Origin of the sequence: Blautia sp. AM28-27, assembly GCF_003480905.1 — a bacterium.
GTDB classification, from domain to species: domain Bacteria; phylum Bacillota; class Clostridia; order Lachnospirales; family Lachnospiraceae; genus Fusicatenibacter; species Fusicatenibacter saccharivorans.
The window spans coordinates 115,344-173,014 of sequence record NZ_QUJK01000005.1; the positions used below are offsets into that span (position 1 = coordinate 115,344).

Genomic DNA, 57,671 nt, shown 5'->3' on the forward strand with positions numbered 1-57,671 from the left:
TGGGCCGTCGTGTGCTGCCGTCTGGAAACCGGCCGCACGCATCAGATCCGTCTTCACATGGCATCTATTGGACATCCACTTTTCGGAGATCCGCTCTACGGAGTCCGCGACGGCGGTACCCGTGCCGCGCTCCATGCCTGGAAACTGCACTTTCTGCAGCCGATGACAGGAGAACCAATTGATCTGGAAAATATTCGAACGCACATGTTCGATTAAATATATTTGAAGTATAAGGAGAACATTTTATGGAAGAACAGAAAGAACACAAACGCCGCGTCCGCTACAAAGGCACACATCCGCGGAATTACAATGAGAAATACAAAGAACTGAATCCGGAGAAATATCAGGGGACCATTGAGCATGTGATCCAAAAGGGAAGCACACCGGCCGGCATGCATATCCCGATTCTCGTAGATGAAATCCTCGATTTTCTCAAGATCGAGCCGGGACAGAACGGACTTGATGCAACACTCGGATACGGCGGCCACAGCTCCCGTATGCTTGCATGCCTGCAGGGAAAAGGGCATCTCTGTGCGCTGGATGTCGATCCGATCGAGATGGCAAAAACAAAAGAACGACTGGCCGCGCAGGGGTACGGCCCTGAGATTTTAACGATTCTTCATCAGAATTTTGCCAATATTGATCAGGTTGCTGCCAAATACGGCCCCTTTGACTTCATTCTGGCGGATCTTGGTGTTTCCTCCATGCAGATTGATAATCCGGAGCGCGGCTTTTCCTACAAATATGATGGACCGCTGGATCTTCGCCTGAATCCGGAGGCAGGAATTTCCGCGGCCGAGCGTCTGCGCACGGTTGCACGCGATGAACTGGAAGGCATGCTCATTGAAAATGCCGATGAACCGTATGCAAAAGAAATTTCCCAGGTTGTTACGCGGGCACTTCGGAAAGGAAAGAAAATTGACACTACGTTTGCACTGCGTGATCTGATCGCTGAAGCACTGGATTTTCTTCCGAAAGACGAGAAAAAAGAAGCCATCAAAAAATCCTGCGCCCGCACCTTCCAGGCACTGCGGATCGATGTAAACAACGAATATGAGGTTCTGGAAGCATTCATGGAAAAACTTCCGGATGCTCTTGCTCCGGGCGGCAGAGCGGCAATTCTGACGTTCCATTCCGGCGAAGACCGGCTTGTGAAAAAGTCCATGAAGGGACTGTATCAGATCGGTATTTATTCCGAATATTCAAAAGAAGTCATTCGTCCTTCCAAAGAAGAATGCATCCGCAACAGCCGTGCAAGTTCAACGAAAATGCGCTGGGCAATTAAGGCGGAGTAACTTAAAAAAAAGCAGGAGAGAAGTCGTCTCCATAAAAAAGAGGAATCAACGAATGGGATATAATCCCTGTTGATTCCTCTTTTGGTTTCTGATATGTTTTTATTCCTCATGCTCCGGCATGGACTCCCGCAGCCGTACCGCTGTGGCAGCCTGACGGCGCCTTGCATCGTCCATGGCAGCATAATGTTTCTTCGTCGTATTGACATCCTTATGGCCGAGAACATCTGCAACAAGATAAATATCGCCTGTTTCCTGATACAGCGTCGTACCGTACGTACTACGCAGTTTATGCGGCGTAATTTTCTTCGTTGTCGTCACCTGGGACGCATATTTCTTCACCAGATTTTCCACCGTCTTGACGTTGATCCGTTTTCTCTGCGCCGAATAGAAGAGTGCGTGTTCGTGTCCTGCCACAGGTGTAATACCTGCGCGGACTTCGATATACTTTTTCAGTGCCTCGGCAACTTCATCTCCAAAGTAGACAAACATTTCATTTCCACCTTTTCGAAGCACTTTGATGCCATTGTTTTTAAAATCGACATCCTCAATATCTAACCCGACACATTCCGACACACGGATTCCCGTGCCAAGCAGAAGAGTAATGATTGCAAAATCACGTTCCTTTGTTTTTTCATAGTAGGCCCGCTGATGATTGCTCAGCCCGTCGCCGCAGGATTCAATAAAATCGAGAAGCTCCGCAACCTCATTTGGCTCCAGACGGATAATTTCTTTTTCGTGGAGCTTCGGCATATCGATAAGCAGCGTAGGATTTGTCTCAATCAGTTCCTTTTTGAAATAATAGGAATAGAACGTCCGAAGTGCCGACAATTTTCGTTTCAGGCCTTTTTCCCCGTTGGTGGTATAAGATTCCTGGGAACCGATATAAGCCTTTAAATATTCTGTGTATTCCTCAAGATCAAGTGCAGTGACCTGGTCAAGCACATCAACGGACATCTGATCCATGGGAATTTTGGCAAGTTCCGGATTTTCTTTCTGCAGATACTGAAAAAAGATCCGAAGGTCATATGCATATTTGATTCGTGTGCTGGTCGATGTCGTTGTGCTGATGCCGCGGAAAAATTCGGAAGTAAAAGAGGGAAGCGTCTTCAGAACCTCGCGGAGCTTCAGTGTATTTTCCATATCGGTTTGTTCGTGATACGTAATTTTTGATTTCATAACTGCAAATGAGCCTTTCTAAACAGAAAAACCGGGAAAATAAAAGAAGTATTTCTTCTATATAACTATTCGGGAAACGCAGGTTTTTCGAATAGTTGAAGAGTTACTTTCAGAAATCACCGGTTTTTCCTCTGAAACCGCCGAATTTTACAGGCCGATTTCTTGTTCGTTTTTTCACAACATTTTTTATTTTCTTCTTTTATTTTTCAGGATAAAAATCTTAATACTCCGATTACCTTTCCTACGATCTGCAGATCATTCACAAGGATCGGATCCATCTCATCGTTTTCCGGCTGCAGGCGGAAATAACCGTCTTCCTTGTAGAATGTTTTTACTGTAGCGGAATCATTGACCAGAGCGACAATTTTTTCTCCATTTTCCGCAGTTGCCTGTTGTTCCACAAGAACAAGGTCACCGTCTAAAATACCTGCATTTACCATGCTTTCGCCCTGTACCTTTAAAAGGAACGTTTCTGCGTTTGGCAGACGGTCTACCGGCATTGGGAAATATCCTTCAATATTCTCTACCGCAAGAATCGGTTCTCCGGCAGCTACTTTGCCGATCAGCGGAATCTGTGCAACCTCACTCTGGGATGCGGTGTCTTCCGATGCAATTCCCTGGATTGCACCAAGGCGGCCGGTATGGAATCCTTCATCGCAGATTTCAATGGCTCTCGGTTTTGTTGCATCTCGTTTGATATAGCCTTTCCGCTCCAGTGTTTCCAGATGTGCATGTACCGAGGATGTAGAACGAAGGGAAACCGCTTCGCAGATCTCACGCACAGACGGCGGGAATCCTCTCTGCAAAATTTCCTGTTTTAAATATTCGAGAATCTGTCTCTGTTTCTCTGTCAGTTTATTTTTGTCTCCAGCCATCGTATGTTCCTCCTGTCGTTTCGTTTTTTATATGAATTAGGGTAGTCCCCTCTTTCTATACGATATTTGCTTAAAATATACCAAATAAATTTTACCATAAATCCCACCGGAACGCAAACAAAAGTTTCGAAAATTTGTTCGTATTTCGTATTGACAAACATACGTTCTTTTATTATAATGAACATATATTCGAAAGAACAAATGTTCACATAGCACAACTACTCTTCTATCACAAATCAAGGGGGAATTTTACATGAGTACCAATGCAAAGAAAAGAAAATCACTGAGAGAAAGACGAAAAATCCAGAGAAGAAAACTGCAGATCCGCGCAGCCGCCGCTCTCCTGTCTCTGGTTGCCGTCACATTTCTTTTAATCTTCCACTTCACGCCGCAGAATACGCAGGCAGACAGTGAGCCGAAAGCTCCAACCTACAAATACTACACCAGTATCCGCGTTTCTTCCGGCGATACACTGTGGGACATCGCCAAAGAATACCGTACAGAAGAATACTCCGATATTTCCAGTTACATTGCTGAGGTCCGTGAGATTAATCACCTGAGTTCCAACCAGATCACGGACGGTATGTATCTCTGCATTCCGTATTACTCCGAGGAGTATAAATCATGAAATTCAAGAAATGCTTTACATAATTCTGTTATGTAAACAAAGTAAAAAAACAGCTTCCAAAATGCACGGAACCTTCTAAAACAGCATGTTCGGGAAGCATGGTTTACCAAATAAAGAATGAATGTGAAAAGCAGAAACGTCCCGCAGATGAAATTTCTCATCTGCGGGACGTTTCTGCTATCTTATGCTTTTTTTAATCCTCTTCAATATGCTCCTGTCCCTGTGCGATGATTGTCCGTACATGACCATCTGCAAGAGAGTAGAACACCGATTTTCCTTCTCGTCTGCTCTTTACCAGCTTATTCTGCTTCAGAATGCGAAGCTGGTGGGAAATTGCGGACTGTGTCATGTGCAGTGCTTCTGCCAGGTCGCAGACGCATACCTCTGCCTCAAACAGGACAAACAGGATCTGGATCCGCGTGGAATCACCAAATACCTTGAAAAGCTCTGCCAGATCGTAAAGCTCTGTTTCATCCGGCATGGTCTCATTGACAATCTTTACCAGATTTTCATGAACCTCACAGGAGTCACAGCACAGATCAGCTTCTTCCAGATTGATTTTTGCCATTTTGTGTCCTCGTCTTTCTATAAATTTTTCACAAACAGAGCACGAATTGCATTCAGAACCGCCAGAATCATAACTCCGACATCTGCGAAAATTGCCATCCACATGTTAGCGATACCGATGGCTCCCAGAAGCAGGAACAATACTTTGATACCAATTGCAAAATAAATATTCTCATAAACAATGTGAATACATTTTCTGGAAATGTGAATTGCTTTGGAAATCTTGAGCGGATCGTCGTCCATCAGAACGATATCAGCTGCTTCAATTGCTGCGTCGGAACCAAGTGCTCCCATCGCAATACCGATATCGGCACGGGACAGTACCGGTGCATCGTTGATGCCGTCACCTACGAAGGCAAGTTTTTCTTTTTCTGTCTTTGCGGCAAGCAGCTCTTCCACTTTACTTACTTTGTCACCAGGAAGCAGTTCGCTGTAAACTTCATCAATTCCAAGATCTGCAGCTACCTGATCGGCTATCCGCTTGGAGTCTCCGGTCAGCATAATCGTCTTTTTAATACCGGATTTCCGCAGCGCCTGAATCGCCTCTTTCGCATGCGGTTTGATCATATCACAGATCAGGATATGTCCGGCATACTTGCCGTCTACAGCAACATGGACGATGGTGCCGACGCTGTGGCAGTCGATATAATCAACGCCAAGGCGCTCCATCAGTTTTGCATTTCCGGCAGCGACATTTTTACCGTCTACCTTTGCTGTTACACCGTTTCCGCTGATCTCTTCGATGTCCGTGACACGGCTTCGGTCGATCAGTTTTCCATATGCTCTCTGCAGACTCTTGCTGATCGGATGGCTCGAAGCACACTCAGCAAGTGCTGCGTATTCCAGAACATCTTCCTGACTGATCGTATTGTGGTGAATACCGGCTACTTCAAAGACACCCTGTGTCATGGTACCGGTTTTATCGAATACAACGTATTTGGTCTGGGAAAGTGTTTCCAGATAGTTGGAACCTTTCACCAGGACACCTTCATGGCTTGCGCCGCCGATACCGGCGAAGAAGCTGAGCGGAATACTGATGACCAGTGCACAAGGGCAGCTGATAACCAGGAAGGTCAGCGCACGGTAAATCCATACGTTCCACTCAGGAGCGGCACTTAAAAACAGCATCCGTACCAGCGGCGGCAGAATTGCCAGCGCCAGCGCACCGTAGCAGACGGCCGGTGTATAGTATTTCGCAAATTTGGAAATAAAGTTCTCGGATCTTGATTTCTTGGAGCTGGAGTTTTCCACAAGGTCCAGAATTTTGGATACGGTGGACTCTCCAAACTCTTTCGTTGTTTTTACTTTAATCAGACCGGACATATTGATACATCCGCTGATGACTTCGTCTCCCTCCCGGGCGTCACGCGGAACACTCTCTCCGGTCAAGGCACTGGTATTCAGTGTGGTGTTTCCTTCTTCGATCACACCATCGATCGGAATCTTTTCACCAGGCTGTACAACGATGATTGTGCCAACCTCAACTTCATCCGGATCAACCTGCTCGAGTTTTCCGTCTACCTCGATATTTGCATAATCCGGGCGGATATCCATCAGTTCGCTGATGTTCCGGCGGCTCTTTCCGACAGCATAGCTCTGGAACAGTTCGCCGATCTGGTAAAACAGCATAACGGCTACGCCCTCCGGATACTCGCCAAGCAGAATGGCACCGACCGTTGCAACAGCCATCAGAAAGTTTTCATCAAATACCTGTTTGTTCAGGATTCCCTTACAGGCCTTTTTCAGGATATCGTATCCGATGACCAGATAAGGAACCATAAAGGTTGCAAATCGCACATAGCCGGTTGTCGGCAGTACCGTGCAGAGAATCAGAAGAACCGATGCAACGATGACGCGGATGAGAACCTTTTTCTGTTTCTTATTCATACATATGCCTCCTTTGTTCTTACCGCCGGATGAAAAAATCCAGCATTTCATCCCAGAGATTTACAGATCCAAATCCGCTGCTCCAGAGAGAAAATACTGGATTTTTCTCGAGCTGAACCGCAGACAGGTTTTAGAATCTATTCTGCTCCAGCTTTTTCTTCCATCCGCCGATGAAAGTTTTTTATTTTAGAGGAAGATCTCGCAGTCATCCTCAACTTTTTTGCAGTTTTTCAGAACATCCTGCATAACGCTCTTTGGATCCTGTCCGTCTTCGAACTCAACGATCATTTTGAGCATCATAAAGTTTACGGTAGCATCCTTTACACCTGCTGTATTTTTTGCAGCCTCTTCCATTTTGTTTGCACAGTTTGCGCAGTCAACATCGATCTTATACGTTTTCTTCATCGCTTTTGATCTCCTTTTTCATTTTCACTGTTCATATGAACATTTATTCATATATTTGTTTTTATTATAGCACCAGTGATGCAATTGTCAATGGAAAACTGAAAAAAATCAAAAAAATCTGCCCGTCGGATTTTTTTGATTCCTGCGGGCAGATAGATCTGTTATTTATTCCTCATAAAGAAACGTTATGTTCTGCTATTTTTCACTTTTCCGAATCACAATCTGTCCGAACCGTGCACATCCGTCCAGAACCTCTATTTTCAGAATGCCTTCTCCTGTAACGGTACCGAGTGTGAACCGTTCGAGTGTGTTCGGTGCTGTTTCATATGCAAAATATGGATGAACATCCGAAGTTACTTTCTCACCGGCAGGAGGCATTACCCCTTCAAAAAGAGTCTCTCCCTGAATAGCTGCCTGTACCTTCACCTCTTTGTCTGCACAGTAAGTTACAGAAACGGTATAGGTTTCTTTTTCACGGATTGTATAGGAAGCATACTCTCCTGCTCCCAGCTGAAGCTGTACATGATCTCTCGGATGTTTGATCGGACCCGGTGCGGCAAACCCGGCCGGTTCAGGATGATATCCTTTTTCATAAACCAATTCAAACCGGTCATACAGACGATATCCTGCAGCATTCGGAAGATCACTAAGACCACGGTGTGAATCCATCGGCAGCGCGTTGTAGCCGATCGCCGGGATCTCAAAATCGCCCTCTCGAAGCAGATAAGGATGATACTGCGTATTTTCTTTGCATTTATCGACCGCCAGGCATTCCAGGTAGCTGTCCCAGATGGCCTGCGCATGCTCGTAGGACGGTTTTGCAGCTCCATTAATTGCATAATCGGTAATCAGATGCCATTCATCCGGAACATTAAAGTTCAGAATCGAAGCACATCCTGCTCCCTCTACCGTTTTCCAGCACCACAGATTATAACCGGCGTGGTACTCGGCAAGAATCTCATACATCGTTGTCTGCCATGCGTGCTCATTTCTTCCTCCTGTCTCGCCCATCCACAGGCAGATCTTCTGTTCCCGGCAGGTACGGAGAACGCTGGCAAGAGAAGCTACCTCCGGAACAACCATCTCATACGCATGAAGACTGATGCCCCAGTTGTGGTATTCCGGGTCAAACTCATGATTAAAGAAATATGTAAGAGAGGAAAACTGTGTACCATTCAGCAAAAATAAGTGTTTCTGGTCGATCTTTCTGCAGCGGCGGATCATTTCCTCGTAAAAATAGACCAGCTTCGGTGTCAGCTCCTCGCGGCGCGGCGTCATGGAGATCGGCTCGTTGATACAGTCATATGCGCCGATGATCCAGCGGTCTTTGTATCTTCTCATAAACTCTTCCATCAGAAGAAACATCCGCTCCATCGATTCTTCATCGTCATACAGATGCTGTCCATTGTCCACGCCGTCATCACACGGAATTCCGGACTGGCCTGCCGTTGCCGCATGGAAATCTACGACAGCATAAACCTGATACGTCTCACACCAGTCGAGAACATCATTCAGCATGGCAAAGGAATCTTCATTATACGTAATCCCCGGCTCCTCATACAGAAAGCTTCCTGCGCGGATCGGCAGACGCACGGAATTGTAACCGCGTCTGGAGAGAAGTGCAATATCCTCCTCCGTCAGATACAGCCGTCTCCAGCGTTTCCAGAACTCCTCCGCATATTTCGTTCCGCAGGTCTCCCGTAGAATCTGGTCCATACTTCTTCCACGGTCCATGCGTCCCATCGGCGCATATTTTCCAGGCTCGAACAGTCCAAAGCCGCTCTGGGTGCCGAGCATAAATCCTTCCAGATTATCCCAGTTTCCCATGCCCCAGCCGCGGAGAATCACCTCTTCTCCGAAATCATTCACAATAATACCGTCCTGATTGTGCAAAAATCCCCTTACACGTTCTTTGTCATAATACCCCATACAAAAATACCACCTTTCCGCAGAAGCCTTCTGGTTCTGCGCTTTTTCTTCTATTATAAAAATTCTGGTTTTCTGTGTCAAGAAATAGATTTTTACTATTTTCAGGGAAAAAACATGATATTTTTTTTAAAATTGCTTGACAAACCGAAAAATGAGACTATAATGCAAAGTGTTCAAAAGAAAAAAGGGATCAGAAAAAAGCAATGAGCAGGACAACATTTTTCGGGTGAGCCTTTGCAGAGAACCATCGGCTGGTGCGAGATGGCAGGTATCCCAAAGAACAATCCCCTGTGAGCTGTACAGACGAAACCAGAAATGGAAAGTAGTCCGGACCGGCCTCTCACCGTTAGCAGAGAAGAGATTCACCGGAAAGTGTATCAAATGGTTTCGGGGATCTTGTCTGAGTGATCGACCAAAAGAAACAGCCGATAATTAGAAGTGGTAACGCGGAGCGTTTTTTGAAAGCTTCGTCTTCTTGCATAAGTCAGGGAGACGAAGCTTTTTTTGTTTCCAAGCATACCAACACAATTGCCTTTTCCCTTTTCTTTTTCCATTTGAAATCCATGTAAACTGGAAATATCATTTTTGAACGAGGAGGAATTTTATTATGAACACGTTGGTTATTGTACTGATCGCCGCCGTATGTCTGATAGCAGGTTATACCTTCTACGGAAGCTGGCTGGCAAAGAAATGGGGCATCGATCCCAAAGCAAAAACACCTGCCGTTGCAAAAAATGACGGTCAGGATTACGTCCCTACCGATGGATGGACCGTATTCGCCCATCAGTTTTCTTCAATCGCAGGTGCAGGCCCTGTCACCGGTGCCATTCAGGCCGCTGTCTTTGGATGGGTTCCCGTCCTTTTATGGATCCTGATCGGCGGTATCTTCTTTGGTGCTGTTACCGATTTCGGTGCGCTGTATGCGAGTGTCAAAAACGAAGGAAAATCCATGGGACTTCTCATTGAGAAATACATCGGCAAAACAGGAAAAAAACTGTTTCTTCTCTTCTGCTGGCTCTTTACACTGATCGTTATCGCCGCCTTTGCAGATATGGTTGCCGGAACATTTAATGCTTACGAAACGGTTGACGGCGTCACAAAGCTTTCTGCCCAGGCAACTGTAAACGGCGCTGCCGGAAGCATCTCCCTGCTGTTTATCGCTTTTGCTGTTGTCTTCGGACTGCTCCAGAAAAAACTGCAGTGGAAAGGCTGGAAAGAAATGGTACTCGGCCTTGCATGCACCGTTGCAGCTTTTGCAATCGGCATGAATGTACCGCTTGTAACAAGTAAAGCAACCTGGACTTATCTGGTATTTGCCTACATCTTTCTTGCCGCTGTCCTTCCGATGTGGCTTCTGATGCAGCCGCGTGACTTTATGACAACCTTTATGTTTGCCGGCATGATCCTTGGCGCTGTTGTCGGACTTGTTGTTGCACACCCGAAAATGAATCTTCCAATGTACACCGGTTTCCACAATGCGGCATCCGGAGATCTGTTCCCGATCCTGTTTGTCACCGTTGCCTGTGGTGCTGTTTCCGGATTCCACAGCCTGGTATCGTCTGGAACCTCTTCGAAAACCATTGCGAATGAAAAAGATATGCAGAAAGTCGGATACGGAGCTATGGTTCTGGAGAGCCTGCTTGCCGTCCTCGCCCTCTGCGTTGCCGGTGCTGCTGCTTCTGCAGACGGTACGGCTGCTGTCGGAACGCCATTTGCGATCTTTTCTTCCGGTGTTGCCGGATTTCTGGAAATGTTCGGCATCCCGGTATACGGAGCACAGTGCTTCATGACGATGTGTGTATCGGCGCTGGCACTTACCAGTCTTGACTCCGTTGCACGAATCGGCCGTATGTCCTTCCAGGAACTGTTCACTGTCGATGATATGGAACATGCTGCCGGATGGAGAAAGCTGCTCTGCAATAAATATTTCTCTACCATTGTTACTCTGCTCTGCGGCTACATCCTGACCCAGATCGGATATGCCAATATCTGGCCGCTGTTCGGAAGTGCAAACCAGATGCTGAGTGCACTCGTTCTGATCACGCTCTGTGTCTTCCTGAAAGTCACCGGCCGTGAAAACAGAACCCTGTTCCCGCCGCTTATCATCATGCTCTGTGTCACCTTTACCGCACTGGTAGAGCGTGTCATTGCACTTGTAAAAGCGTATGGAGCAGGAACCGCTGTCTTCCTCGTTGAGGGACTGCAGCTCATCATCGCCATTCTGCTGATGGTTCTTGGTGTCATCATTGTCATCAGCTGTGGAAAAGAACTGTTCCGGAAGAAAGCGGGACAGGAAACGAAATAATATAGATGTTTCTTCAAAGAGCTTCCTAACGTAAAACGCCGTCAGACTACAACAAGTCTGACGGCGTTTTACATGCCATAGTTTTTTACGAAACAATTGCCGCCTTGGTCGCACCGATAATCGGGGAGCTGACTCCCTTCGCCCATTGCCATGCCAGTGCGGTCATACATTCAGGGCTTCCATTGTTTCCTCAATCGGAGTTTCGTAGTCAAAACGGTGAATGATATACAGATCCAGATACTCTGTTCCCAGCCGTTTCAGTGTACCGCCAATCTCTCTGTGAATGGCTTCTGCCGACAGATTGCCAAAATTTTACTCCGTATAATACTGTGCCTGCGCATTCCAAAGCTCATAGTATTTGCCGTTTGTATCCACAAATCCCCTGTTCCATAAGGTAGCATCCAGATACTTCGGGATCTCCCGGTTGACCGCCATAAAGGTTAAATGACCCCGGCTGTCCTGCTGTAAAAGTGACATCCTCCACCACCTGTAGAGGTGGGGGAGGATGTCACACTTCATGACCTTATTCCTTCTCCAGAAACATACTCTTCAACAGATGCGTTCCCGCTTCCGTCCGAAATACTTTTCTGCAGAAATTTTCAATCGCCTGTTTTGAATATTCGCTCTCGCCGGCATTGACCAGAAAATCGGCTTCCAGCAGGATCTGGTAATCCATTCCCTCTACATTTGTATAGGTATGATGATGCGTAACCAGCCATGTGATGCGTTCGACATCCAGTTCTCCTGCCGGTACATCTTTGAAAAATTCTGCAACGAGCGGCGCACTTTCCTCTTCCTGATGCTTTCCGCTGGTATTTCCGTATTTTTCCCGACACAGCGGGCAGGCAATATCATGGACAACAGCTGCCATCTCCAGCGTTTCCTGTGTTTTTGGATCCAGTCCTTCCGCCTCGCCGATGTTCTTTGCAAAGGCCCATACCTTCAGAAAATGATAAATATCATGAATATTTCCCTTATAAAAATCTGTCATTTTTTCAATTGCAGCAGCAATTTTCATATCGTGTTTCCTCCTTCGCATCCTGTCTTTCTTCCCATTATATCACATGTTTCACGCATTTGAGTATCAGATTATCATCTGATCTTATCACAAAATATGCAAAAACAGGAGGCAGAACCTGCCTCCTGTAGCTTTTTAGCACTATGATGTTCTTTATGCCAGCGGTTTTCCTGTCAGCATCTCATATGCCTGAAGATATTTCTCGATCGTCTTGTCTACGATTTCCTGCGGCAGAGTCCAGTCGTGGTTTCCATCGTTGGCTTTGAGCCAGTCGCGCGCGAACTGTTTGTCAAAAGATGGCTGACCATGGCCTGGTTCATAACCATCTGCAGGCCAGAAGCGGGAGCTGTCCGGAGTCAGCATCTCGTCGCCGATTACGATATTTCCGTTTTCATCGAGACCAAACTCAAATTTTGTGTCTGCAATGATAATGCCTTTGCTTAAAGCATAATCGGCACATTTTTTATACAGAGCGATGGTGTAGTCGCGAAGCTTCTCTGCATACTCGGCTCCTTTTCCCGGGAAGTATTTTTCCAGATGGGCGATGCTCTGCTCATAAGAGATATTTTCGTCATGATCTCCGATTTCAGCCTTTGTGGACGGAGTGTAGATTGGCTCAGGAAGCTTGTCAGATTCTTTTAATCCTTCCGGAAGCTCGATGCCACATACTTTTCCTGTTTTCTGATAGCTTGCCCAGCCGCTTCCGGTAATGTAGCCGCGGACAATGCACTCGATAGGAAGCATTTCCAGCTTACGGCACATCATGCTGTTTCCGTCAAATTTCTCCTGCTGGAAAAATTCCGGCATGTCTTTTACGTCTACAGAGATCATATGATTCGGAAGGATGTCTTCTGTCAGATCGAACCAGAATTTGGACATCTGGGTCAGAACGGTACCTTTTTTTGTTACCACATTGTTCAGAATGACATCAAAACAGCTAATACGGTCGGTTGCTACCATGATCAGGCTGTCGCCGTTATCATAAATCTCGCGTACCTTACCCTCTTTGATTGGCTTTAATTCTTTCATCATGAATACCTCTTCTTTTCGTATAGGATAGTGAACGGAATTACACCCGATCCGGTGAAATTCCTTTGACACCTTTACCCTACACCACTCCTTATAAATTGTCAAGTATTTATTATTAACACTACTAAATAAAACAGGCAAAATGATTGCTGCTCCGGTGCGCAAAAAAGTGCTTCAGGCGTGTGCAGTTCTCCTTTTGCGAAGCAAAACTTTTCATGATGGCTGCGAATGAGCAAATAAAATCGGCCGTCTGCCTTCCGAAAAATAAACAGTTGGCCGATTTCTTTCTTTTATGCGAAATGGAAACGGAACGTATAGCTATATCTTCCCTTGCATACGCGATATTCCGGATGGATGTTTTTCGTCCAGCCAGTATCTCCGCCAAGGCCTGCGTGTGCTGCATCCAGGATCAGCCAGGTTCCTGTCGTCTGCTCCGGAAGTTCTTCCTTATATGCGGCTTTTCGATATTCTGCCATAGAATATGGAAGCGCACTGAAATGGAAATCATCACTGCCTACAATCTGAACGGTATGTGTTCCATCTGAAAGAACGGCAAATCGCGTATCCTCATGGCCACCGCATTCGCAAGGTACTACAAACGGAACGTGCTGTTCTGCTACAGAAGATGTATAAAGTCCAATCAGTGCTGCGTCTTTTCGGTCTGCATACGTCTCCCAGGGACCTTTTCCATACCAGCTGAGCGTATCAAACGCTGCAGGAAGGCAGAACGACTGTCCGACTCTTGCGATGGTCTCAAGGCCGCTGTTGTTTGTTACTTCGTTTTTCAGCTCCATTCCCTCACTGCCGATGCGATACAGAGTATGAGCGGTAAAGAGTACTGCGTTGTCCGGCTCCGCGGTATAGGAAGCCTGCACTTCAAGAAGCACCTGATTTCCGGCACTGACAGCCGATACTGACTGTACTTCCTTTTTCAGACGATCCAGACCTTCCGCGCGCCAGATATCATCGTAATCACTTTCATGGGTTCCCTCATCAATACCGGTTGGGGCACGATAAAATTCATCTTTTCCGCCGTTCATAAAAGAAACGCTCTTTGCCTGATATCTGGTAAATTCACCTGTCTTTTTATCAAAGATAATTTCGGTCTCTTCGCCGGTGATGCGAACCTGATTTTCATCCTCCGCTACGGTCAGTGGTTTCTCCACAATCGTTTTCTCGTCTGCCAGATAAACACCTGTAGTAACCGGAATCTGACGGCGGTATAGTTCTGTTCCCGCCGGGGCATAGAAGGTATCTTGGGCAAGCTCAACGTAATAATTTACATACGCCTCGCCATGCAGTTGTTCCGGAAGCTCCGGAAGCGGAAGCGTCTCTGTTGTTCCGGCTGCCGTGTAAAATGCCGGATAGCTGCCTTTTGCAAGCGTTTCGCCGTTCTGCACAATTTCATAGCGCACCTGCAGATGAGAAAGATCGAGGGTATGGTAGCGGTTTGCCAGCACCCATATAGTTTCGCCGGTATATGGATTTTTCACCTGCTCAATCGTAACCGGGGACTGGCCGTTTCTCACCTCATAGGCGCCCGGTTTATAGGAAAGATCGGCAAAGACAACACCATTCAGACACATATCCGGAACCGGATCGGTCACATCCTCTCCGAACGCTCCGCCGTAGCCGTATTTGATATTTCCGTCCTCCTCGTGGATCGCAATCGCCTTGTCCGCGAAATCCCAGATAAAGCCGCCCTGGAAACGCGGGTATTTATTGACATAGTCCCAGAACTCCTTGAAGTTTCCGTTGCTGTTGCTCTTTGCATACGCATATTCGCACATGATGAACGGGCGGAGATCAGAATCGTCTGCCATCACATCCGTAAGCCAGCTCATCGTCGGATACATCGGGCAGATGACGTCGGAAATATTACTCTTTGGGTTGCCGGACTCATACTGAACGTATCTTGTCTTGTCGTATTCGCGGATCCAGCCGTGCATCGCAGCATGATTCGCCCCGGCACCGGATTCATTTCCAAGGGACCACAAGACGATGGAAGGATGGTTTTTATCACGCAGTACCATACGGGTTGCACGCTCCAGATAAGCGGCTGTCCACTCAGCGGATGCACTGAGCTGTCCGCCGTAACCGTGCGTCTCAAGATTTGTCTCATCGACAAGGTAAATGCCAAGCTCGTCACACAGATCATACCATTTCACGGAATTCGGATAATGGCTGGTACGAACAGCGTTGAAATTCAGGCGTTTCATCACAGCAATTTCTTTTCGCATCTGCTCCTCAGAAACGGTACGTCCCGTCTCGGCGCAAAAATCGTGGCGGTCAACACCTCGGATCACAAGGCGTTTGCCATTCAGGGTCAGAACACCGCGGCTGTTGATTTCCACCTGACGGAAGCCGACCTTGCAGCTCTCGATATCAACCGTCTCATTCTCTTTGTTCTGTAGCTCGACAACGAGGGTGTAAAGTGTCGGAGTCTCTGCAGTCCAGAGTGCCGGGTTCTCTACCGGAGCAGTAACGGTTGCGATGAATTTCGGCATCAGATAGAAGCCGCACTCAGCAAACGGTCTCGAATCCATCTCGGTTACTTTGTTCTGTTCTGCATCATACAGCGTCACTTTGGCATGATACTCGCCGTACAGCGGTTTGGAGTTGTCCGGCCAGATCGTGACAGAGAGGGTAGCTTTCGTGTAATCCGGGTGTGTGAACAGTGTCTCTGCCTTATAGTCCAGGATGTGCTGCACCGGTTTCGATACGAGGCGGACATCGCGGTAGATACCGGACAGATGCCAGTAATCCTGATCTTCCAGGTAAGTACCGTCACAGTAGCGCATTACCTGTACGGCGAGGGTGTTCGTTCCCTCCTGCACATATTCAGTGATGTCAAATTCCGCGTTCACTTTGCTGTCCTGGGAATACCCCACCTGTTTTCCGTTGACCCAGAGATAGAAGCAGGACTCCACACCGCCGAAATCGATGAGAAGCTGTCGGCCGATATAGTCTGTTGGAACCTCAAAGGTTCTGAAATAGCAGCCAGTCAGATTTTTCTCCGGTACGTACGGCGCATTCAGCTCGTAGGTGCCTTCGGTAATCTCGATCTCAAATGCTTCGCCGTTTGCCTCCCGTTTGAACGGATACAGCATATTGGTGTAAACCGGCTTTCCATATCCCTGCAATTCCCAGTTGGACGGCACCGGAATCGTATCCCATGCTGCGTGATCGAAATTCTCTTCATAAAATGCTTCCACCGCTTCCGGTGACGGATACATTTTGAATTTCCAGTCTCCGTTCAGATCCATTACAAAGCGGGACGCGTTCCGATTTCCGGCGAGCGCCTGCTCTACCGTCTCATACGCACCGTACGGCGTATGCATCGGATAACGATTTTTCTGCGTTATATACTGATTTTCCCAGTCTCTTGTCTGTCTCATGTTCTTGAAACCCTCCTTGTCTTTGCTTTCGCATTTTCCGACTGCCTCTCTTCTTTTTATCCAGATTGGTGTTCCTTTTTTGCTTTCCTGTGATATAATACATCTGTGGATTTTCAAAAGATTCATGCAGTTATCTTATGATTCAGTATAAAACACTGCACGCGGATGAGAAATAGTTGATCTGGTGTTTCTTTTATCCAAAATGGGAAAGCAAAGGAGAAGTCGTATGATACCGGAATATCTGCTTGCAAAAATAGAAAAGAGCGATGTTATCTATCGCTGTATTGGAAATGAAATGAAGAACGGGATTCTGGCGTGCGGTTTTATGCGGAAAGAGACAGCGGACCGCTCGCAGTATCATTTTTCGAACGAGTATTACAGCTGTTTCGTGCTGCTGCGCGGGAGCGGGGAATATATTGCCGAGGACGGCACCTCCTATCCGCTGCAGGCGGGAAGTCTGGTCCAGCGTCTGCCGGGTGTGCCGCATTCCACACGCGTAGACCCCGATGGGAAATGGCTGGAATTTTTTATCTCGATTGGGAAACCGTTTTTTGATTTTTTCTGCTCGCTTTCGGTTCTGAACCAGGAGCCGGTGTTAAAGGCAGAGCTGCTTCCCGGCGATCTCGAGCGGTATCAGAAGCTTCTGCAGTCGTTAAAGGCCACACCGGACAGTCTGCTGCCTTTGCGGATTCCGGAGATGGAAAAAGAGATTCTGCGAATGTACGGCTACCATGCGCACCGGGTGAATCTGCAGCGGGATCCGATCGAGGCCGCCTGCGATATGCTCTCGCAGAATCTTGATGAAGAAATTTCTCTCGAAGAGCTTGCCCGGTCACTCCAGATCGGTTATGAGACGTTTCGAAAAGTATTTAAAAAACAGACCGGCGTCTCTCCTGCACGGTACCGCACCAGGAAGAGAATGGAGCAGGCCCGTATTCTTCTCGAGGGCGGCGTACCGATGAAGGAAATTGCCGGTCTTGTCGGATATGGCGATGTCTATGCGTTCAGCAAGCAGTTTTCCCGGTTCTTTGGATTCCCACCTGGAAAGTACCGCGCACGTCTTCACACGGATGCGCCGGATTTAGAACAGTTTTAAGATATCGTCCACGGTTTTACGTTTCGGCTTGTCCGGGTTGATGGCACGGTAGCCGACAGCAATGACAGCACCAAGGAGCTCATTCTCCGGAATGGAGAGGGCTTCACGGATAGCTTTCTCATCACGGATTCCCATAATCAGAGTATCAAGGCCGAGTTCTCTTGCGCGCAGGATCAGGTTTTCGTCATGCAGGCCAAGATCGTAATAGCCCCAGCCGTTTCCGACTTCATTGTCCGGTGTTCCGTCCTGCGTGAAGCCGGAGCGGTCTTTTACGAATGCTGTTACGACAAGTGCGGCTCCCTTTGAACTCTTCTGATTGAATTCTGGAAGGCATTTTGCGGAAAATTCTTCGACTTTCTCCGGTGTTACAAGGGCATAGTACCGTGTTGTCTGTGAGTTTTTCCAGGATGGTGCCTGAATCGCTGCCTGTACGATCTCCTGGATCTGCTCTGCGGTTACGTGTTTCTCCGGAGCAAACGCGCGGATGCTTCTTCTTTCTTCCAGCAGTTTTGTAAATTCCATGGTGTATATCCTCCTTTTATTTATAAAGCCTCGTAATCTTCCCGTGAAAAACGGTGATACGTCAGGCCGAATTCATTTTCTTCGACACAGTAACAGTATTCATCTACAGACGGGTCTGAAAAAGAAAATACATGGCCCATCTCATGCTCCTCGGATGCGTTTTCTTCCACGGTAGTATGCATTTTCTCTGCATAGGAAGAAAAGCAGTTTCGAACCTGTTCCATTGTGTTTCCAGGCGTTGTGATCACCTGCAGAAGGTTCTGCAGGAGCTCCGGAACAGGAATTTTCCGCTCGATATAAGAACATCCCTCCTCCGGGATTTCCATGCAGTAGCGGTCCTTGACCGCTGAAATCGCAAGTGTTCCAAAACGCGGCTGTACTTCCTTACAGAACGCGGCAAGTGCCGCATCCAGGTCTTCTGTTTCGTCTAAAGAGAGGGAACGGCGCAGGGACTCCGCCGGGTAGTAGAGCTTCATCGTACCGCCCTCATAGCCGATCTTCACCTGCCATTCCCGAATCGTATCGGTAATATGTTTTTCCAACAGTTTTGCTGTCATGTTTTCTAAGTCACCTCCATTATGCTGCATGTGCAAAAAATACAGTATTATTATCGCATGAATTGGGAGTTGTGTGAACACTTAATTTTTTGTTTTTACAAAAAAAGAATCACTTTTTTTACTCCTCGAAACGGCAGAAACCTCCGCCAGAAAAGCTGGAACAGAGGTTTCTGTGATTTCTTATGTCAGAAGAATTTCTCAGTCATTTCGTTCTGAATTACTCTTCGTCGTCTTTTTTCTTTCTGCCGCGGAGTTTGAATCCAAGTCCGCCAGCGCCAAGAGATGCAACTGCCATGCTTACCCATCCCCAGATGTTGGTAGCATCACCGGTCTTTGCATTATCGCTCTTCTTGGAAGTAGAGGTATTGGATACTTTATTACTTGCAAGCGGAGTAGATGTTGCTTTCGGGGTGCTTGTCGGGGTCTTCGTCGGCTGCGTCGTAGGTATTGTGGTAGGAGCAGTCGTCGGGGTTGTGGTTGGTGCTGTTGTAGGTGTAACCGTCGGAGTCTCAGTTGGGGTTACGGTCGGGGTAACAGTCGGAGTCTCGGTCGGGGTTACGGTTGGGGTCTCTGTAGGAGTAGGAGTCGGCTCTTCTGCTGATTTCTTCCAGGTGAAGCTAAGATCCTGATATCCCAGTGAAGAAACTGTAATTTCAAAAGAATCGCCCTCTGCGAACGGTACTGCATCTGTCTTTAAGGAACCATCCTCATTGAACAGTACAACAGCTCCTCTTCCGCTTGCTGCATATGCTTTTCCATTTACAGTAACAGAGGTAATGTTCTTCAGATAATCTGCAAACTCTTCATCTGTTGCATCCCCGTTCTTAAGCAGACCCGGTGTTGTCGTATCTTCGTTAAATGCTGCCGGCATCTCTTCCGTGTAAAGGATAAAGTCTGCGGAAAGATCTGCATATTTACCATTCTTATCGCTGACAGTCAATGTATAAGAACCTTTCTCTGCATTCTTGAAGTACAGAGTATCACCGGACACGGTTCCCGCCAGACCTTCTATTGTATAGACAGCATCGTAATCATCCGGCAGGCCTTCCAGTTTAACAGAAGTATTTCCAGCTGTTACGGAAGCATTCTCTACAGAGAATTCGTTTGTAAACTTAACCGGTACATATACATCTGCATCAACTTCATAAATTCCCTTGCTGGTGTAGTATGTAATCTTGTTGATTGTCTGTCCCATCATACTCTTGTAATGTTCAGAAGAAGTCGGGCAATTATGAACGCTTGTGGTAAATCCAGTGCTCCATGCCAACTCAGACACTCTCCAGATATTCTCCAGATGACGCATTCCGTAATCGTTGCCCTCTTTTGTGCTGACAACAACACCGTATACGGTATCTTCGCCTGCTTTGATTGTATCAGTAATACCATCCAGATCAAGCTGATAATCACCATATCTAGTCTCAGTAGAAAGCTCTGCTGTTACATTTTCCAGCTTTGTTGCCTCAGCTCCCTGAACAGCACCAAAGGTTACATTTCCGTCTGCATCTACAGATGCCTCTTTGTAATAAGATGGAACTTCATTTAAGGTGTAATATGCATAGCTTGCATTTTCGTACAGTGCATCTTTTCCGGTATACGTTGTGGTGGATGTCTGTCCACGGTTGGTAACAGTGATTTCTACAGAATCCTCATCTGTCACTTTCGTGTATTTGCTCAGATCCATACCCTCTGTTACTTTTACTGGGAAGGTGATACCTGTAATATCGCTTCCGTCTGCATTCACATGGTAAGATCCGCCGGAAAGGGAGGCTGTTCTTGTTTTGTTCTTGGTTGCGGAAGTAAATGCATCTACTGGAATATCGTTATGAACCTCTGCCTGATAGAACTCAGCATACGGAATGTTCATTAATACATACTGGGACTGAAGTGCTTCGATTGCTGCATTCAGATGCTCTGTTGCTTCGTCTACGGTTCCCTGGCTCTGTTTTTTCTCCAATGCTTCTTTTGCTTCTGCCAGTTCTGTCTGCATATTATTCCAGGAAGTTTCCGTGTAAAGCTCTTTATTCAGTGTATCTGCCTTTGCAATTGCCTCTTCCAGTGCTGCTGTGCTCTCTACCGGATCAGCTCCTACAATATTCGCTTTAGTTGCTTCAAAAGTGTAGGAAGCATCTGCATAGCCAAGTGCATGAATCGTAATCTTCCAATAACCGGTTCCATCCGTTCCCTCCGGTAAAGTGCAGCGCAGGGAATCGGTAAGGCCAAGCTGAATTCCCATTACTTTATGCATCCAGTTATCTGCTGCGAATTTTGTTCCATACGTTGCTTTTGCATTCGTATAAGTGGAATCATCACCGTAATAAGTCCAGGTTACGGTCTGCAGATTAGCAGCCAGATCGCCGTAATTTCCCGTTAAATCTACGCGAAGGAATTCTCCATAAGAACCTTTGGCTTCTTTCACGGTCAGTCCTACGGTCTCAGCATCCGGAGCTGTCTTCAGCGCCTGATCTTTGATTCCGGATTCACTTCCTGTTGTTCTTGCAGAGAAGGAGAAGCTTCCATCTGCATTTTTCACTGCTATCTTCAGACCGTTTGTGTTTTCTGTTACATCTGCAACCAGGCCTGTATAGCTCTGCAGTTTATTTTCAGAAAATCCACCGGAAAGTGTTCCGCCGTTTTCTACCACAACATACTTTTTGCAGAAATCTTCGTAATCATCTTCCGAAACTTTTACAGGCACATATTTCAGACCTTTTACTTCATAATGATCAATCTGGCTCTTATCGTAAGTTACGGTCTCGCCGTTGGTCAGAACTGCCGTGGTTGCTGCGGTATAATATGCCACATCATAGGTTGTGCCATCTTTCATGTAGATAGTCGCTGCGCACTGGAAGCTTCCTCTGTGCAGTCCATGGTTTGTGGTCGCACGGGTTACAACATCAAAAGCGCCTTTATCACTTTCTTCGCGACTGTCAGTTTCATCCGAACCAGCGTCGCTTCCTGCCGCCTGAACTCCTTCTGCTGCCCAATACTCAGCCCAGGTAAGACCTGCATATACATATTTATATGTTGTTTCTTTCTTCTCATAAGTAAAGGAAAGCGTCTTGTAACCTGTTGCAGTTACTTCGATTTCAAATTTATTTCCTTCTGCAAAAGCGGCAGCTGTCAGATCAAGCGTACCGTCTTCTTTGATCAGAATTGTTTTCCGTTTTCCAGTTGCTGCATATTCTTTTCCATTTACTTTTACCGAAGTGATGTTCTTGATATAATCAGCAAAGTCATCTTCTGATGCATTCTCTGCTTTTACAAGCGCCGGAGCACTTCCTTTTTCGTTGTAAGCAGCCGGCATTGCATCTGTATACAGAGTAAAGCTCTGTGTCAGATCTGCATAAACACCTTTTTTATCATGAATCGTCAGAGTATACCTTCCTTTTTTCGCATTTGCGGAATAAGAAATGGTATTTCCGTCTACTGCAAATCCATCCAGACCATCTACGGAATATTCTGCATCATAATCAGCCGGAAGTCCAGTTACGGTCATCGTTGTCTTTCCAGCGGAAAGAGAAGCGTCTTCTACGGATACACTTGCCTCAAATTTTGTCGGAACAAAAATATCATTCACCGGAATCGTGTAGATTCCTTTGCTGGTATAATACGTAACCTTATTGATATGCTGTCCCATCATGCTCTTGTAATGTGCAGAAGAAGTCGGGCAGCCATGTACCTGCGTTGTAAATCCAGTTGACCATGCCAGCTCTGTTCCGCGCCAGATATTTTCCACATGACGCATACCATAGTCATTGCCTTCTTTCGTGCTGACAATAACACCATAGATCTGATCGGTTCCAACATCAATCGTGTTCTCCAGTCCGTCGAGATCCAGCTGATAATCTCCATATTTTGATTCAGTCATAAATTCCGGAGATACATTGGTCAGTTCAATTGCAGTTCCAACTGTTTTTCCAAAAGAAAGAGAGCCATCTGCATTTACCGTTGCTTCTTTGTAGTAAGAAGGTGCTTCGCTTAATACATAATATGCATAGTCTGAGTTTTCAAATAAGGCGTCTTTTCCGGTGTATGTCTGTGTAGATGTCTGACCACGGTTTGTTACTGTAATACTTACAGAATCAGAATCTGTAACTTTCTTAAATTTAGAAAGATCCACTCCTGTTACTTTTACCGGGAAGGTGATACCGTTAATCGCACTTCCATCTGCATTGGAATGATAAGAGCCGCCGGCAAGGCTTGATGTTCTTGTTTTGTTCAGTGTTGCAGAGGAAAATACATCTACCGGAACAGAGTTATTTACATCTGCAGCGTAAAATTTATCATACGGAATGTTCATCAGGACATAGGATACCTGCTCGGAAGGTGTTTCTGTCGGAGTAGCTGTTGGTGTTGCGGTAGGTGTAGCTGTCGGAGTTACAGTCGGAGTCGGAGCTTTTACAAGAGCTTTTACTGCAGTATTCAGTGTGTTTGCTGCAGTATCAACAGCCGCCTGAGACTCTTTTGCAGAAAGAGCAGCTTTTGCTGCGGTAAGTGCTGTCTGAACAGCTTTCCAGGAATCTGCAGTGTAATCAGCTTCTTTTAATGCTTCGGCAGATGCGATTGCTTTTTCAAGAGCTGCAGTGTCTACTGCTGCTGGAGTTGGGGTTGCTTTTTGGGTTGCTGCAAGAGCCGCAGTTTTTACTGCATTAGACGTTCTGGTTGCACCCGATACGATATCCCATCCTTCAATATTTTCGATAGTTGCTGCCTGTCCAAGCAATTTGGTTTTAAAGCCTTTGCTGTTTGTAGCTGCTTTTTTAAAATATGTAGCATTTTCTGTATTGTATCCAGAACCAGGTGTTACTGCAATATCAGAAAACTTACCGTCTGCAACTGTGATTTTGACATTAACGTCATATTCATCCCATGCATTCTCATCCTCATCGTCTTCTGCAGTTCTGGTAACATGAGCCGTAGACTCATAAGTGCCATCTGCCAGCACGCCACTTGTAGCATCCGCCAGTGCGGTTCCCGGGAGCAGGCTCATGGTCATGGAAGCTGCCATTACGGCTGCTAATGATTTTTTCTGAAGTTCTTTTCTTTTGATCATAACTTCCTCCTTTTTCCTTTTCCACAGTTTTGCAGGAAAAACAGGGGCAAAACTGTCCTTCATTATTATATTAGTTTTCACTAATCAATAATTGTTTTAACTAACCGTAGATTATTCTACTAATTTTTGATCGTTTTGTCTAACTCTTAACTGATTATTTTTTCTCAAAAGAGGCACAGATTCTGCTTATTGAGTATTTTTACTATTTAATGATCCGATACTGTGAAGTTTGTGGGATGATTTTCGTTCCCACACAGAAAAAATTCCGTAGATATGGAGTTTTCACCGCGAAGAACTTATGGAGTTTTCACCGCGAAGAACTCTTTCGTCCCTCGCGTTTTACCGCAGAAAGAATGCGGTCCGAAAGGATTCCGATCAGCATTCCGGTGATGACTCCGGCCACGAGAAGCGCCGGCAGATAATAGAACAGTTTGCGGTTCTGCACCACGAGAGCCGCCACGCAGATCTGCGCGACATTGTGCGTCACGCCTCCTGCAATACTTACGCCGGTGATACTAAAGCCCTTGATGTGTTTCAGCAGAAGCATCACAAGAAAGCTCAAAAGCCCGCCGGCAAGGCTGTAAAGGATGGACATTCCATTTCCGAACAGATACCCCATCAGAAGAATGCGGGCGACGGAAATCATCAGGACTTCCCCTGCCGGAAGGAAAAAGAGGCCGACGACTACAACCAGATTGGCAATGCCGAGTTTGATTCCAGGAACACCGAGGTTGATCGGGATCAGTACCTCCACATAACTGAAGATCATGGCAAGTGCCATCAGCATGGCGCATAAGGCAATTTTTCTGCTTGCAGTGCGGCTGTCTCTCATAAATTCCAATTCCTTTCTTCTAAGCTGGTATTATTTTACAATCACATCCGGCGCATCGTCGGCGTCGTCCGTTGTGGATCCGTCACTTTCTACCTCCGCAACCAGCTTATGCGGCAGGCACACGATCGTCTCATTTACCCGGGAAATCGTACCCTGTCTTTTGCAGTAGCCGTCCGGGCAGTCAGCTTCTTCCATATGGACACTTCCGTTTTCGATCACCAGGACATTCGTTCCGTGACCCGTCTGAATTTTCACGGTCTGATTTTCTGCGAGTGAATACGTTCCGTAGACTTCGCCGTCCACCGTGACTTTCATGGTATTTCCATTTTCCGTTTTCGGCAGCCGAAGCGCCAGGGCAAGGATTCCAGCCAGGAGCAGAACGGCGCCTGCCAGAATCAGATCTTTTTTCTTCATATAGTTTTCCTTATTCTGAATCAGATGCCAGCCCATAACAGCAGTGTCAGCAGGAATACAGCACGGAACAGCGTAAAGAGGATTTCATTTCCGTGAAATTCCTTTACCCCGCAGCGGATATTACCTTTCGGACACGTATCAATACATTTCTGGCACTGGAAACAGTCGCCGGAGATCTCCACGTATCCATCGGATGGCAGTTCCACCGCTGACGGGCACTGTCTCGTGCAGGCGCTGCAGCCGCGGATGCAGTTTTCGCGTTTCCGGTGCAGAGTAAAGAACGGCAGGATCGGAAGCAGAGAAAAGACAGCTCCCATTGGGCACAGGAAACGGCAGAAAAAGCGCTCCTCAAAGAACATGCCGACCAGGATCAGCACCAGAAGAACAATGCCTGGAATATAAGAGGAAAGTCGGAAATTTCCCGCATGCAGCATGGAAAAGACATCCCACGGGCTTGTTCCTCTTGCTTTCTGATAAACTCCTGCAAAGCAGCAAAGAGCAATCAGAAGCAGAATGCCGTATTTGACCAGCGCCAGTTTTTTTGCCAGTTCCGGTTTGATGCATCTGGGCTTCTTTTTACGTTTCTTACAGATTATACCATAAATTGCGTGCATTGCATCCCCCAGACTTCCAAAAGCGCATGCAAAACCGCAGAAAAATCTGCCGAAAACAATCGTAAATGCACAGACAAGGAGCAGAGCCGACACAAACGCGGTCATCTCAATTTTTTCACCCTGTCCAAGCTGCGTAAAAATGTATTTCACTCCGTTAAATGCAGCGGTAAATACTGACGGAAGAAACAGGAAATATAAAAGCTGGATTCCGGCACGCAGGCAGGAAACGATCTGTTTTCTCTTCTTTGCCGGTAATGTGGATAGATCTAAATTTTTCATGTTATTTCTCCGCCTTTTCTATTGCTTCCTGCGCCGCATTTCTGATACCGGTGGAGCTGAATGTTGCTCCGCTGATCGTATCAACATCGGCGGACTGTGCCTCAATAATCTTTGGAATGATCGCCTCCGCGTTTGACAGATACGCACTGTCCTCGCCGTCGGCGGATGTGATGGCAAGATCGGTAATCTGGCCGCCCTCTACGGTTACTTCAACTGCAATGGTGCCGCCGAAGCCGTCAGCTTCACCGTCATACGTACCGTCCACGTACTGCCCTTCTGCTTCTGCTGCTTCACTTGCGGCCGTATCCGCCGTGTTGGATGCAGCTGCTGCGGCCTGCAGATTTTCCTTCTGAAGCTGGGTCGTCTCAAGCTCTGCCGAGAGCCGCGCGATCTGATCCTCTTTGTCTCTTTTATCGAGTACGGTATTGTAGCCGATCAGAACAGCAGCAATGACAGCGACATTCAAAAAACGAACAATCAATTGTCTCATCTGTTTTCCCCTTTATTGCGTTACTTTCGCAGCATCCAGCGCATTCCGGCATGCCTCAAGAATGGCTTTTGAGGAGCAGGTTGCACGGGAAACGGTGTCGATGTTTTCAAGCGTTCCGGTTTCCAGAATCTGAGCGGAAACGCCTTTGATTTTGGAGGTTCCTTCGGATGCGCGGCGGATGTAGGAGGCATTCTGACTGTCTCCGTCACCGGTGATGTTGCTTAACGCTACGATTTTATCGTTTTCAATTGTTACCGTCACAGAAAGCTGATAAGCGGTAAAATCTTCATCTTCATCCGGCTCGCAGACGGCAATCGCTGTGTATTCGCCGTCCTGATAGATCTTTTGTTCCGGAGTTTCCGTCGGGGTTGGTGTTGGCGTCTCAGTTGGCTCCGGGATTTCGGTCGGGGTTGGTGTTTCCGTCGGTGTCGGGGTTGGATTTTTCTTTTCCTCAGTTACGCGTTCTGCCTCTTTTAAAGCTTCCTCGATTGCCGCAAGAATTCCCCTGGAGCTGTAGGTTGCGCCGGAAACGGTGTCAACTTCCAGTGTCTGGTTTTTCACAACGTCCTTTGCTGTCTGTTTTGCGCGTTTTAAGAATGCTTCGTCATCTTCACTCTCGGTCACGAGAATTGCCTTGATCGTCTCATCCTGAATGACAACTGCCGTTGTAATGTCTCCCAGATAGCCCTCGCCGGTTCCGTAGTAAATGCCTTCCTCGTATGGGAATTTTCCTTCCGGAATCGTTGTGGTTCCGCCGCTGCTCGTTCCGTTATCCGGAACGGTCTCGCCGTTTGTTGCCTTCTTCGCATTTTCCAGCGCCTGTTTTACTGCGTTCTGGATGCCGCGGGAGCTGTACGTTGCGCCGGATACGAGATCCACATCGGTTTTCTGTCCGTCTACGATGCGGTCCGCTACGACTTTGGCACGGTTGAAGAATGTCTCGTCATCTTCGTTTTCCAGAATCAGTACCGCTTTGATCGTCTGATCCTGCAGGGCTACCGCCACTTTGATGTCTCCCTGGAAACCGGCGGCCGTGCCGTAATAAATTCCGTCCTGATAAGGGAAACTTCCCTTGGATGCAGACGAATTGTTATTGTTCTGATTATTATTCTGGCTGTTGTTTCCGTTGTTTGTATTGCTCTGGCTTCCTCCGTTTGTACTGGAAGACCCGTTCACTGCCGCCTGACTTAAGGCACTCCGCACAGCTTCAATAATACCGCGGGAGCTGTATGTCGCGCCGGAGACCGTATCCACATTCGTACTCTGTGTTGAGATAATCGTCGAAATCAGAGAGGAAGCACTGGAAAGGTAGCTTGGCGTATCGCTGTTTTCCACAATATCAATCGAAGCAATTTTTCCGCCGCTGACAACAACGCAGACTTTCATTGTGCCGCCAAATCCTGTTCCGGTTCCGTAATACGTTCCATCCCGGTAGGCAGCCGGTTCTTCGATTTTAGATACTGTAACGGTTCCGCCGGCAGAGGCTCCGCCGCCTGCCGCTCCTGATGCGGATGCCGGTTCTGAAGTGTCCTCCTGACCGGTCAGTGCATTTTTCACGGCTGCAAGGATACCTTTTGAACTGAAAGTTGCACCGGAAACCGTGTCCACATCCACACTCTGGGATGCGATGATACGGTCGATAACTCCCTTCGCACGGTTCAGGAAAGCTGCGTCCTCGCCGGGAGCGCTTACAATCGAGATCGACTGAATCGTTTTGTCTTTCAATACGACAGAGACTGTAATCGTACCGCCAAAACCTGTTCCGCTTCCTTCGTACGTTCCGTCCGCCAGCTCAAAGCTGCCGGAACCGACGGCTGCGACAAGTTCTGCTTCGGTATCGGTTGTCTTTTTGGTATCGTCCTTCTTTTTTGTATCATCTTTCTTTTCCGCTGCATCGGTATCCTGTTCCGGCTCCGGTGTCACCAGTGCCTCCGGCTGCTCTACGGCGTAAACCGGTGCAGTGTAGCCGTTCAGCGAAATACCGGCACAGGCTGCTACGATAACTGCCGCGAGAGCCGGTGCAAATGCTGTCAGTTTTTTCCATTTTCCCATGGTTATGTATCACCGTCTTTCTTGATAATGTTTGTCTCGTGATCGGATGTGAAATCGTCAGCAATTCCTTCGGTTACATACAGAACGCCGTCCTCATCCTCCAGAATGGTGTCAAATTCATCGCTGTGTGCACGCCAGTATTCGGCCGCCTTGTCCTTCCCCATGATGAAAAGAGAAGTAGAAAGGCCATCCGCCAGTGTTCCGTCAGCACTTACGATCGTCACCGACACCAGACCGTTATTTGCCGGATGACCGGTCGATGGATCGATGATGTGATGATATTTCATGCCGTCCTGTTCGAAATACCGCTCATAGCCGCCAGAAGTAATAACCGCCCGGTTGGCCGTCGAGAGAATGCCGAGATAATCATCCTCTGCCTCCGGACTCTGCACGGCAACGCGCCATTTACTGCCGTCCGTTTTCGTGCCGACAACCTGAACGTTTCCGCCGAGGTTGATGAGCCCGCTCGTCACACCGCATTCCCGGTAAATATCGGCGATTCTGCCGGAGGTATAGCCCTTTGCGATTCCGCCGAAGTCAATTTTCATGCCGTCCTTGGCAAAGCTGATGGATGCGCTGTCCTTGTCGTAAAGGATATCATTGGCATCGGTCAGCGGAAGGAGGCTTTCGATCGTCTCATCCGAAGGAATCGTATAATTTCCGGTTGTAAAACCCCAGGCGTCCATGATCGGATAAATTGCGATGTCGAAAACGCCGTTTGTGCTGTCATACAGATCCAGCGAGCGTTCCAGCAGATAGGTGGTATCCTCCGATAAGGTTCCGCCGCCGTTTGCATTGATCTGCGCTACTTCACTCGTCTCCTCTCCGGTCGACAGAAGTGCATCCAGCCGCTCAATCTCCTGCTGCGCCTGATCCACCGCCGTTTCTGCATTCGGACCATAGGCAGTGACCGTCATGTACGTATCCATCGCAAAAATGTCTCGGCTGCTCGATGCATCTGCGGCATCGGAAGAAGCTGTGGATGATGCGGATTTCTGCGTGGAATTCTCTTCCGAAGCGTCAGAACTGCTCGAAGACTCCGAAACAGACGCCGGCTGTGTCTGACTTTCACTGCTCTCCGGCTGCGCTGCTGTCCCCGCACCGGAACATCCGCCGACCGTCATCACCATGGCAAGACAAAATGCTGCAACAATTTTCTTTTTCATAAATAAAACTCCATTTTTTCTTATGTTAGGAAATTCTAACTTTGGTATTATAACATTAACTCGTAACTTACGCTATGAATTACTTGATAAAAGTTTTTCAATTAGCGTTCTGCATCTGATAAATTTTCTCATTTTATGTACTCTAAATCAAGTGGATTTTACTGGAATTCAAGCACCGATATACAAAAAGCCCCCACAGCCGCATTGCTGCGGCCGCGGGGGCTTTAGAAATAACATTTTCAGAAATTACATATGATCGTGGCAGGTACGTGCAATTACGTCCATCTGCTGCTCTTTTGTCAGGTCGATGAATTTAACTGCATAGCCGGATACACGGATTGTGAAGTTTGCATACTCCGGTTTCTCCGGGTGCTCCATTGCGTCGATCAGTTTTTCGGTTCCGAATACGTTTACGTTCAGGTGATGTGCACCCTGCTCGAAGTATCCGTCCAGAACGTGTACCAGGTTCTCGGTACGCTCTTCGTCGTTATGTCCAAGTGCACCCGGGTTAATGGTCTGGGTGTTGGAGATTCCGTCCAGAGCATCCTCATACGGCAGTTTTGCTACAGAGTTCAGGGAAGCAAGAAGTCCGCTCTTCTCTGCGCCGTAAGACGGGTTAGCTCCTGGAGACAGAGGCTCACCAGCTTTTCTTCCATCCGGCAGAGAACCAGTTGCTTTACCATATACAACGTTGGAAGTAATGGTAAGGATAGAGGTAGTCGGCTCAGAATCACGATAGGTATGGCAGTATTTCAGTTTGTCCATGAAGGTGCGGAGCAGCCATACAGCGATCTCATCTGCTCTGTCATCGTCATTACCGTATCTTGGGAAGTCGCCGGTTGTCTCGAAGTCAACTGCCATGCCTTCTTCGTCACGGATTACTTTAACTTTTGCATATTTGATTGCGCTTAAGGAGTCTACTACGTGAGAGAATCCTGCAATACCGGTAGCGAAGGTACGTCTTACATCGGTATCGATCAGAGCCATCTCTGCTGCTTCATAGTAATATTTATCATGCATGTAATGGATCATGTTCAGAGTTCCAACGTACAGATGAGCCAGCCAGTCCATCATAACGTCGTATTTCTTCATAACCTCATCATAGTCCAGATACTCGCTGGTGATCGGCTGATATTCCGGAGCAACCTGCTGTTTTGTCTTCTCGTCTTTACCGCCGTTGATAGCGTACAGAAGGCATTTTGCAAGGTTTGCACGAGCGCCGAAGAACTGGATCTCCTTACCGGTCTCGGTAGCAGATACACAGCAGCAGATGGAGTAATCATCGCCCCATACCGGACGCATTACATCATCGTTCTCATACTGGATAGAGCTTGTCTGTACAGAAATATGAGCTGCATATTTCTTGAAAGCTTCCGGAAGATTCTCAGAGTACAGAACAGTAAGGTTCGGCTCTGGGGACGGTCCCATGTTTTCCAGTGTATGCAGGAAACGGAAATCGTTCTTTGTAACGATAGAACGTCCGTCGATTCCCATACCGGCAACTTCCAGAGTAGCCCATACCGGGTCACCGGAGAACAGCTGATTGTAAGACGGAATTCTTGCAAATTTAACCATACGGCATTTCATTACCAGATGGTCGATCAGCTCCTGAGCTTCTTTCTCGGTCAGGATACCTTTTTCGATATCTCTTTCGATGTAGATGTCGAGGAAAGTAGATACACGGCCAACGCTCATTGCAGCACCATTCTGGGTCTTGATTGCTGCAAGATATCCAAAGTACAGCCACTGAACAGCCTCTTTTGCATTTTTAGCCGGCTGGGAAATGTCGTAGCCATAAGACTGTGCCATAACTTTCATTTCCTGAAGTGCTTTTACCTGATCTGCGATCTCTTCTCTTAACTGGAAGTCACCACGACGCATTCCCTGACGGTTGGTTGCAGCGAAATCTGCTTTTTTGCGCTCGATCAGGTAATCAATACCGTACAGAGCAACACGACGATAGTCGCCTACGATACGGCCACGGCCATAGGTATCCGGCAGACCGGTCAGAATTTTATTGTGACGGGCTTTCATCATCTCTGGTGTGTAGATGTCGAATACACCCTGGTTATGTGTTTTGTGATATTTAGTGAAAATTTCATGAAGCTTCTCGCTTGGTTTGTAGCCGTAAGTCTCGCAGGACTGCTCAGCCATTTTAATTCCACCATACGGCATAAATGCACGTTTCAGCGGTTTGTCTGTCTGAAGACCAACTACCTGCTCCAGATCTTTCATGCTGTCATCGATATATGCTGCGCCGTAAGCTGTGATTCCGCTTACAACGTCTGTCTCCATATCCAGAACGCCGCCTTTTGCACGCTCTTCTTTCTGGAGTTCCTGTAATTTGCCCCACAGACGGTCTGTAGCCTCTGTTGGTCCCTCCAGGAATTTCTCATCTCCGTCATATGGAGTATAGTTGTTCTGAATAAAGTCACGTACGTCGATGCCTTCTTTCCAGAGTCTTCCGGTAAAGCCATCCCACTGTTCAAATTCTCTCATTTGCTTTGTTCCTTTCTGGTGTTATTTTGTTTCGTCACGCGCCGGCATCTTCTTTGCACCGGGCATGAACACCTCCGCATGGATAATATAACAAATCTCTGCTTTCCGCGCAAGATATGCACTTGAAAAAATACAAGGAAAAACCACAAAATCTTGTATTTTTATAAGAACAAAATCTACATGTGGCGCTTTTTTTTATGCCCCGTATCCGATTTCATATATCTGCTCTGCAAAGTCACAAATAACATATGTTCCATCGGAAAATTCACTCTTCTGTACGCTTCCGTCCGCCGTCATACACTCGTGGCGTACCAGTTCCAGGAGTGCCGTTTTTTCATGCAGCTCCGTTACAACGCGGCATCTTTCTGTCATCTCTTCCAGACTGATTTTCTCCCCGTCAAATGCACCATCTGTATTCGGATATGCGCCGTCCCGTACAAGATACGGTGCACCGCCTGCAAGAAGCGCATACAGCATATAGTCCTCGTCTTTTGAAACACGGTCCATCATCCACGGCTCGATTACGCAGTCATGATACACAAGATTAAAGAGCGGCACCGGGATTCCTTTTTTCGGTGTCTCTGACGGGCGCAGCATAAAGTCGTACGGTGCATAATGGCAGAACACCAGATACGGAACGGCCCAGTCGCTGACCTCCTCGGAGCTTGAGAGAATCCCCTGTGAGAGCAGCCAGGAGAAGCAGTTTCCGCGGTACGTATAGCAGTCTCTTCTCGTCATCACATGCTCCGGATTTGCGCACTCGTCGCCCTCGTTGCACGTAAACACATCGAGGTATGCACCGTCAAGCCGGATTCCATTTTTCTTCAGTTCGGCAAAATTCCGTTTCACATAGAACGGTGCCTGCGTTGCACAGAGATAGCTCTGCGGTCCGCCCGCCCAGTAACTGTGTCCCGGTATCGTTCCGTCCAGAAGGCGGCAGGCATAATTTTCATCGTAGCTCGGCGCTGCATGGTAATAATCGCGGTACTGGTCGTGAATACCGAATTTGTAGCCGAAATCATGCATCGTATCGACAAGCGATTTCATGTCTTCCCATCCGCCGGCCGCTTGGCATGCCGGTGTGTAGTCCGGATGCTGGTTGTCATACCCCGGTTCTGCCCAGCCGTCCAGATGAAGATAGACTTTCTCTACGCCGAGATCATGAATTTCGCGGATCTGCTGTTCGCGCACGGAAAACGGCACTACGCGGTTATTTTTCTCCGGATTCTGCGGATCGAAAAAGCCGGACTCCGGCTGCACAACCGTCTTGATTCCCGTATGAACAAAACACGTTCCCACAAGATCGTGAATGGACGGATTCTGTACTGCCTTTTCTTTCAAAGTGCGCAGATGGCCCTGTTCCCGTACATACTGACGGTATGTTTTGCAGAGGTCGTTATAATCGCAGTCATTTAAAAACGTATAACGGAATACGCGGCGGTAATTCATTGTTCCAAGGCTTGGCTCCAGCCATGCCCCCACGCTGGTATACGGGCCGCCTGCCGGGTGCTCTGCCTGATAACCGGCGTTCCACGGTGTTGTACAGATCGCTGTATAGCCGCATCTTTCCTTCACCTGGCCAAACCACGGCATATAGCCGCCGGAGGTCTCAAATCTGCCGTCAAACGAAAGCTTTCCAAGTTCCGTCTTCCAGGTATTCGGAATCAGAAGTCCCTGTCCCTCGGTAAGGAGTGTATACCAGTCATCGCGCCCGTTTGTAAACTCCATTGCCGTCGGCCACAGCACCTTTACCGGATGCAGTCCCTCCTCGCAGAGCGGAATCCACTCCATCCAAAATGTTTCATCCACAGCTTCGATCCAGATAATCGTCTCGAAGGCATACGGTGTTCCCGCAAATCCCGCATAACGGCTCCGGATGCCGCATCCGACGCCGAAGGAATAGACCTCATGGGAAATCTCCTCTGCATCCAGGAAACGGTATGTTCCCTCTGCAAAAATCAGTTCCGGTGTCTTTTTCGGATCCGTATTCCAGACAACGCCGTCTTTTTCGATCCTAAGTCCCAGCGTCTCTTCATCGAGCATCACAGCAAGCGATCCGCTTTCTATTTTTTTCATCGTGTGATATTCCCCTTTTTCTTTATCATATGCGTTCCAAACACCAGAAAGGCGCAGAGAACCCGTCCGCCTTTCTCTGCACGGTTCCGGATTTTCTGCGCCTTTTTCCACCTAACTTACATAATCTCTTCTTTTTCTACGACTTTACCATCTCTCCAGATTCTCTCCAGATCGTAGAACAGGCGGTTCTCCTCATCAAAGATGTGGATGACAACATCGCCGTAGTCCATCAGAATCCAGTTTGCGGTCTGATAGCCTTCGATCTGTTTTGGATGTACGCCGGCTTTTCCGAGTACCTCCTCTACGTTGTCTGCCATCGCCTGTACCTGGTTGCGGTTGCTTCCGCTGGCGATCATGAAATAATCTGCCAGAGTCGAAACATGGGTAATGTCCAGAATGCGGACATCCATTGCTTTTTTATCTTCCAGTGCTTCCAGTGCAAGTTTTGCAGTCTGTTTTGCTTCGCTCATTTATGCTTCCTCCTTTGCCGTCCGTTCCCGGTGCAGTGCTTCATAGAACTGATACGCCTGCTCCGTCATCGGGTCCATCGTCTTCGGGTTTTCCGACAGATACGCCATACTATCTTTTAAAATTTCATACATGCATTCGTCGATATCGGTGAATGCCAGCTTCCGAAGGCGGGTAAGGTGTGGTGCCTTGTTTCGTGCCGGCTCGATATAATCTGCGATATAGATGATCTTCTCCAGCAATGTCATATCTTCTTTTCCTGTCGTATGCCAGGTGATGGCACTTAAGATCTCCGGATCTTCCACCTTATACTTGTCCTTCGCCAGAAATGCACCGAGCTTGGCATGGATCAAAAACGGATTGGTCCGCTCAAACTCAGTGATTTCAATCTTATTTTTCTCACACATGGTGATTTTTTTCTTATTCGGAATGCATTTTGCACAGTCGTGAAGCAGTCCCGCGACGCGGGCTTTTTCGAGATCCTCGCCCCATACCATCGCCATGGATGCTGCGGTAAACATCACACCGAGCGTGTGATGATAGCGGTCTTCATCGACTTCCTTCTGGAGTTTTTTGTCCAGTTTCCATAAATCGTACTGTTCCATCCTGCTCTTCCTCTAATCCTGATAGATTTTCTGCTCCTGAATGTAGGAAATCACAGAATCCGGCAGATAGTATTTCACGGATTTTCCTTCCCGGATCCATTCCCGCAGTTCGTGGGAAGAAACATCCAGATTCGGTGTGTCGAGTTTCAGAAAGGTACCGTGAAGTTTTTTTGCATTTCGTTCCATACAGGCCAGAAGCTCTTTCTCTTTTGCCCGATCCCTGGTCGCCACAAGGATCTTTGCCGCGGCGCAGATCCGCTCTGGATTTTTCCACTCATCAAAATAGAACAGGGAATCCGCTCCAATGATAAAGTAAAACTCCGTGCACGGATGTTCCTTCCGCATCGCCTCAAGCGTCCGATAACTGTAGGTATAGCCCTCATCTTTCATCTCTTTGGTGCAGAGCACAAAATGCGGATTGGATGCGATGGCACGGCGCACCATCTCGACACGCTGTGCATCCTTTGCCCGTCCCGCCCGGTTCCGCTTATGTGGCGGATTTCCGGCCGGAAGGAACCAGACTTCATCAAGCCCGAACTGCTCGTACGCCGCCTCGCCAAGGATCAGATGACCGATATGAATGGGATCGAATGTGCCTCCCATAATGCCAATTTTTCTGTTTTTCTTTTCCATACGTTTTCCTCAAAAAGCGCCGGAACTGCAGCGGTATGCTCCGGTCCCGGCGGTTCTTTCCTGCGGATTATTTCGGAAGCTGAATTTTCTTTTTCTCTTTTTTGCCCTCTTTGTACAGCACGATCTTTTTGCCGATCACCTGTACGACCTGGGAATTGGTGCGTTCTGCCAGAACTTCTGCGATCTCTCTTGGATCATCGAGGCAGTTCTGCAGTACATTGATTTTAATTAGTTCTCTCGCCTCAAGTGCCTCTGCTACAGCAGCGGTATGCTCCGGCGTGATGCTGCTTTTTCCTACCTGCAGGATCGGTTCCATGGTCATGGCAAGGCCTTTCAGGTATGCTCTCTGCTTGCTGGTCATACGTCTCCTCCTTCGTTATTTATTCGTTCTATTTATAATAATCAAATTCAAATCCATACATCTTGACGGTATCGCCTTCCTGGATGCCGGCCTGTTCGAGTTCGTCTAAGATACCGGTATCTTTTAAGAACCGCTGGAAGAAAGCAAAACCTTTCTCGGAATCCAGATTGGTGTAGCCGAGCATTTTTTCGATCTTCGGTCCCTCGATGATGAAGCGGTGCTCGTCCTCCGGGTCCTGCTCGACGGTGTACGGCAGGTTCTCGGCAAGAAGCATATCCTCCGGGAAGAATTCCTGCTCGAAGACCATACGCTCTTTCGGAAGCTCATCGAGTTTTTTCTGTACGGCATATAAAAGCTCTTTTAAGCCTTTTCCGCTGACGGCAGAAATCGGATAAACCGGGATGCCTTTCGGCTCGAACTCTTTTTTCAGACGTTCCACCGGATCCTCTTCGCCCTCTTCTACATAGATCGCATCGGTCTTATTGGCCGCGATGATCTGCGGGCGTTTTGCGATCTCCGGGTTATAGGCTTCGAGCTCTTTGTTGATCTTGTTGATATCATCCACTGGATCTCTTCCCTCGGTCGATGCAACGTCTACTACATGGATCATCACGCGGGTTCTTTCGATGTGGCGCAGGAATTCATGGCCGAGGCCGACTCCTTCCGATGCACCCTCGATCAGTCCCGGGATATCTGCGATAACAAATCCGCTGCAGCCCTCAAGGTCTACGACACCGAGGTTCGGGGAAAGCGTGGTAAAGTGATAATTTGCAATTTTCGGTTCTGCATTTGTCACGCGGGAAAGCAGGGTCGATTTTCCAACGTTCGGGAAGCCGACGAGTCCGACGTCCGCGATGACTTTCAGTTCCATTCTTACTTCCAGCTCCTGTGCCGGCTGGCCTGGCTGGGCGTATTTCGGAACCTGCATGGTAGCGGTTGCGTAATGCATATTTCCGTTTCCACCTTTTCCGCCTTTTAATACAACCTGACGGCGGTTTTCACCGGACATATCTGCGATGACTTTTCCGCTCGCAGCGTCCATAATGACGGTTCCTTCCGGTACTTTCAGGACAATATCTGCGCCGTTTCCGCCATGGCATCTGCGTTTTCCGCCCGGCTCGCCGTCGGTAGCAGAAAACTTTCTTCTGTGGCGGTAATCAACCAGTGTATTCAGTCCTTCGTCAACTTCAAAAATAACGTCTCCGCCTTTGCCGCCATCGCCGCCGTCCGGCCCGCCGTTCGGTACAAAAAGCTCTCTGCGGAAACTGACATGTCCGTCTCCGCCCTTACCGGAGCGGATCAGAATTTTTGCTCTGTCTGCAAACATGGTATTCTCCTGTCTTGTTTTATCTAAATCCAAATCGGTCTGTTGGACCTTTAATTATTATTAACAAAAACGGCTTCAAACCTCTTAAGATTTGAAGCCGCACCTTTGTCTTACTCTTCTGTTGCTACCGGATATACGGAAACCTGTTTTTTGTCACGTCCTTTTCTTTCGAAAGCTACGCGTCCGTCAACCATAGCGAATAAGGTATCGTCTTTTCCGATTCCTACGTTCACGCCTGGATGAATCTTGGTTCCACGCTGTCTGTAAAGAATGTTTCCAGCCTTTACAACCTGTCCGTCAGCTCTTTTTGCTCCTAATCTCTTGGACTCGGAATCTCTACCGTTCTTGGTAGAACCAACTCCTTTTTTATGAGCGAAAATCTGAAGGTTCATATTTAACATGGTATTACACCTCCTTGAATGCGATCTCTAAGTATTGTGCTCCATAATCGCGGCGGATACTTTCGAGGCCCAGCAAAAGTGATTTTACAAGAAGTGCGGTACTTTCAGAATACCCATTCGGGAATGAAAAATACACGTATCCATCTCCAGCCTCACTTATAATCAGATCCTCTGTCAATGTTTCCACGGAATTTACGGTGTTTACAATCAATGCGGAGACAGCGGCACAGATGATATCCTGCCCTTCCTCTGCATAGCCTGCATGACCGTTTGACTCCACGGAGATGTACTCGCCGTCAGACTCTGTTACGGTTATACAAATCATAAGACTTAAGCGTTGATTTTTTCAATCTTCACTTCAGTGTACTGCTGTCTGTGACCGTTTTTCTTATGATAACCAGTTTTTCTCTTATACTTGTAAACGATAACTTTTTTGCCTTTACCGTTTCCAACTACAGATGCGGTTACGGATGCATTTTTAACGTCCTCGCCAACTTTCAGTCCGTCATTGCTTACTGCAAGTACCTGATCAAAAGTTACGGTTTCTCCAGCTTCAACGCCAAGTTTCTCTACTCGGATAACATCGCCTTCAGCTACCTTGTACTGTTTACCACCTGTTGCAATAATTGCGTACATATGGCACCTCCCTATCAATTACTCGCCAGATTCGGTGGTCTTTCGACTCTTTTACCTCTCTGTGCGGCATACTTCTACAATATATCATCACGTCTGCTGTTTGTCAATAGTATTTTTCAGGAAATTGCAGATTTTTTTTCGCATGCAATTGCCAGTGCGCCAGGTCCGATGTGGCAGGCAACGCTTAAGGACAGCGGATGCGCATCGACTTCAAAATCCGGGAAGGCTTCTTTTACTTCGACAATCCATCCATCGATTACTTCTTTGTCGTTTGCGGTATAGGCAATGTGAAGTCCCATGATGCCGGCTGCACGCTCTTTTGCGAAGCGTTTGTCCATATCTTTTTTCATAGCCTTGATCATGGCTTTCTTTGCCTGTTTCACACCGCGCGCTTTTTCAAACGCGTCAAGCTTCTCTCCCTGGATCGTCAGCACCGGTTTGATATTTAAAACGGTTCCGATCATGGCCGCTGCCGGCGTAACGCGGCCGCCTTTTTTCAGGTATTTTAACGTATCTACCATAATATAGATACTTGCATCCAGCGCATCCTCTTCCAGAATTGCTTTAATGTCTTTTGCTGCCACGCCGCGGTTTGCCATTTTCTTTGCATCCAGAACAGACTGCTGCTGCGTAACGGAGATTCTCTGGTTGTTGACAACCTGCACTTTTCCTTCGTAGTCCTCGGACAGCACGGTCGCTGTATCACAGGAGGTGGAAAGGCCGCTTGACATCGGAATGTAAACAATGTCATCGTACTCTTCGAGAATTTTGTTCCAGAAATCCATCAGATCTCCCGGAGACGGCTGAGATGTGGAAACAGCCGCATCCTCTGCCAGAATCTCGTAAAACTGTTCCTGTGTCAGGTCGATATCCTCAAACTGGATTTTTCCGCGCATGAAGAAAGGCATCGGAAGGACAAAAACGCCCAGCTCTTTCGCCTGACTCTGTGTAATACCGCTGTTGCTGTCGGTAGCAATAGCTGTTCTTGCCATAGTTCTTATTCCTGCTGTCTCTTGTTAGAGAAACAGCTTTTCCTTTCTGTAATATCGTGTAACGCTTGATTTGCTGTTATTCTATCATAAATCGTACCTGTTTTCTACCCGGCTTGGACATTTCTGCAAAATTGCCCAAACTGCTTTTGATTCTTTTTACATCATACCAATACCAAGGAAAAACAGTCCGCCAAGGATCAGCAGAATGGTCGGAATTACGATTTTTGCAATGGTCTTTTTTCTTCTCTCCTTCGGGAAAAATCCTTCGCTTTTTGTCTGCTGGTACATCAGAAGACGGCTTCCCATATAAAGACCGATCGGCATCAGCGCCGCTTCGATCAGATACATGCCGATGTACGTTTCCGTTGCGTATCCGCTGCCTGCTGCTGCGTTCCCCTGCGAGAACATATAGAGGAAGCTTGCCGCAATGCTCGCCACAATCGTCGATGCGTTATGGACGAAATGAAACAGCGAGCTGTAAAACATGTTGTCGGTCTTCATCCGCACATACGAGAGAACGATTCCCATCATCATCATCGGAAGAAAACGGACGATGCTCATGTGGAAAGCGCCAAAATAAACGCCCATCAGAAGCAGCATCACCCATTTCTTTTTGATTCCGCGCAGGCTGTACTGCAGAAGACCGCGGTGCAGTGCTTCTTCACAGATGGCCGGTGTCAGCGCAACGACAAGCAGCTCGCCGAAATAGGAAAGGCCCGCCATACTGCTGTCCATGGATTCCGAGAGGCTTGCGTATTCCTGCGGGAAAATCCATTCCATCAGAAGGAAAAGAGCAAGCACACCACGGTACGTCACATACCACATCAGAATGGTTCCGAGGATTCCGGCTCCATCCGGCTTTTTTAATGGGAACACTTCTTTTAACGGAATATGAAGTGCCCGTACGACGAGAATGGATCCGATCAGGAATACAATGATCTCGTCCAGCGCATTTCCATACATCCCTCCTGCAAGAACCAGCGGAATTCCGGCGAGATTAAAAAGAACCATCAGAAAGGCAAACACCAGCAGGCCCTGCCATGGTTTCAGTATCTTTTCTTTTTCCGCCGGATGCGGCCGTTTTGCCGGCATCTGGTTTCGAAAGGGTTCGTAAAGATATGGGGTATCATTTTCATTGAGGTGAATCGGTTTCTTTTGTGGTTCCATATTCATTCCTCCTTTGTAAGGTCACTGTCATTTCATCTGTTCTGCCAGCGGCCGGCGGATTTTCTTTCTCGTCAGTTCCACGAGATGAAGCGCCGTCATATCCACAACTTTGGTCGGAACGGGATCTTCCCGCACAAGACCCTGCAGGAAGCCGAGAAGGCGCTCCTCCTGCTCTTTTTCCGGCATGTTGATAAAGTCAACCAGGATCAGACCGGAAATCCCGCGCAGGCGGATCTGGCGGGCGATTTCGCGGGCTGCCTCCTGGTTTACGCTGTACAGAAACGTATTTTTCCGTCCGCCGAGCTGCTTTCCGCTGTTCACATCGATCGCGGTCAGCGCTTCGGTCGGTTCGATCACGAGGAATCCGCCGGAAGGCAGATCCACACGTTTGTCGAGTGCCTGTTTTACGTGATTTTCGAGATTTTCTTTCTTTGTCAGTGTGGTAAGCTGATCCTCATACCAGGTCAGGCGGCAGTCGTGAAAATCATGGCGCTCCAGATATTCTCTGCAGATCTCATACGTTTCTCTGTCATCTGTCACAAGTTCTGAAACTGACGGTGCATACCGTTTGACGAGCTCCGGCACGGCATCTGACGCCCGATACAGGCAGGAGTACAGGCTCCGCATTGTTCCATACTGGACAATCCGCGCGAGTTTTTCGGACAGCTCGAGATATTCCTGCCGGATCTCTTCTTCCGAAGCATCAGCGGATGCGGTGCGGAAGATCACGCCAAACGGAAGGCTTCCGCCGGAAAATTCTGGAAAGATCCGGCTTCCCAGTTCTTTTAACCGTTTTTTCTGCTCCGGCAGAAGGCGTCCCGAGCATGAGATTTCCGGCTTTCCATAATAGAGCGCCAGGGCACTTCCCGAAAGAGAAAGTTCTGCTGTCGCCGACGGAAGCTTCGTTTTCTGCGCTTCCCGCTGGATCTGCACGACAATTTCATCTCCGACATGCAGTTCTGTTCCCGGTGCTTTTTTCAGAAGATACCCTTCTTTTACACGGGACAGATCAAGAAAACAGCTCTGCTGCTCCGCAAACGAGACAAATGCCCCGCGGATCCCGGGCGCCAGTTTTTCCACCCGGCCGACATAGATATTGCCAAGCAGCGTTTCCTTCTCCCTGCAGAGGGCCGTCAGTTCGACCGGTCTTTCTCCTTCCACCAGCGTGTGTACCAGGTAATCTTTTCCCGCCCACGGCAGATGGGCAATGACAACTCGTTTACTCAACTTCTTCTCCTAATGCTTCCAGCGGAACCAGCTTTCGCTCTTCTTCCGTTCCGATGTCTGCGTAAACTTCCTCGCGCAGAATCGTGTATGCAAACGGCGGCAGTTCAACCCCGCACCATTTGCAGAACGCTTCCATCACGAGCTCCGGTTTCAGGTTCGAAACACTTCCGGTGGAGAGCTGCATCCAGACACCACTTTTCTTTGCTTTCATATCGTAAATCCATGGGCGGATATCGGTCAGCTTTTCGCTTCGTTTTGTCTTTCGCATGATCTCAATCTGCGGAAGTGCAAAAAACACCGGTACTTTCGTTTCCAGATCAATCTCCGGCATTTTTCCCTCGCGGAACTGCACGAGATAATCGGCTCCTGCTACGAGAGACATTGCCTTGCTTGCTTTTCCATCCGGCACATGGCGGGCGGAAAGCACTTCCATTCCCTCAACCATCGTCGCATTCAGACGTTTTACAATCTCGTCGGTTTTCATATCTTCCGCGAGCACCATATCGAAATATTCACCGGTGCTGCTGATGCCGACACCGAGCGGAGAAGCAAACGACAGCAGCATGTGCGGGCTGAAGCCCTCGGAATAAGCGATCGGAAGTTCCGCACGGCGGATTGCTTTCTGGAAGTAACGCATCACATCCAGATGACCCACAAATTTCATCACACCTGTTTTGGCAAACTTAATTCTGATTTTCATAGCAGACACCTCCTCCGAATGATTTTGCTCCGCAGCCGGAACACTGCATCTTACAGTTCGGGGTAACGGTTTCTTTCTGTGCCCGCTCCCATTCGCGGATCAGGAATTTTTTCGTCACGCCGATATCAAGGAAATCCCACGGAAGGATCTCATCGGTGCTGCGCTTACGGCAGGCATAGAACGAAACGTCAATGCCGGTCTCTGCAAACGCTTCTTCCCAGGCATCTTTCCGGAAATACTCGGACCAGGCATCGAAAATAGCACCTTTTCGGTACGCTTTTTCAATAACTTCGGCACATTTCCGGTCACCGCGTGCAAGGAATCCCTCCAGAAGGGAAATATCTGCCTCATGATAAATGTAACGGATGCTCTTCTGATTCAGCTGTGCGCGGACCTCTGCCTTTACAATCGCCGCTTTGTCAAGAAACTCCCTCTCCGTGTTCATCGGTGCCCACTGGAACGGAGTGAACGGCTTCGGAATAAAGAACGAGGAGCTTGCCGTAATCTGGCATTTTCCGTTTCTCTGGTCTTTCGGAATCTCATAGTAACGCTCTGCGATCTTTTCCGCCAGATGCGCAATTCCTTTGATATCATCCTCGGTCTCGGTCGGAAGGCCCAGCATGAAATACAGTTTTACTTTATTCCAGCCGCCCTCAAACGCTTTTCCGGCTCCGTCGAGAATGACTTCCTCGGTCAGACCTTTATTAATAACATTCCGCATCCGCTGGCTTCCCGCCTCCGGTGCGAAGGTCAGGCTGCTCTTTTTGATATCCTGTACCTTGCTCATGACATCGAGGGAAAATGCGTCGATTCGAAGAGACGGAAGGGAAATATTGACACCCTTTTCCGGGCAGCTGTCGATCAGATAGTTGACAAGCTCCGGAAGATGGCTGTAATCACTCGAGCTCAAAGAACTCAACGAAATCTCATCGTGGCCGGTATTGCGCAGCATATGGGTCGCAAGTTCTTTTAACTTCTCCACATCGCGCTCTCTTGTCGGACGGTACACCATACCCGCCTGGCAGAAACGGCAGCCGCGGATACAGCCGCGCTGGATCTCCAGAACGACACGGTCCTGTGTTGCCTTGATAAACGGCACGACCGGTTTCTCCGGATACGTTGCCTCGGTCATATCCATGACAAGCTGTTTTTTGATCTTTTCCGGTGCTTCCGGAATGGACGGCGTAAAGGCCGCGATCGTTCCGTCCTCGTGGTACGTTACTTCATAAAACTGCGGTACGTAAATACCAGGGATCCGGCATGCCTTTTTCAGGAAATCCTGACGGGTTCCGCCGTTCTTTTTATTTTCCAGATACGTGTCAAAAAGCTGGTCGTACACAACCTCACCCTCTCCGATGTAAAACAGATCGAAGAACGGAGCGATCGGCTCCGGGTTGTACGTACACGGGCCGCCGCCGATGACGATCGGGTCCTCGTCGGTACGCTCCACCGCATGCAGCGGGATTCCGGCAAGGTCGAGCGCCTGCAGAACGTTTGTATAACACATCTCATACTGCAGGGTGATGAACAGGAAATCCTCGTTTTTCACCGGCTCCTGGGATTCCAGACCGAACAGCGGAATGTTCTGTTCACGCATCACGCGGTCCAGATCCGGCCATGGGGAATAAACTCGCTCGCACCACATATCCTCGCGTTTGTTGAACATATCGTACAGGATCTGGATGCCAAGGTGGGACATACCGATCTCATACACATCCGGGAACAGGAATGCGCCGCGCAGGGCTACTTTCTCTTTGTCTTTTACGACACTGTTGAATTCATTTCCAATATATCGCGCAGGCTGCTCAATCTGGAGCAGCACTTCTTCTGGCAATGCTAATTTTCTCATGCAATTCTCTCACTTGTTCTTATTTTTATTTGTCCAGATACGCCGCAAGCAGTTCCAGCGTATTCTTCACGCCGTCCACATGGCTTCTTTCATATCCATGGGATGCGTACACACCGGCGCCGATCAGGGCATGGCGTGCGTCTGCGCCGCCGCGGAGCGTTGCCTCCACGTCAGAGCCGTAGTGCGGGTAAACATCCGCCGCATAGTCGATTCCGTTTGCTTTTGCTGCCGCAATCAGCTCGCCGGTAAAATCGTAGCTGTAAGGGCCGCCGCTGTCTTTGACGCAGATGGATACCTGATGCTCTTTACACTCCAGTCCGTCGCCGACACAGCCCATATCAACAGAAAGAATATCTGTCACGCCCTCCGGAACGGAAGCAGATCCGCCGTGGCCGACCTCTTCGTATACGGTAATGTGCTGATAAACCGGGCGGGACGGTGTGACATTTTCTTCTTTTAAATACTTCGCATAGCCGAGCAGAATTGCAACGCTCAGTTTATCATCGAGGAAACGGCTCTTGATGTAGCCCTTCTCCGTGATGCGGGTTCTCGTCTCAAAGCAGACGATATCACCAGTCTCGATGCCGAGCGCTTTTGTCTCCTCTTTGGAGAAGACCATCTCATCCAGAACGACCTCCATATTGTCGTAGGTGCGGTCCTGCTGGTCGTAGGAACCGTTGACATGGATCGACGGGTTGTTCATCTGGAAGCAGCCCTCGTACCGTTTTCCGTCTCTTGTGATGACAACGCAGTTTTCCGTCTCCGCATTGTTCGGATTCATACCGCCGAGCGCGGTGAGACGAAGACGGCCGTTTCCTTTCACTTCCGCTACCATGCCGCCGAGCGTATCGGTATGTGTCTCCACAAGGACACCGCCGTTTCCTTCACAGCCTTTGGCAAGCTGCACCAGAAGGCCGCCCTTTGTGGTGATCACCGGCGCATAGCCCATCGCTTCGTACTCTGCTTTCAGCCATGCAATGGCATCTTTCGTGTAGCCGGTCGGGCTGTCGATGGAGAGCAGTTTTTTCAGTTTCTCTGTTATAAAATCAACATAAACCTTTGTATTTTTCATGTTTCTTCCTCCATTTTTGTTTCTGTTTTTTCTTCTTTTTTCGAAACATTTTGAAACAGAAACTGCAGATTTTTTTCTTTCCGAAAAAAGATCCTGCCCTTCATCATACCACAGAAATAAATTGGATACAACCATCGGAAAACGGAAAAATGGAAATAAGGAAAATGTAACTGGACAAACTACCCTATGCCATGCTATGTTTGAAGAGGGGGATACATTATTAGCTGTTATTCAAAAAAGTTTCTTCTATAATAAAATAAAGGTCGCCTCAAATTCAAATAAAGGAGCAAAAAAATGGACACAAAAGAACAGGCATCGCAGCCTGCATTACAAACGTTAAAAGAATATGCTGTCATTACCGCAGCTGTTCTGATCATGGACATTGGAATTTATGTTTTTAAATTCCCTAATAATTTTTCTTTCGGCGGTGTATCCGGTATGGCCGTTGTCATCTGCCGGTTTCTTCCGTTCACTGCCTCACAGATCAACCTTTTTATCAACCTGCTGCTTCTGCTGGTTGGTTTTGCTGTGCTGGGGCGGAACTTCGGCGTCAAGACAGCCTACGTGACCGTGCTTTCCTCGGTTCTTCTGAACATTTTTGAAAAGCTGTTTCCGATGGCACATCCGCTTACCGATGAGATCATGCTGGAGCTCTGCTTTGCCATTATTCTTCCGGCACTGGCGGCAGCACTGCTGTTTTTTGAGAATGCCTCCGGCGGCGGCACAGACATCATCGCCATGATTATTAAAAAATATTCTACAATGAATATTTCCACTGCCCTGCTGGTGACCGACCTCATCGTTGTCATCCTTGCTTTCCTGATTTTCGATACCTTAACCGGACTTTGTTCGGTTCTCGGTCTGATGGCGAAAACACTGCTGATTGACAAAACGATTGAGCGGATGAAGCTGAATAAATTTTTTACGATTATCTCCAACAATCCGCAGCCGATCTGCGATTTCATCACAAAGGATCTCAATCACAGCGCAACCCTTTACGACGCCGTCGGCGCTTACTCCGACCAGCAGCGGACAGTCATTCTCACGGTTGTGGATGTCAAGCAGGCCGTCTATCTTCAGCGGTTTATTCATGATACCGAGCCGACCGCGTTTATTGCGATCACAAAGAGCAGCGAAATTATCGGAAAAGGCTTCATGAGTTATGTCTGATCGATTCAAACCATATTTTTTACGCAAAAAATCCGAAGGTTTTTGACGCCTTCGGATTTCTTTGTATGTGCTTATTCTGTTTATTTCTCTTCTGCTGCTTCGGTATCTTCTGCCGGTGCTTCTACGTTGTGGGAAGCCATCAGACTTACGACAATGGATTCCGGATTGGTCTTTATGGTGATATCCGGGTCAGCGGCCAGGGACAGATCTTTGACGCGGATGACATCACCGATCTTCATCTCTCCGACATCGACCATTACCTGATCGACCAGGGATGCCGGGTATGCCATGTAGGCAACCTCGTTCAGATCCTCCTGCAGAACGCCTTCTGCGATCTTTTCATGGTTTACAAGGACAATCTCTGCAACGGAATGAACTTTCTCGTTGCTGACCAGTGCCTGGAACTCGATCGAATCGATCTGTCCGGCTACCGGGTTATAATCAACATTTTTGATCAGGACATCGTATGCGGTTCCGTCGACATCCAGCATAATCTGGCTGCCTTTGTGGTCTGTCTTCAGCAGTTTCTCGACATCTCTTTTTACCATCTTAACTGGAATGGATTCTTTCATCTCTCTGCCGAATACATTGCCGACAACGTATCCTTCTCTTCTGAGTCTTTTTGCTTTTACATCCAAACTTCTCTTTTCAGCTTTTAAAGTATTCATTTACCTTTTCCTCCAAAAATCTGATTCTTAGCAGGCTTCTTATCTTGTGAAGGGTGTTAAGTTTGCTTTGCCTTGTGGCTATGAATAAGTTTCTTGGAACAGGATGTTTGGGAACATGCAAGGAAGAATTGGTTTCTTGTTGATTCCTTTTCTTTGTTCTAGTTGTAATATAATACCACGAACACAATTTGTCAACCCGGATTTTCCGATTTCACAGTTTCTTCACATTTTCAGCACGCTTCCTTATATTCCATCAGTTTCTGGCGTGCTGTGCGGTTCAGACTGCGCGGTACAGCAATCTCAATCGTCGCATAATGATCACCGTGCACGTTCGCATCTTTCATCGATACCATGCCCTTGCCGCGCAGACGGAGCTTACTGCCGGACTGTGTTCCTTCCTTGATTTTGCAGACCACATCTCCGTACAGTGTCGAGACACGCGCTTCGCCGCCAAAGACTGCCGTTGTGTATGGAATCTGAATCGTCGTGTAGATGTCCATTCCGCGCCGTTCAAAACCTTTCTTTTCTTCTACATTGACCTTCAAAAGCAGATCGCCGCGGCGGCCGTTTGATCCTGTATGGCCTTTGCCGCGCAGACGGATGCTCTTTCCGTTCTCGATACCGGCCGGGATTTTAACCAGCAGCGTATTGGTCGTTCCATCCGGGTTCCGCAGGGTAATCTGTTTTTCACAGCCCGATGCCGCTTCCTCCAGGCGGATCGAAACCTCAGCGTGCAGATCGAGATCCTCTGCCGTACCGCGGCCGGAAAATGCATCCTCAAACGGATGTCTGCTGCTTCCCGAACGCGTATACCGCTCGCTTCCGAATCCACGGCTTTTGCCATGAAACATCTGATCAAAGAAATCGCCGAACATATCGTCCGCGTTTCCTTCAAAGTGAAATTCGTGATAGCCGCCGTTGTTTCCGCTTCCGCCGAACGGGTTTCCATACGCACTGCCGTACGGATTTCCACCGCCCTGCTGGCTGTACGCGCTGGCTCCCTGGTCGAACGCCGCGAATCCGAACTGATCGTACATTTTCTTCTTTTCCGGATCGCTTAAGACAGAATACGCTTCTGTCACTTCCTTAAATTTCTTTTCCGCATCCGGGTTTCCCGCATTCGTATCGGGATGATATTTTTTCGCCAGTTTCCGGTATGCACGCTTGATTTCTTTCTCGTCTGCATTCCGGCTGACGCCTAATACTTCATAATAATCTCTTTTTGTTTCCATCATCAGGCACCTCCAGTCAAGCCTTTTCCTGATTTCCCAGGTGAACAATTCCTGGCTCTCTTTATCTGTTCTATTTGTACTATAACACGCATTTTTTACACTGTCAATTCTTTTCACGGAAGATTCAAAATTCCTATACGAATTGAAAAACCTGCCGTGCACTGTTACAATAAGAGATATACGATTCTCACGATTTTTTATGGAGGTACTTGATTGATGCATTCCATTTTCTGGTTCCGCACCCGGCAGTGGGTGTTGAGCCGCGTTCTTCATCTGACAGAGCATAAGAAACAGACACTCCTTGCAGCACCGGATGCCGTTCTGCTGCTCCCCGCGTTATTCCGGAAACGCCGGATCTCCCGGATTCTCCTGGTGACTACCCCCGGCTTTGTCCGCCGCGGAACACTGACGTCTCTGCTGGATGGCTGTAAAAAAGAAAACATTTCCGTCACCATTTTCTCCGAAATCGCCCCGGATCCGCAGATTGAGAGCGTGGAACAGGGTTTCCGTCTTTATCAGCAGATTCAGGCTCAGGCTATCCTCGCCATCGGCGGCGGATCCGTTCTCGATACAGCAAAGCTGATCGGTGCCCGCGTCTGCTGTCCGAAAAAGACGGTTCCTGCGATGCGGGGCCTCCTGAAAGTCCGTCGGAAACTTCCGCCGCTGTTTGCCGTGCCGACGACAGCCGGAACCGGTTCGGAGGCAACGGCGGCAGCTGTCATCACAGACTGTATCGACGGGAAACCATACAAATACGCCGTCAATGACCTCTGTCTGATCCCGGATACGGCAGTTCTCGATCCGCGTCTTACGATCAGCCTCCCGTCCTCTATGACCGCAGATACCGGTATGGATGCCCTGACCCATGCCATGGAAGCTTTTCTGAACCTCTTCGCCTCCCGCAGCGTGCAGAATGCATCCATCGAGGCAGTCTGCGAAAATTTCCATGCCCTGCCCGAAGCCTGGCGTGACGGCTCCCGTCTTGCCGCACGGCAGGAAATGCTTCATGCATCGTATCTGGCCGGTTTCGCTTTTACCAACAACTTTGTCGGCTACGTCCATGCCATTGCCCACGCCGTCGGTGCACTGTACCACATTCCGCACGGAAGAGCCAACGCGGTTCTGCTGCCTGCTGTTCTGCGCGAATACGGTTCCTGCATTGCGCCTAAACTTGCCGTTCTCGCCGATGCGCTTTCTCTCGGCGGAGATACCGTTTCTGAAAAGGCTGAGCGGATGATTGCAGCTATCGAGGCTATGCGCGATTCGTTTGACATTCCATCCACTCTGCCGCACCTTTCGCCGAATGATTACACAGAAATAGCACGCCGTGCTTTAAAAGAAGCAAATCCCACCTACCCTGTTCCGCAGATCTGGGATTCTGAAAAAATCTTTTCTGTGCTCCGCCGTGTACAATCCTAAAGCCGCTGTTTTCTCGAATTTAAATTTGACAGAACGCAAAAAACATGGTAATTTATTAGAGATATCGCATAGAGGAGTGAATAAAATGAATAAAAGAACCATGAAAAAAATGGCCAAAGCGAAACAGCAGGCTGCAGAAGCTGCAAAAACAGCGGAAACCGTTGTAAAGACAGCGGCACCGGCAAAAGAAGTAAAACCAACGACTGAAAAAACCTTACATACAGAAGCAGCAGAAGGAAAAGCAGAAGCTGCAAAAGAGCCGAAAAAAGCAACCAAAAAAGAAACCGTTAAAAAAACAGTAAAAAAGGAGACCACGGAAACCATGGCAGAAGCAACCAAAACCCCACGTAAAATGACAAAAGTATCTGATACCGTTCTTGAGATCTTCGAGACAAAAGTATCTATGAAAGACCTCGAAGCAGTCATCAAAAAAGAAGTAAAAGCAAACGGATTAAAAGGCGAGATCAAAATCTACCTGAACGCAGAGCAGAGAGCCGCTTACTACACCGTAGACGGACAGGGATCTGACGATTTCAAAGTAGATCTGACCACTCTTGCTGAATAATTTTTCTGTCAGCTGATCTATCAGAACAGACCAAAAGCGGCATGTCCGAAACAAAGTCTTCCGGATTTTGTTTCGGGCATGTTTTTTGCTGTCTGTTCCCAAACCTAAAAAACGACAAGGTATTTTTCTATGAAAACTGTAAACCATCTCGGAACCGACCCGATCGGAAAACTGGTTCCCCGTATTGCTTTTCCGAGCATGCTGGCACAGTTCGTGAGTGTTCTGTACAGCATTGTAGACCGTATGTACATCGGCCACATTGCCTCTGTCGGTGATCTGGCGCTCGCGGGTGTCGGCGTCTGCGGTCCCATTCTCACCATGATCGGCGCGTTCTCCTCCCTCATCGGGGTCGGCGGCGCACCGCTGCTCGGCATCCGGCTCGGAGAGAAAAATGAAAAAGAGGCATCCCGCATCCTGGCTAATGCGTTTCTGATGCTTGTTTCCCTGTCCCTCGTTCTGACAGCCGCGGCGCTTTTTTTAACCCGCCCGATGCTGATGGCATTCGGAGCCAGCACCGTTACGTATCCTTACGCCAGAGCCTATTTTATGATCTACGTTTCCGGCTCTGTGTTTGCGCTTTTATCGACCGGCCTGAACCAGTTTGTGATCTGCCAGGGCTTTGCCAGTGAGGGAATGAAATCTGTTCTGCTAGGCGCCGTCCTGAATCTGCTGCTGGACCCTGTGTTTATCTTCGTTCTGCATCTCGGCGTGCGCGGCGCAGCAATTGCAACCGTGCTCTCCCAGATCGCAAGCTGTCTGTATGTGCTGCATATTCTGTTCGGAAAGACGATTCCGATCCGCATCACCTTCGGCGGGTATTCATTTGCGATCATGAAACGCATTCTGACAGTCGGTTTTACTCCGTTTCTAATCATTGCCATCGACAATGTGATGATCATTGCGATGAACGCCGTCCTGCAGCAATATGCACCCGCCGGACAGGGAGACAGCTTCATCACCTGTGCAACGATCGTTCAGAGCTTTATGCTGATTATTACGATACCGCTCGGCGGAATCAGTGGCGGAACGCAGTCAATCCTCGCATACAATTATGGAGCTGGAAATTCCAGGCGTATTCTTGAGGCACAGAAAACCATCATCGCACTCTGTGCCGGATTTACGACCTTGATGTTCCTCGTCTCCAATGCCGCCGGAACACTGTTTGCGCAGCTTTTTACTTCCGATCCGCAGATCGTCTCGATGGTGGTCCGCGCGATTCATATTTCGACACTCTCAGTCATTCCGCTCGGCATTCAGTACGAGATTGTAGACGGCTTTACTGCAATGGGCTGCGTGCGCTATTCGTTTGCACTCTCCTTCTTCCGGAAATTCGTCTACTTTACCGCTCTGTTTCTTCTGCCGCGGTTCTTTGCACTGGAAAACATCTTCTACGTGGAACCTATTTCCGACCTGATCGGGCCGGTTGTCTCAATGATTGTTTACTGGACTTCGATTCAGAAGATTCTGAAACAGCGGGAAGAGGCGGTACGGCTGATGCACACAAAAAAAGCATAAAAAATCTCATATCAAAAAAGCTGTTCTTTTCCGCGGAGTTTTCAAAACTCTCACCAGAAAAGAACAGCTTTTTCTGCTTCTGTTAAAATGTCTTCGGCATCGGAACGGTTTCCTGTACTTTCAGACCGTATTTTGCTGCCAGCTGCAGTGCCTTCTGTTCCGTCTCCGGATTCCAGACGGCTTTCGGCGTATGGGCATCACAGCCGAAAACGGCGGTGTTTCCTTCTTCGCCGGCGATCTTCCAGAACTTCTCGTTCGGATACCATCTTTCTTCCATCAGACCAAGGAAATTGATCTCCAGCGGAATGTTTCTCTTTTTCACCTCACGGCAGAGTCTCCGGTATTCCCGGTCGAACACTGCTTCGTCGCCGTTGAATAAAAAGAGATCCGGGTGTGCCAGATACAGGTATTTTCCGGTATCGATGCCTGCCAGGCACTGGTCCACATACTGTTTCAGGTAGCTTCCGTCTGTTGTTCCATGGCCGCTGTAGAGAATCTTTTCGATCTCATTTCCCAGGCTGTGCTGGCCAAGCACAAAGTACTCAAACGGATAGTCCGACAAAAAATCAATCAGCTGATCCCAGAATCTCGGGAAATACTCTGTTTCGAGTCCGAGATGGATTTCAATATCCTTGTCATACTCTTTTTTCAATGCCAGCACGGTGTCTACATAGCCTTCCACCTGATCGAGCCGCATCCGCATGCCGGAATCGTAGCCGTCCGGGAACGGATAAGGCGAATGGTCGGAAAAACCGAGAATTTTAAGGCCGCCCTCAATCGCGCGCTCCACATACTCCCGCTCCGTTCCGTCCGCATGGCGGCACCGCCATGTATGGGTATGATAATTTGCAATCATGATCTGTAACCTTCTTTATTTTGTATCTTATTCTGCTGCTTCTTTGGAGATATCCGTTCCAAAATATTTTTCCGAAAGCTCTGTCAGTGTTCCTTCTTCTGCGAGCTCGCCAAGTGCTTTGTTGACTGCCTCAAGCAGCGTCTTGGTCTCATCGCCTTTTTTCATCGGAATACCGACTTTTGTGGATTCCGGATCGAGACATGCAATTTTGATCTCTGCATCCGGGTGTGCTTTCATATAATCGTAATACGTTACCTCTGCGTTCAGAGTTGCATCGATACGGCCGCTTAAGAGAAGCTCGAAAGTCTGCTCCAGATCGTCAACACCGGTAACGGCTGCGCCATATTTCTCGGCAACTTCTGCATACGTACTGGAAATGGTGTTCGCGGTGCTCTTTCCGTCGAGATCCTCCATGGACTGGATTTCATCGTTAGCAGAGTTTACGATAACAGCGGTGCGGTTGTATGCGTATGGATCGGAAAAGCTGTATTTCTCAGCGCGCTCCTCTGTGATATCTACGCCGTTTACCATGATATCGTACCGGCCGGAATCGATTCCTGCAAGAAGGCCGTCCCACTCACCCTCTACAAAGGTTGCTTTCACGCCGAGTTTCTCTGCGATCTGCTGTGCCACTTCTACGTCATAGCCGACCAGGTTGTCGTCCTCATCGTGATACGTCCACGGTGCCCAGGTTCCTTCCATTGCCACAACGATCTCACCCTTGCTCTGGATCTGCTCTAAAAGATCCCCAGACGCACTTGCAGAAGATGCTGATGAAGAGGAAGAAGCACTGCTGTTATCTGCCGTGCTGTTTCCGCATCCGGTCAGTAAAAAGGATGATGTCAGGATACCTGCCAGAAATACTGCTGCCATTTTCTTTTTCATAATATTCGCCACTCCTTTTTTGTTTTGTTCTGGAAGAAGCTGCCTTTGCTTCTTCTGTTTTCTTTATTGCAAACTGTCCGGATTCCGTGCTCCGGGCAGGATTTGCCGCTTTGCGGGATACCTTACTCGTAATGCTGTTCAATATTCTGCAAAAATGTTCTCGTCCGCTCTTCCCGCGGATTTGCGAAAAATTCCTTCGACGGACCTTCCTCAACGACAACGCCGTTTTCCATAAAGACAACTTTGTTCGAAACGTTTCTTGCAAAGCCCATCTCATGCGTGACAACGAGCATTGTCATTCCCTCTTTGGCAAGCTGGCGCATAACACCAAGCACCTCGCCGGTCAGCTCCGGGTCGAGTGCTGAGGTCGGCTCATCAAAATAGATAATTTCCGGATCGGTTGCCAGTGCACGGGCGATTGCCACCCTCTGCTGCTGTCCGCCGGAAAGCTGATGCGGATAGTAGTCCGCACGGTCCAGCATGCCTACTTTTTCAAGCGCTGCACGCGCTTTTTCCTCCGCCCTGGTTTTTGGCATTTTTCTGCCGATGATCAGGCCCTCGGTTACGTTATGAAGGGCTGTTTTGTTCAGGAACAGGTTATAGTTCTGAAATACAAATGCGGTTTTCTGACGGATCGCCGCGATATCTTTTTTGCTGATGTTGTGGAACGGATATTCTTTCCCGTCAAAGATCAGGCTGCCGCCGTCCGCATGCTCCAGAAAGTTGACACAGCGCAGCATCGTCGTTTTTCCCGAACCACTCGGACCGAGGATTGCAACAACATCGCCCTGTTTTACTTTTAAATCTACACCTTTTAATACTTCCAGGCTGCCGAACGCTTTCTTTAATCCTTTAATTTCCAGCATGGCTTATTCCCCTTTTTTCTGATATGTACTCAGTTTCTTCTCTCCGATTCCCTGCAGCTTCGTGAGCACAGTGGAGAACAGCAGGTAGATCAGTCCTACTTCAATATACAGTGCCAGCGGCTCATGGGTGCGCGCTACAATCCGCTGCGTTACCATAAACATCTCCGTTACGGTGATATTTGCGGCAAGGGAAGTATCCTTTACCATGGCGATCAGAGAGTTGGAAAGCGGCGGGAAAGCGGTGCGCATCGCCTGCGGAAGGATAATTCTCCGCATGATCTGCAGATACGACATGCCGACACAGTAGCCGGCTTCGAGCTGGCCTGCCGGAACGGCTTCCAGGGCCGCACGCATCGTCTCGGCACTGTAGGCGCCCTCATTCAGGGAAAAGACGAGAACTGCCGCCGGAAACGGATCGATCAGAATACCGGCGCGCGGAAGTCCGTAAAACACAACGAAAAGCTGGACCAGAAGCGGGGTTCCGCGGAAAATCCAGATATAGAAACGTGCAATCTGACGAAGGCCTTTGATGTTTGCAAACTGTACCATAGCCATTGCCGTCGCAATTACAAGTGCAATGGAAAACGAGATTACAGTAAGCGGAATCGTCACCTTAAGGCCCGGCAGAAAGATTTTCCAGAAAGAATCCAGAAGAATATTCCATAATCTTTCGCTCATTTCGATATATCCCCCTTATTTTTACATTTTCCTAGATAGGATAACACTTCAAGTCCGCTTCAAGTCAAGTGTTTTTTCATATACCCCTCCCCCGCATGCAAGAATCCCCGGGAAACACGTTTTTCAACGGCCCCGGGGACACTTATTTATGGTTGGTTTTAAGAGGAAGGATCTTGTCTTTTTTTATGGTATTATGTTATTTACTGCTTAGTCCTGTGTCACATTAAATGCTCTTGCACCAGGGTATACAGCGGCCGTTCCAAGTTCTTCTTCGATTCGGAGAAGCTGGTTGTATTTTGCAACACGCTCGGTACGGCTCGGTGCACCGGTCTTGATCTGGCAGGTGTTCAGGGCAACAGCCAGGTCTGCGATGGTGGTATCCTCGGTCTCACCGGAACGGTGGGAGGAAATTGCGGTGTAGCCTGCTTTGTGAGCCATTTTGATTGCCTCAAGGGTCTCAGATACAGAACCGATCTGGTTCAGTTTGATCAGGATGGAATTTCCGCAGCCAAGGGAGATACCTTTTGCCAGACGCTCAGTATTGGTTACAAACAGGTCGTCACCGACAAGCTGTACTTTTCCGCCAAGCTCTGCGGTCAGCTCTTTCCAGCCTTCCCAGTCTTCTTCATCCAGAGCATCCTCGATGGAGATGATCGGATATTTCTCTACCAGTGCTTTCCAGTGAGCGATCAGCTCTTTGGAAGTAAATACAGTGCCGGCTTTCGGCAGTTTGTATTCACCCTTGGTTCCTGTCTTCCACTCGGAGGAAGCAGCATCCATCGCGATCTTGAAGTCTCTGCCTGGCTCGTAGCCTGCTTTTTTCACTGCCTCAAGAATGGTCTCGATGGCTTCTTCATCGGATTTCAGAGCCGGTGCAAAACCGCCTTCATCTCCAACCGATGTTGCCAGTCCGCGCTCTTTTAAGATGGCAGCCAGTGCATGGAAGACCTCAGCGCACCATCTTAAGCACTCTTTGAAAGAAGATGCTCCAACCGGCATGATCATGAACTCCTGTACATCCAGGCCGGAAGAAAGTGCGTGGCATCCGCCGTTGATGATGTTCATCATCGGAACCGGCAGACGATTTCCGGAAACGCCGCCGAAGAAGCGGTACAGCGGAATCTCAAGTGCGTTTGCTGCTGCTCTTGCGCAGGCAATGGATACAGCCAGAATGGCGTTTGCACCCAGGCGGGATTTATCCTTTGTTCCGTCCGCATCGATCATAGCTTTATCTACAGCGTAGGTATCGGATGCATCCATACCTTTTAAGGTATCGTTGATGACGGTGTTGATGTTTTCTACTGCTTTCTGCACACCTTTTCCAAGGTATCTTGCTTTATCTCCATCTCGTAATTCCAGTGCCTCAAACTCACCGGTAGATGCGCCGCTTGGTGCCATGCCGCGTCCTACAACGCCTCCTGCAAGAACAACCTCAGCTTCTACGGTTGGGTTTCCTCTGGAATCCAGAATTTCTCTTCCTTTTACTTCCTCAATTTTCAGGCTCTTCACTTTTCGTGTGCTCCTTTCTCGTTTGTTTCTGGAGTTTCCCGCCTGCGAAGTGTCCAGGATCCGCAGACGGGAGATAACAATGATTGATTCACTTTGGTTAGCCTTTACTAACTATAATTCATTATAACTAATTTTTTAAAAATTGCAAGTGGGTAAAGTGATACTTTTTCTCAGAAATGCAAAAAGTTTTTCTGTTCTTATTTTTCCTGTTTAAATGCCTCTTCCAGCGTATGCCATCCAAGCACTGCACATTTCACTCTTGCCGGCATGTGGGAGATGTCCTTCAGTGCACCAGCCTCCTCGAGTTCGTCAATCTCCTCGTCGGATGCTTCTCCTTTGATCATGCGCAGAAACAGATTTCCCAGGCGCAGTGCCTCGTCCTTCGTCTTTCCGATGATCATGCCGAGCATAATGTCCGCCGATGCCTGCGAAATCGCACAGCCGTCGCCCACGAACGCACCGTCCGTGATCACATCGCCGTCGACTTTTAATTTCAGCCAGATATCATCGCCGCAGCTTGGGTTGACGCCCTCGAGTACGATGTCCGCATCCGGCAGATCATGCTTGAATTCCGGACGCAGATTGTGCTCCGTCAAAATTTCGTTATAAAATCCTCTACTCTCCATAGCCCATTCTCCTTCTGATTGTGGATACACTTTCGATCAGTGCATCAATCTCTTCCGGTGTATTATAAAACATCATGCTGGC

The 57,671-nt window shown here is 48.2% G+C and carries 53 protein-coding genes and 1 pseudogene (2 of these 54 cut by a window edge); 9 read left to right on the plus strand and 45 right to left on the minus strand.

The features are described from left to right. Positions 1-216, plus strand: partial view of an RluA family pseudouridine synthase gene (locus DW743_RS09540; RefSeq protein ID WP_117761504.1) — the 3' end only. The gene continues 732 nt to the left of window position 1, outside the view; 216 of the gene's 948 nt are visible here — the last part of the coding sequence; the start codon falls outside the window, past its left edge; it ends in the stop codon at positions 214-216. Between the two features lie 29 nt (positions 217-245). Beyond that, on the plus strand, positions 246-1,295 hold the full coding sequence (gene rsmH, locus DW743_RS09545) for a 16S rRNA (cytosine(1402)-N(4))-methyltransferase RsmH (protein WP_022462867.1): 1,050 nt from the start codon (positions 246-248) through the stop codon (positions 1,293-1,295). Between the two features lie 99 nt (positions 1,296-1,394). On the opposite strand, the gene DW743_RS09550 is transcribed toward rsmH, so the two are convergent. After that, positions 1,395-2,471, minus strand: a complete 1,077-nt coding sequence (locus DW743_RS09550; RefSeq protein ID WP_022462868.1) for a tyrosine-type recombinase/integrase — start codon at positions 2,469-2,471, stop codon at positions 1,395-1,397. A gap of 206 nt (positions 2,472-2,677) precedes the next feature. Then, entirely contained in the window at positions 2,678-3,346 is a 669-nt protein-coding gene (gene lexA / locus DW743_RS09555) for a transcriptional repressor LexA (RefSeq protein WP_055217843.1), read from the minus strand. A gap of 253 nt (positions 3,347-3,599) precedes the next feature. Here lexA and DW743_RS09560 point away from each other — a divergent pair, with 253 nt between their 5' ends. Beyond that, entirely contained in the window at positions 3,600-3,974 is a 375-nt protein-coding gene (locus tag DW743_RS09560; protein ID WP_022462870.1) for a LysM peptidoglycan-binding domain-containing protein, read from the plus strand. Positions 3,975-4,167: 193 nt separating this feature from the next. Here the strand turns inward: DW743_RS09560 and DW743_RS09565 are convergent, their stop codons facing one another. From DW743_RS09565 to DW743_RS09585, 4 genes are all read right to left on the minus strand, one after another. After that, positions 4,168-4,542 (minus strand): ArsR/SmtB family transcription factor, encoded by a 375-nt coding sequence (locus tag DW743_RS09565; RefSeq protein ID WP_117761503.1) that lies wholly within the window; start codon positions 4,540-4,542, stop codon positions 4,168-4,170. A 17-nt stretch (positions 4,543-4,559) separates the two neighbouring features. Then, positions 4,560-6,428 carry a heavy metal translocating P-type ATPase gene (locus DW743_RS09570; RefSeq protein ID WP_117761502.1) on the minus strand — a complete coding sequence of 623 codons (1,869 nt, stop codon included), beginning with the start codon at positions 6,426-6,428 and terminating at the stop codon, positions 4,560-4,562. A 186-nt stretch (positions 6,429-6,614) separates the two neighbouring features. After that, positions 6,615-6,833: a cation transporter gene (locus DW743_RS09580; protein WP_055266075.1), complete on the minus strand. Its 219-nt coding sequence runs from the start codon at positions 6,831-6,833 to the stop codon at positions 6,615-6,617. 195 nt (positions 6,834-7,028) lie between these two features. Further along, positions 7,029-8,762 carry a glycoside hydrolase family 5 protein gene (locus tag DW743_RS09585; protein ID WP_117761501.1) on the minus strand — a complete coding sequence of 578 codons (1,734 nt, stop codon included), beginning with the start codon at positions 8,760-8,762 and terminating at the stop codon, positions 7,029-7,031. 607 nt (positions 8,763-9,369) lie between these two features. On the opposite strand from DW743_RS09585, the gene DW743_RS09590 reads away from it, so the two are divergent. Next, positions 9,370-11,067: a carbon starvation CstA family protein gene (locus tag DW743_RS09590; protein ID WP_022462875.1), complete on the plus strand. Its 1,698-nt coding sequence runs from the start codon at positions 9,370-9,372 to the stop codon at positions 11,065-11,067. A gap of 168 nt (positions 11,068-11,235) precedes the next feature. Here DW743_RS09590 and DW743_RS09595 read toward each other — a convergent pair. The 5 genes and pseudogenes from DW743_RS09595 to DW743_RS09610 form a co-directional block, all read right to left on the minus strand. Then, positions 11,236-11,379, minus strand: a pseudogene (locus tag DW743_RS09595) (aldo/keto reductase); the annotation flags it as partial. Further along, positions 11,380-11,544, minus strand: a complete 165-nt coding sequence (locus tag DW743_RS17960) for a hypothetical protein (protein WP_022462877.1) — start codon at positions 11,542-11,544, stop codon at positions 11,380-11,382. Positions 11,545-11,590: 46 nt separating this feature from the next. Then, entirely contained in the window at positions 11,591-12,085 is a 495-nt protein-coding gene (locus DW743_RS09600) for an HD domain-containing protein (protein ID WP_022462878.1), read from the minus strand. Between the two features lie 153 nt (positions 12,086-12,238). After that, positions 12,239-13,114 carry a phosphoribosylaminoimidazolesuccinocarboxamide synthase gene (locus tag DW743_RS09605; RefSeq protein ID WP_055217859.1) on the minus strand — a complete coding sequence of 292 codons (876 nt, stop codon included), beginning with the start codon at positions 13,112-13,114 and terminating at the stop codon, positions 12,239-12,241. A gap of 290 nt (positions 13,115-13,404) precedes the next feature. Further along, positions 13,405-16,512, minus strand: coding sequence for a glycoside hydrolase family 2 TIM barrel-domain containing protein (locus tag DW743_RS09610; protein ID WP_158568560.1), 3,108 nt, complete (start codon positions 16,510-16,512; stop codon positions 13,405-13,407). A gap of 226 nt (positions 16,513-16,738) precedes the next feature. On the opposite strand from DW743_RS09610, the gene DW743_RS09615 reads away from it, so the two are divergent. Further along, on the plus strand, positions 16,739-17,608 hold the full coding sequence (locus DW743_RS09615) for a helix-turn-helix domain-containing protein (protein WP_158568559.1): 870 nt from the start codon (positions 16,739-16,741) through the stop codon (positions 17,606-17,608). Here DW743_RS09615 and DW743_RS09620 read toward each other — a convergent pair. From DW743_RS09620 to DW743_RS09735, 25 genes are all read right to left on the minus strand, one after another. After that, positions 17,594-18,130, minus strand: coding sequence for a nitroreductase family protein (locus DW743_RS09620; protein ID WP_117761498.1), 537 nt, complete (start codon positions 18,128-18,130; stop codon positions 17,594-17,596). The genes DW743_RS09615 and DW743_RS09620 overlap by 15 nt on opposite strands. Before the next feature lie 20 nt (positions 18,131-18,150). Continuing rightward, complete coding sequence (locus DW743_RS09625) at positions 18,151-18,687, minus strand: DUF3877 family protein (protein WP_158568558.1); 537 nt, start codon at positions 18,685-18,687, stop codon at positions 18,151-18,153. Between the two features lie 217 nt (positions 18,688-18,904). Continuing rightward, entirely contained in the window at positions 18,905-23,740 is a 4,836-nt protein-coding gene (locus DW743_RS09630) for a penicillin-binding Tp47 domain C-containing protein (RefSeq protein ID WP_118760259.1), read from the minus strand. 307 nt (positions 23,741-24,047) lie between these two features. Continuing rightward, positions 24,048-24,572, minus strand: a complete 525-nt coding sequence (locus tag DW743_RS09635; protein ID WP_117508942.1) for a Gx transporter family protein — start codon at positions 24,570-24,572, stop codon at positions 24,048-24,050. Between the two features lie 30 nt (positions 24,573-24,602). Then, on the minus strand, positions 24,603-24,986 hold the full coding sequence (locus tag DW743_RS09640) for a NusG domain II-containing protein (protein WP_055266101.1): 384 nt from the start codon (positions 24,984-24,986) through the stop codon (positions 24,603-24,605). 20 nt (positions 24,987-25,006) lie between these two features. Next, the gene (locus DW743_RS09645) at positions 25,007-25,879 is read right to left on the minus strand and encodes a 4Fe-4S binding protein (protein WP_117761496.1); all 873 of its coding nucleotides are present in this window, start codon (positions 25,877-25,879) and stop codon (positions 25,007-25,009) included. A gap of 1 nt (position 25,880) precedes the next feature. Beyond that, positions 25,881-26,369 carry an FMN-binding protein gene (locus tag DW743_RS09650; protein ID WP_055228158.1) on the minus strand — a complete coding sequence of 163 codons (489 nt, stop codon included), beginning with the start codon at positions 26,367-26,369 and terminating at the stop codon, positions 25,881-25,883. Between the two features lie 12 nt (positions 26,370-26,381). After that, the gene (locus DW743_RS09655; RefSeq protein WP_117761495.1) at positions 26,382-28,421 is read right to left on the minus strand and encodes an FMN-binding protein; all 2,040 of its coding nucleotides are present in this window, start codon (positions 28,419-28,421) and stop codon (positions 26,382-26,384) included. Positions 28,422-28,423: 2 nt separating this feature from the next. Then, complete coding sequence (locus DW743_RS09660) at positions 28,424-29,587, minus strand: FAD:protein FMN transferase (RefSeq protein WP_117761494.1); 1,164 nt, start codon at positions 29,585-29,587, stop codon at positions 28,424-28,426. Positions 29,588-29,833: 246 nt separating this feature from the next. Next, positions 29,834-32,086, minus strand: a complete 2,253-nt coding sequence (gene pflB, locus DW743_RS09665; protein WP_117761493.1) for a formate C-acetyltransferase — start codon at positions 32,084-32,086, stop codon at positions 29,834-29,836. Between the two features lie 195 nt (positions 32,087-32,281). Continuing rightward, positions 32,282-34,162, minus strand: a complete 1,881-nt coding sequence (locus tag DW743_RS09670) for a DUF5696 domain-containing protein (protein ID WP_117761544.1) — start codon at positions 34,160-34,162, stop codon at positions 32,282-32,284. Between the two features lie 116 nt (positions 34,163-34,278). Continuing rightward, positions 34,279-34,632, minus strand: coding sequence for a ribosome silencing factor (rsfS, locus tag DW743_RS18125; RefSeq protein ID WP_022462899.1), 354 nt, complete (start codon positions 34,630-34,632; stop codon positions 34,279-34,281). Further along, complete coding sequence (gene yqeK, locus DW743_RS18130) at positions 34,633-35,235, minus strand: bis(5'-nucleosyl)-tetraphosphatase (symmetrical) YqeK (RefSeq protein WP_117761492.1); 603 nt, start codon at positions 35,233-35,235, stop codon at positions 34,633-34,635. Positions 35,236-35,247: 12 nt separating this feature from the next. Next, complete coding sequence (gene nadD, locus DW743_RS09680) at positions 35,248-35,868, minus strand: nicotinate-nucleotide adenylyltransferase (protein ID WP_117761491.1); 621 nt, start codon at positions 35,866-35,868, stop codon at positions 35,248-35,250. A 67-nt stretch (positions 35,869-35,935) separates the two neighbouring features. Beyond that, positions 35,936-36,229, minus strand: a complete 294-nt coding sequence (gene yhbY / locus DW743_RS09685; protein ID WP_022462902.1) for a ribosome assembly RNA-binding protein YhbY — start codon at positions 36,227-36,229, stop codon at positions 35,936-35,938. Positions 36,230-36,257: 28 nt separating this feature from the next. Continuing rightward, positions 36,258-37,556: a GTPase ObgE gene (obgE, locus tag DW743_RS09690; protein WP_022462903.1), complete on the minus strand. Its 1,299-nt coding sequence runs from the start codon at positions 37,554-37,556 to the stop codon at positions 36,258-36,260. Positions 37,557-37,666: 110 nt separating this feature from the next. Further along, on the minus strand, positions 37,667-37,957 hold the full coding sequence (gene rpmA, locus DW743_RS09695) for a 50S ribosomal protein L27 (protein ID WP_022462904.1): 291 nt from the start codon (positions 37,955-37,957) through the stop codon (positions 37,667-37,669). A 4-nt stretch (positions 37,958-37,961) separates the two neighbouring features. Beyond that, on the minus strand, positions 37,962-38,282 hold the full coding sequence (locus DW743_RS09700; RefSeq protein ID WP_055228163.1) for a ribosomal-processing cysteine protease Prp: 321 nt from the start codon (positions 38,280-38,282) through the stop codon (positions 37,962-37,964). A gap of 5 nt (positions 38,283-38,287) precedes the next feature. After that, on the minus strand, positions 38,288-38,593 hold the full coding sequence (gene rplU, locus DW743_RS09705; RefSeq protein WP_022462906.1) for a 50S ribosomal protein L21: 306 nt from the start codon (positions 38,591-38,593) through the stop codon (positions 38,288-38,290). Between the two features lie 116 nt (positions 38,594-38,709). Next, positions 38,710-39,585: a DegV family protein gene (locus tag DW743_RS09710; RefSeq protein ID WP_055267903.1), complete on the minus strand. Its 876-nt coding sequence runs from the start codon at positions 39,583-39,585 to the stop codon at positions 38,710-38,712. A 156-nt stretch (positions 39,586-39,741) separates the two neighbouring features. Further along, positions 39,742-40,752, minus strand: a complete 1,011-nt coding sequence (locus DW743_RS09715) for a type II CAAX endopeptidase family protein (protein ID WP_055267901.1) — start codon at positions 40,750-40,752, stop codon at positions 39,742-39,744. Positions 40,753-40,779: 27 nt separating this feature from the next. Further along, on the minus strand, positions 40,780-41,979 hold the full coding sequence (locus tag DW743_RS09720) for a ribonuclease E/G (protein WP_117761490.1): 1,200 nt from the start codon (positions 41,977-41,979) through the stop codon (positions 40,780-40,782). Further along, a complete protein-coding gene (locus tag DW743_RS09725; RefSeq protein ID WP_117508951.1) occupies positions 41,972-42,679 on the minus strand; it encodes a TIGR03936 family radical SAM-associated protein in 708 nt (235 codons plus the stop codon). Before DW743_RS09725 ends, DW743_RS09720 begins: the two co-directional genes overlap by 8 nt. Then, entirely contained in the window at positions 42,663-44,528 is a 1,866-nt protein-coding gene (locus DW743_RS09730) for a TIGR03960 family B12-binding radical SAM protein (RefSeq protein ID WP_117761489.1), read from the minus strand. Before DW743_RS09730 ends, DW743_RS09725 begins: the two co-directional genes overlap by 17 nt. A 25-nt stretch (positions 44,529-44,553) precedes the next feature. Then, a complete protein-coding gene (locus tag DW743_RS09735) occupies positions 44,554-45,600 on the minus strand; it encodes a M42 family metallopeptidase (protein WP_117761488.1) in 1,047 nt (348 codons plus the stop codon). A 294-nt stretch (positions 45,601-45,894) separates the two neighbouring features. Here DW743_RS09735 and DW743_RS09740 point away from each other — a divergent pair, with 294 nt between their 5' ends. Continuing rightward, positions 45,895-46,770, plus strand: coding sequence for a YitT family protein (locus DW743_RS09740; RefSeq protein WP_117508953.1), 876 nt, complete (start codon positions 45,895-45,897; stop codon positions 46,768-46,770). Between the two features lie 80 nt (positions 46,771-46,850). Here DW743_RS09740 and DW743_RS09745 read toward each other — a convergent pair whose 3' ends face one another. Both DW743_RS09745 and DW743_RS09750 read right to left on the minus strand, forming a co-directional pair. Beyond that, on the minus strand, positions 46,851-47,438 hold the full coding sequence (locus DW743_RS09745) for a 50S ribosomal protein L25 (protein WP_117508954.1): 588 nt from the start codon (positions 47,436-47,438) through the stop codon (positions 46,851-46,853). A 230-nt stretch (positions 47,439-47,668) separates the two neighbouring features. Beyond that, entirely contained in the window at positions 47,669-48,670 is a 1,002-nt protein-coding gene (locus DW743_RS09750; RefSeq protein ID WP_117509153.1) for a DnaJ C-terminal domain-containing protein, read from the minus strand. 216 nt (positions 48,671-48,886) lie between these two features. Here DW743_RS09750 and DW743_RS09755 point away from each other — a divergent pair, with 216 nt between their 5' ends. The 3 genes from DW743_RS09755 to DW743_RS09765 all read left to right on the plus strand — a co-directional run bounded on the left by DW743_RS09755 (position 48,887) and on the right by DW743_RS09765 (position 52,169). Further along, a complete protein-coding gene (locus tag DW743_RS09755) occupies positions 48,887-50,089 on the plus strand; it encodes an iron-containing alcohol dehydrogenase (protein WP_117761487.1) in 1,203 nt (400 codons plus the stop codon). 85 nt (positions 50,090-50,174) lie between these two features. Further along, on the plus strand, positions 50,175-50,654 hold the full coding sequence (locus DW743_RS09760) for a DUF6465 family protein (RefSeq protein ID WP_055267883.1): 480 nt from the start codon (positions 50,175-50,177) through the stop codon (positions 50,652-50,654). 129 nt (positions 50,655-50,783) lie between these two features. Next, positions 50,784-52,169, plus strand: coding sequence for an MATE family efflux transporter (locus tag DW743_RS09765; protein ID WP_117761486.1), 1,386 nt, complete (start codon positions 50,784-50,786; stop codon positions 52,167-52,169). A gap of 82 nt (positions 52,170-52,251) precedes the next feature. Here DW743_RS09765 and DW743_RS09770 read toward each other — a convergent pair whose 3' ends face one another. The 7 genes from DW743_RS09770 to DW743_RS09800 form a co-directional block, all read right to left on the minus strand. Beyond that, entirely contained in the window at positions 52,252-53,025 is a 774-nt protein-coding gene (locus DW743_RS09770; RefSeq protein ID WP_055217914.1) for a histidinol-phosphatase, read from the minus strand. 27 nt (positions 53,026-53,052) lie between these two features. Next, on the minus strand, positions 53,053-53,910 hold the full coding sequence (locus tag DW743_RS09775; protein WP_055217916.1) for a transporter substrate-binding domain-containing protein: 858 nt from the start codon (positions 53,908-53,910) through the stop codon (positions 53,053-53,055). 122 nt (positions 53,911-54,032) lie between these two features. Further along, a complete protein-coding gene (locus DW743_RS18135; protein ID WP_055267879.1) occupies positions 54,033-54,776 on the minus strand; it encodes an amino acid ABC transporter ATP-binding protein in 744 nt (247 codons plus the stop codon). 3 nt (positions 54,777-54,779) lie between these two features. Then, positions 54,780-55,454 carry an amino acid ABC transporter permease gene (locus DW743_RS18140; protein ID WP_022462789.1) on the minus strand — a complete coding sequence of 225 codons (675 nt, stop codon included), beginning with the start codon at positions 55,452-55,454 and terminating at the stop codon, positions 54,780-54,782. A 207-nt stretch (positions 55,455-55,661) separates the two neighbouring features. Continuing rightward, positions 55,662-56,963, minus strand: a complete 1,302-nt coding sequence (eno, locus tag DW743_RS09790; RefSeq protein ID WP_055217920.1) for a phosphopyruvate hydratase — start codon at positions 56,961-56,963, stop codon at positions 55,662-55,664. Positions 56,964-57,160: 197 nt separating this feature from the next. Continuing rightward, the gene (sufU, locus tag DW743_RS09795; RefSeq protein ID WP_055217922.1) at positions 57,161-57,589 is read right to left on the minus strand and encodes a Fe-S cluster assembly sulfur transfer protein SufU; all 429 of its coding nucleotides are present in this window, start codon (positions 57,587-57,589) and stop codon (positions 57,161-57,163) included. Continuing rightward, positions 57,579-57,671, minus strand: the end of a protein-coding gene (locus tag DW743_RS09800; protein WP_117761485.1) for an aminotransferase class V-fold PLP-dependent enzyme. It continues 1,125 nt past the right edge of the window; only the last 93 of its 1,218 coding nucleotides appear in the window; the start codon falls outside the window, past its right edge; it ends in the stop codon at positions 57,579-57,581. Before DW743_RS09800 ends, sufU begins: the two co-directional genes overlap by 11 nt.

Coding starts and splice junctions, on each gene's coding strand:
- DW743_RS09765 (WP_117761486.1), top strand. CDS start 50,784: ATGAAAACTGTAAACCATCTCGGAACCGACCCGATCGGAAAACTGGTT.
- DW743_RS09630 (WP_118760259.1), bottom strand. CDS start 23,740: ATGATCAAAAGAAAAGAACTTCAGAAAAAATCATTAGCAGCCGTAATG.
- DW743_RS09775 (WP_055217916.1), bottom strand. CDS start 53,910: ATGAAAAAGAAAATGGCAGCAGTATTTCTGGCAGGTATCCTGACATCA.
- rsfS (WP_022462899.1), bottom strand. CDS start 34,632: ATGAGCGAAGCAAAACAGACTGCAAAACTTGCACTGGAAGCACTGGAA.
- DW743_RS09740 (WP_117508953.1), top strand. CDS start 45,895: ATGGACACAAAAGAACAGGCATCGCAGCCTGCATTACAAACGTTAAAA.
- lexA (WP_055217843.1), bottom strand. CDS start 3,346: ATGGCTGGAGACAAAAATAAACTGACAGAGAAACAGAGACAGATTCTC.
- DW743_RS09715 (WP_055267901.1), bottom strand. CDS start 40,752: ATGGAACCACAAAAGAAACCGATTCACCTCAATGAAAATGATACCCCA.
- DW743_RS09585 (WP_117761501.1), bottom strand. CDS start 8,762: ATGGGGTATTATGACAAAGAACGTGTAAGGGGATTTTTGCACAATCAG.
- DW743_RS18140 (WP_022462789.1), bottom strand. CDS start 55,454: ATGAGCGAAAGATTATGGAATATTCTTCTGGATTCTTTCTGGAAAATC.
- rsmH (WP_022462867.1), top strand. CDS start 246: ATGGAAGAACAGAAAGAACACAAACGCCGCGTCCGCTACAAAGGCACA.
- DW743_RS09655 (WP_117761495.1), bottom strand. CDS start 28,421: ATGGGAAAATGGAAAAAACTGACAGCATTTGCACCGGCTCTCGCGGCA.
- DW743_RS09730 (WP_117761489.1), bottom strand. CDS start 44,528: ATGAGAAAATTAGCATTGCCAGAAGAAGTGCTGCTCCAGATTGAGCAG.
- DW743_RS09625 (WP_158568558.1), bottom strand. CDS start 18,687: ATGACAGCAAAACTGTTGGAAAAACATATTACCGATACGATTCGGGAA.
- obgE (WP_022462903.1), bottom strand. CDS start 37,556: ATGTTTGCAGACAGAGCAAAAATTCTGATCCGCTCCGGTAAGGGCGGA.
- DW743_RS09605 (WP_055217859.1), bottom strand. CDS start 13,114: ATGAAAGAATTAAAGCCAATCAAAGAGGGTAAGGTACGCGAGATTTAT.
- DW743_RS09670 (WP_117761544.1), bottom strand. CDS start 34,162: ATGAAAAAAATAGAAAGCGGATCGCTTGCTGTGATGCTCGATGAAGAG.
- nadD (WP_117761491.1), bottom strand. CDS start 35,868: ATGGAAAAGAAAAACAGAAAAATTGGCATTATGGGAGGCACATTCGAT.
- DW743_RS09615 (WP_158568559.1), top strand. CDS start 16,739: ATGATACCGGAATATCTGCTTGCAAAAATAGAAAAGAGCGATGTTATC.
- DW743_RS09590 (WP_022462875.1), top strand. CDS start 9,370: ATGAACACGTTGGTTATTGTACTGATCGCCGCCGTATGTCTGATAGCA.
- rpmA (WP_022462904.1), bottom strand. CDS start 37,957: ATGTTAAATATGAACCTTCAGATTTTCGCTCATAAAAAAGGAGTTGGT.
- DW743_RS09770 (WP_055217914.1), bottom strand. CDS start 53,025: ATGATTGCAAATTATCATACCCATACATGGCGGTGCCGCCATGCGGAC.
- DW743_RS09710 (WP_055267903.1), bottom strand. CDS start 39,585: ATGGCAAGAACAGCTATTGCTACCGACAGCAACAGCGGTATTACACAG.
- DW743_RS09570 (WP_117761502.1), bottom strand. CDS start 6,428: ATGAATAAGAAACAGAAAAAGGTTCTCATCCGCGTCATCGTTGCATCG.
- DW743_RS09645 (WP_117761496.1), bottom strand. CDS start 25,879: ATGAAAAATTTAGATCTATCCACATTACCGGCAAAGAAGAGAAAACAG.
- DW743_RS09700 (WP_055228163.1), bottom strand. CDS start 38,282: ATGATTTGTATAACCGTAACAGAGTCTGACGGCGAGTACATCTCCGTG.
- sufU (WP_055217922.1), bottom strand. CDS start 57,589: ATGGAGAGTAGAGGATTTTATAACGAAATTTTGACGGAGCACAATCTG.
- DW743_RS09640 (WP_055266101.1), bottom strand. CDS start 24,986: ATGAAGAAAAAAGATCTGATTCTGGCAGGCGCCGTTCTGCTCCTGGCT.
- DW743_RS09550 (WP_022462868.1), bottom strand. CDS start 2,471: ATGAAATCAAAAATTACGTATCACGAACAAACCGATATGGAAAATACA.
- DW743_RS09620 (WP_117761498.1), bottom strand. CDS start 18,130: ATGGAATTTACAAAACTGCTGGAAGAAAGAAGAAGCATCCGCGCGTTT.
- DW743_RS09735 (WP_117761488.1), bottom strand. CDS start 45,600: ATGAAAAATACAAAGGTTTATGTTGATTTTATAACAGAGAAACTGAAA.
- yqeK (WP_117761492.1), bottom strand. CDS start 35,235: ATGGAACAGTACGATTTATGGAAACTGGACAAAAAACTCCAGAAGGAA.
- yhbY (WP_022462902.1), bottom strand. CDS start 36,229: ATGACCAGCAAGCAGAGAGCATACCTGAAAGGCCTTGCCATGACCATG.
- rplU (WP_022462906.1), bottom strand. CDS start 38,593: ATGTACGCAATTATTGCAACAGGTGGTAAACAGTACAAGGTAGCTGAA.
- DW743_RS17960 (WP_022462877.1), bottom strand. CDS start 11,544: ATGTCACTTTTACAGCAGGACAGCCGGGGTCATTTAACCTTTATGGCG.
- DW743_RS09760 (WP_055267883.1), top strand. CDS start 50,175: ATGAATAAAAGAACCATGAAAAAAATGGCCAAAGCGAAACAGCAGGCT.
- DW743_RS09755 (WP_117761487.1), top strand. CDS start 48,887: ATGCATTCCATTTTCTGGTTCCGCACCCGGCAGTGGGTGTTGAGCCGC.
- DW743_RS09745 (WP_117508954.1), bottom strand. CDS start 47,438: ATGAATACTTTAAAAGCTGAAAAGAGAAGTTTGGATGTAAAAGCAAAA.
- DW743_RS09635 (WP_117508942.1), bottom strand. CDS start 24,572: ATGAGAGACAGCCGCACTGCAAGCAGAAAAATTGCCTTATGCGCCATG.
- pflB (WP_117761493.1), bottom strand. CDS start 32,086: ATGAGAGAATTTGAACAGTGGGATGGCTTTACCGGAAGACTCTGGAAA.
- DW743_RS09725 (WP_117508951.1), bottom strand. CDS start 42,679: ATGAAAATCAGAATTAAGTTTGCCAAAACAGGTGTGATGAAATTTGTG.
- DW743_RS09600 (WP_022462878.1), bottom strand. CDS start 12,085: ATGAAAATTGCTGCTGCAATTGAAAAAATGACAGATTTTTATAAGGGA.
- DW743_RS09560 (WP_022462870.1), top strand. CDS start 3,600: ATGAGTACCAATGCAAAGAAAAGAAAATCACTGAGAGAAAGACGAAAA.
- DW743_RS09610 (WP_158568560.1), bottom strand. CDS start 16,512: ATGAGACAGACAAGAGACTGGGAAAATCAGTATATAACGCAGAAAAAT.
- DW743_RS09660 (WP_117761494.1), bottom strand. CDS start 29,587: ATGAAAAAGAAAATTGTTGCAGCATTTTGTCTTGCCATGGTGATGACG.
- DW743_RS09580 (WP_055266075.1), bottom strand. CDS start 6,833: ATGAAGAAAACGTATAAGATCGATGTTGACTGCGCAAACTGTGCAAAC.
- DW743_RS09565 (WP_117761503.1), bottom strand. CDS start 4,542: ATGGCAAAAATCAATCTGGAAGAAGCTGATCTGTGCTGTGACTCCTGT.
- DW743_RS09750 (WP_117509153.1), bottom strand. CDS start 48,670: ATGGAAACAAAAAGAGATTATTATGAAGTATTAGGCGTCAGCCGGAAT.
- DW743_RS09650 (WP_055228158.1), bottom strand. CDS start 26,369: ATGAGACAATTGATTGTTCGTTTTTTGAATGTCGCTGTCATTGCTGCT.
- DW743_RS18135 (WP_055267879.1), bottom strand. CDS start 54,776: ATGCTGGAAATTAAAGGATTAAAGAAAGCGTTCGGCAGCCTGGAAGTA.